The organism is Peribacillus simplex NBRC 15720 = DSM 1321, from assembly GCF_002243645.1.
GTDB classification, from domain to species: domain Bacteria; phylum Bacillota; class Bacilli; order Bacillales; family DSM-1321; genus Peribacillus; species Peribacillus simplex.
In genome coordinates this window covers 1,808,603-1,865,959 of sequence record NZ_CP017704.1, presented here as the reverse complement: position 1 = coordinate 1,865,959, position 57,357 = coordinate 1,808,603, and the positions used below count along the sequence as shown (strand labels likewise).

Here is a 57,357-nt window from a genome sequence, read left to right as displayed (position 1 = left end):
GGAATGAACAGGTGAATAGGTTGGCGGCGGCCCTTCAGGCGGAAGGGGTGCGAAAAGGGGACAGGGTCTCTACGTACCTTTACAATAATGAAGAGCTTGCAACAGCATTCTTTGCCTGTGCAAAAATCGGTGCAATCTTTAATCCAATCAACTTCCGTTTAATGCCGGAAGAGTTGGCCTTCATCTTGAACGAAGCTGCTCCAAAGGTCGTTTTATTCGAACACGAATTGGAAACGAACGTTGCCGCGGTTGAAAAGCGATTTCCGGAAACGGCCTTCTGGTATATTGATGATGATGTGCCTGGGTATGCCAAAGGTTACCGTCAGAAAATGGCCAGTATCTCATCAAAGCCAGATGAAGTGGACGTTCACGAAGATGATATCTATGCAATCATGTATACGAGCGGGACAACCGGACGTCCTAAAGGGGTCATTCACCTTCATAAAGACATGGTCAAACACGCCGAGATTTTAATAGAGGCCATGAAGTACGAACGCTCTGATATCGGCTTGATTACTGCACCGATGTTTCATTGTGCTGAATTGCACTGTTCCTTTTTACCTCGCGTACAGGTCGGTGCCGCAAATGTCATATTACATCAATTTAATCCCAAAAAGGTCATGGAACTGATTGAATCCGAGGGGATCACCAAGTTTTTTGCTGCACCTACGATGTGGAACATGCTCATCCAGGAAAACTTGGAAGAGTATAAATTCCAGAGTTTGAAGCTAGGGCTTTATGGTGCAGCCCCGATGGCTCCATCACTTGTTCGTGCCTGTAAGGAAAAACTCGGCATCCAGTTCATCCAAGCTTATGGAATGACTGAAATGGGTCCCGCCATCACTCTTTTATTGGAGGAAGATCAAATAAGGAAAGCAGGTTCTGCCGGCAAAGCATGTTCCGATCATGAAATCATCATTGCCCGTCCGAATGACGAAGGGCCATCGGATCCCGAGGATATGCTGGAACCTGGAGAAACAGGGGAAATCCTTGTGAAGGGTCCGTGTATCATGCAGGGTTACTTTCAAAAAGATAAAGAGACCGAAAAGGCGCTCTACAAAGGCTGGTACCATTCCGGTGACATCGGTTTCCTAGATGAAGATGGATATCTGTGGGTCAAGGACCGGGTGGACGACATGATTATTTCTGGAGGGGAAAATATTTATCCACGTGAAGTGGAAGATACACTATATGAGCATCAAGGAGTTCTCGACTGTGCAGTTCTTGGTCAGCCAGATGATCAATGGGGGGAAATAGTGACGGCCTTCATCGTAGCCAAAGACCCTTCGCTAGCGGAAACCGATTTAGAAACTTGGTGTAAGAACAGTAATACACTGGCGAACTATAAACGTCCAAGAAGATATATCTTCTGTAATGAGCTGCCTCGCAATGCAAGTGGGAAGATACAAAAATTCTTGCTTCGTAAACAATTGGAAGAAAATGTTGATGGCAAAAGTTTAGGGAACCTTCTTTAATGCCGGGGTCAACTAACAAGTTAGGTTTGGAAAAGTCATTTAGAATTGCTTGGCATGCGATAATCCCTAGAAGGAAGAAAATTAATAAAGAACGTAACAGATATAGATGAATTATTAAATAAATAATAATCCTGTGGAACAAATCAAGGAGAGAGAATAGTTATCCACAGTAAAAATACAGCATGGTTAGTGAAACATACCCTTTATCCACATAATCCACAGGGTTATCCAGAAATAACATTATTTTCATGTTAGTATGGAGAATAATTGCACCTATTTCTTGTCAGTATTTTCTGAATATATCCACAATATACACAGGGCTGTGGATAAGCTATATAAATAAAGAAATTATAAGGGGCTGATTTACAGCCCCTTGCTTTTGTTTCTCCTGCTTATAAGCGGCGATTATGAGCACGGCGGTCAGCCGCATTTGCCCGGGCTTGTGCCTCGATGTCTTTCTGGTCAGCCAGTTCTGAAGAATATTCAACGTCAAGTCCGTCACTTTTCAGGTTTTGAGGAACCTGAGGAAGTTTCTGTTTGTTATTATCTCGATTATGGTGTATGTTATTGCGTCCCATGTTAGCGCCCCCTAGAATAAAAAATAAGCTGGAGATGAATTCATTGTCATCTCCAGCTTATTTTGTGTTGAGTGGCTGTTCAAAATGTACGGGAAAAAACTCCAAACTTAACGACGGGATTTCTTTTCGGTATATCCACCGGCTCGATCTGCTTTTTTAAATTCGCGAGCATAAAGAATCGCTTGTGTACTAGTTAAGTTACTTTTCTCTTTATCGTGTTTTTTGAGCAATTAGATCATCTCCATTTCACTTAATATCCCTATTTTTTCCTAAAATGAACCTTTCATACGTGAGAATCTTCTTTTAAGATATTTTGTAAGGCTTCTTTAAGGGTTGGAAAGGAGAAGGTGTATCCTTCCTCTTTAAGTTTAGTGGGAAGGACATTTTGTCCTTCAAGTACCAGTATGCTCATTTCCCCCAGAAGTTTCTTGAGGAAGAAGGGAGGTACGGGTAACCAATGGGGCCGGTGCAGGACAGCTCCTATCGTTTTCCCGAATGTATCCATTTGAACGGGGTTCGGTGCCGTAAAATTGACTGGACCTTCTATCCGCTGATCGTTCATGCAAAAGATGATTGCACGGACCACGTCATGGATATGAATCCAGGAAAGCCACTGATTCCCTTTGCCCATCTTTCCTCCGCCAAGAAGTTTATAGGGGAGGACCATCATTGGCAGTGCGCCATCTTTTTCTCCGAGAATCACTCCGAATCTTGTTAGGATCAACCTTTTACTGTAAGAACGTGATTTAGCTGCTTCCTTTTCCCATAGTTGAACAGTACGGGCCAAGAAATCATCACCAATGGATTCAGAGGTTTCGGTAAAGGTCTCAACGTCCGAAATACCATAATATCCGATTGCACTTGCATTGATGATGACGGACACTTTATCGGGCAGAATGGAAATGATCCGGTTCATCTCTTTGGAAGCTTCGACCCTGCTTTCGACAATCCGGCGTTTTCGTTCAGGTGTCCAACGCCCGCTGTTCAGAGATTCACCAGCAAGGTTAATGAATACATCGAGCCCCGCCAAGTGCTTTTCTGGCTTTGCCTCCTTGGTTAACCAGCCGATATATGTCAAATTAGTCTGTTTTTCAAATTTTTCGGGATGACGGGTCAAAATATATATATCATGATTTTCTTTTGATAATTCATCAATAAGGGCTGTGCCGACAAAACCGCTTCCACCAGCAATGGCTATTTTCACGAAAACCACTTCCTTTCCCTTTCTTTCCTTCACTTTAACATGCCCATGTTCTTTTTTCATTTTTAGACATGCTATATATAGAAATGGTAAACGTAAAGGGGTAAAGTAGGGGTGGGGGTGGATTTATGCCAAACATAACAAAAGTAACAACCCAAAAGAAACGTAAAGATCGTTATAACATTTTCGTTGACGAAAAATATGCCTTCAGTGTAGACGAAGAAGTGCTATTGAAATTTCATTTGAAAAAGGGTATGGACCTTGATGACCTGCTTTTGGCTGAAATACAATTCCATGATGAAATCCAAAAGGCATTTACCGATGCACTTAATTATTTATCATACCGGATGCGCTCCGAATCGGAAATTCACCTTTATTTAAAAAAGAAGGAAACGGAAGAGCCGATCATTAAGGAAGCGATACATAAACTATACAGCTTTAACTATTTAGACGACCTTGAATTTGCCAAGGCTTACGTAAGGACCCATGTGAATGGAGGCAATAAAGGGCCCACTACCCTTAAGCTCGAGCTTAAGGAAAAAGGGGTGCAAGAAAAGTGGGTTGTCGAGGCATTGAAGGAATACCCCTATGATATTCAAATTGAACATGCAAGGAAACTTGCTGGAAAAGCGGTCAAAAAGGAAAAAAACATTTCCGAACGAGCTTTAAGGCTGAAAGTTGAACAAACCTTGTTACGGAAAGGATTCCCTAGAGATGTCATCCATGAAGCACTTGAAGATGTGACGGTTGAAAAGGATGAAGATGAACAATGGGATTCTCTCTGCCACCATGCAGAAAAAATGCAGCGCCGATATAAAAACCATGAAGGCTTCGAATATGAACAAAAAATGAAGCAGGCATTATACCGAAAAGGTTTTCCAATAGAATTGATTGAGCGTTATCTCTCCAATCCAGATGGAGAATAAGTGCATCAATAGCCAAATCACAAAAATTTGTTTAATATAGAAGTAAATTAATATTTCATTTAAGGAGCATATATATGAGCGACGTAAGATACAGCAAGTTGTCCGCCTATGAACTACAACAGGAAATTGCAGCGTTGACTGAAAAAGCGAGAAAAGCAGAGCAATTGGGAATGGTTAATGAATTTTCAGTATTGGAACGAAAAGTGACGATGGCCAAGGCCTATCTGTTAAATCCGGATGATTTCAAAAAAGGTGAAATATATCAAATTGACGGAGATCCCGGTGTTTATTTCAAAATTGATTATATGAACGGCGTATTCGCCTGGGGTTACCGCTTAGGTGGAAGCGGTAAGGAAGAAGCACTCCCGATTTCAATGTTGAAATAAAAAGGAACCGGGGAAGACCCGATTCCTTCTGATAAACCTTTTAATTCGATCGCTCGTTTGATGCTTTCATTCTTTCTTGAGGGTGTGTATTAATACTGCCATCTGCACGCTTTGAAGCATATCTTGCCTGTGCACGAGGCTCGCCATGGAATTTATTATTGTTTTGGTTTGGGAATCCTTTTTGTTTATTTCGCAAAATTTTTCTCCTCCAAGCATCAGATTAAAGAAAGAAGCGTTTCCGCTTACCATTAGTATGGGTATGGGACAGTATAGTTCATTCTGTAAAAATATTGGCAATGAGGTGGTTCTAATGAATGATTACCATGAAAGATTAACCAAGATACTGCTTGAGAAAAACGAACACATCACGTATGAGCAAGCTTTGACTTGGGTGGAATTATTATGGGGAGATTTCGAAGCGACCTATGCAAAGGCTGGGCATGAGTATGCCGGAGAAGAAATGACATCGCGCGTTGTAAGGACCTGGATTGATAACTACGGTGAGCAATTCCACGAATTCATTGCAAAGAACCCTAAATATCAACAGTTATTAAATCAGCAGAATAGAGTGCATTAAAAAAGCTGATTCCAGAGGGGTTCCCTGGAATCAGCTCTTTTTCAATATGCAGCGACTACAAAATAATATTTAACTTCTTCTGCAGTTTCGCTTCGCTAAAGATCCAGCCGGTATAAGAATTCAAGATATTTAATTCGCTGTCTAAATGGACCACTGCCACAAACGGGTAATATCCATTGCTGCGGTATCTTAAATCGATAAAACGGACTTCATAATATTCTTTTATCTGTTCGATTTCAAAGCGGTAAACCGGAGAAAAGGATAGAAAGGCTGCCAAGTTGATATCCTTCTTGGCGGCTTCGAGAATTTCACTTTCAGGCAATGGCACTCGATCGAACTTATCTAGAATCGTCACATACCCATTATCGGCCCGTGCCACATAATAATTCTTTTCGGTAATCACCGCAATTTTCCAGCGGTGAAAACGCATGGTCGGTGATAAAAGAATTTTCCTTGCTCCAGGAATTTGCTGTTTGACCACTCTTTTTATAAAAGCTTGTTCCCTGAATCTGGAAATATAATAAATGACGAGTATTCCGTAAATGGAAAGAAATAAATAGCCTGGAGGAAATCCAAAGCCCCATAATATCAGGCCGGCAACATGTATTCCAAAAATGAACGGGTCAAATGTATTGATGACCCCTAAAGCTACCCATTTTGACGAAATCGGCCTAAGAGCCTGAGTCCCATAAGCATTGAATATATCCACGAATACATGAAGGAATACGGCTAAAAAGGTCCAAAGCCAAAGATGAAGGTAATTTGCTTCAGGTATGATGGCGAAAAGTGCTCCGCTGATAATCAAGGGCCAAAGTAAAACAGCGGGAATGGAATGCGTGATTCCACGGTGGTTTCGTATATATACAGCGTTATTCCTTAATTTTAAAACGGTGTCAATGTCTGGAGCTTGTGATCCCAATATCGTACCTGCTATGACTGCACTTGCAGTGACTGGGCTCTGCGCAATGACAGGATCTAATGTGGCAAGACCTCCAAGAGCAATTCCCATGACAAAGTGAGTACCTGTATCCAAAAATCTAACCTCCCTGCCACAATTTGAAAAAAATGGTCTTCTCTCATCATACCGTATTTATATATTAACCATCAAATGAATATAATTTTACTTTTTTCCGTGCCCTGTTACAAATAAATGAATATGAACATGATATTAAAAAAAGAATGACCTACTATAGGTATTCCCATTTTTGATAAGAGTGTAACATCTTTGGAGGAACTGATTTGAAAGAAATAATAATACCGACAATTGAAAAAATAAAAATTGATGAATTTCAAAAAGATTTGGTTTCCTGGTTTCTCGAAGAACAAAGAGAATTGCCATGGAGGGAAAATAAGGATCCGTACCGTGTTTGGGTTTCTGAAATAATGCTGCAGCAAACGAGAGTGGACACGGTGATTCCTTATTTTAACCGGTTTGTGGAATGGTTCCCAACACTCGAGGATTTTGCCAATGCCGATGAAGAGAAAATCCTAAAAGCATGGGAAGGGCTGGGATATTACTCACGTGTAAGGAATCTGCATAGTGCCGTTCAGGAAGTGAAGGCATCCTATAATGGGATTGTACCGGATGATCCGGAGGAAATTTCCAAATTGAAAGGTGTCGGCCCTTATACAGCTGGTGCTATTCTTAGTATCGCATATGGCAAGCCGGAACCAGCCGTTGATGGAAACGTCATGCGTGTTTTATCAAGGATATTGATGATATATGAAGACATAGCAAAGCCAAAGACAAGGAAAACATTCGAAGCTGCCGTCAGAAAGCTGATCGATCATGAACATACCTCTGCCTTCAATCAAGCCTTGATGGAACTTGGAGCATTAATCTGCACACCAGGTAAGCCTGCCTGCCTATTATGTCCCGTTCAAAGTCATTGTCTATCATTTGAAGCAGGGGTTCAGTCGGAATTGCCGGTAAAAATCCAAAAGAAAAAAACGCGGGATGTACCAATTGTGGCTGCCGTTTTAACGAATGATAAAGGTGAATTTTTAATTCACAAGCGAGTATCAGAAGGATTGCTAGCTAATCTTTGGGAATATCTGAACTTCGAAAACCATTCATCCCTTTTGCATAAGAGGGAATTCTTCGAGAGTCGGTTTCAGGAAATGTATGGTGTCAAACCAGAAATCACTGAATCACTTGTGAGAATTGAACATGTTTTCTCACATCTCGTTTGGAAAGTGGACACGTATATCGGAGTGGTCAAAGAAGCCATCAGTGAAGAGGTACTAAGAGAACAGCAACTTAAGTGGGTGAGTAAAGCTGAGATGGAGGAATTGGCATTTCCGGTTTCCCACCAAAAAATGATGAAGGCGTATAAAGAAAAAGAACGTATTGAATAAAGTTTTTTTTGCCTCTATGGTAATATAAGGGTAATGGGGGCGTGGGAATGAGGATAGTCATTCAAGCATTCATGGGTTCAATCATCATACATGCTTTATATTTTGGGAGTGCGATAATGGTTGGATCTATAAAAACAAGCCGATATAAACCGGACATTGTAAATGCGTGGGAACAAGCAGGAGCACTTCAGAGTGAAACAGTATTCGGTAAGGTAATTTCACCTTCTTTATATTCGTTAACATTTTTGGGTACAGCCCTAATTTGCGCAATGGCTATAACGTCTTATAATAAAATCGTGATTAAAAAAAGGCGCTAGTGATATTTGGTATATGCATAAAAGAGGATATCCGCTAAGATATCCTCTTCCTTTTGTTGATTTTTAAAGCCATATCCGTATAAAATCAATCGTAAATGGTTTTCGTTCCATGAGTATAATCGGCTTCCTGCCTATTAATTCCGCCTCTATTTTCAATTTCTTTGACGATTTCGCTGTGGATACTCTGTCCTTCTTGGTTTAAATAAGGTACCATTTGTTGAAGGGAGTGATGAAAATAGGCTAGTTCACTATTTTCCCAATCCGATTTTTTCATCATCGACAACTCTGTCATATCACGTCCAACATACATAACAGTAACACTCCTTAGAAAAAATGATTTTTATTACTCGGTGTTTACTCAGAAAGGATGAATAAACGAATGGAACAAAAAGTGGCACTCGTTACAGGTAGCAGTAAAGGTTTAGGCAGAAGCACGGCAATAAGGCTTGCAGAGGAAGGTTACGACCTCGTTATTAATTATGCCCGGAGCAAGTCGAAAGCATTAGAAGTGGCAGCCGAAATTGAAGCGTTGGGGCGAAAAGCCCTTGTAGTTAAGGCAAATGTCGGTGACGTTGCGAAAGTGAAAAGCATGTTCGAGGAAATCGATGCTTATTATGGACGTTTGGATATCTTCATCAATAATGCGGCCTCAGGAGTGCAACGTCCGTTGATGGAGCTGGAGGAATCCCATTGGAACTGGACCATGGACATCAATACAAAAGCCCTCCTTTTCTGCGCACAGGAAGCGGCGAAGTTAATGGAGAGGAACGGCGGAGGGAAAATCGTCAGCATCAGTTCACTAGGATCCATTCGCTATTTGAAAAATTATACAGCTGTTGGAGTTTCCAAAGCTGCGCTTGAAGCCCTGACAAGATATTTAGCGGTCGAATTGGCTGCAAAAAATATTTGTGTCAATGCCGTTTCAGGCGGTGTGATCGATACGGATGCCCTGAAGTCTTTCCCGAATCGGGATGAAATGCTTGCTGAGGCGGCAGAACAGACTCCGGCTGGACGGATGGTCGAGGTGGAAGATATGGTGAATACCATCCTGTTTTTAATTTCCGATGGAGCTAGTATGATTCGTGGACAAACCGTAATAGTTGATGGGGGCATTTCATTGCTTGTTTAATATAACTGGAAAAATTTAAATGTTTTTAGTTGGATAACACTCCTGGATAATGGTTATCTTATTATCGTGGAGGTGATATCAATGGCTAATAACAAAAATAAAACACAAGCAGGTACAAACGCTCAACAAGTGAGACAGCAAAACGCGCAATCTCAGCAAGGACAAGGCCAATTCGGAACAGAGTTTGCTTCTGAAACTAACGTTCAACAAGTGAGACAACAAAACGCGCAATCTCAGCAAAAGAAAGGTCAAGGTCAAGCACAAGGCCAATACGGTACAGAGTTTGCTTCTGAAACTAACGTTCAAGAAGTGAAACAACAAAACCAAAAATCTCAAAGCAATAAAAGCCAAGGCTAATTGGCGATGAAAAGCATCCTTCTTTTGAAGGGTGCTTTTTTTTGCCTTCCATTGGATTCGACAAATGTTTCGTTGTGTTTACATTTTATGTCAAAGGAAAAAACGGATAAAAATAGAATATACATACTATAGAAAAAATACAGATTAGGAAGGTGCATTCATGAAGGAATTTAACCGGCTTATAGACAACCAGTTGAAAACGATGGATAAGCTTTTACTTTTACAATCCGAAATCGAAAGATGCCAAGATATAGAGAAGCAACTCCTTGCCCTGGAAGAGGAGATTGAAGCAGTCACCATTCAGGAAGAGATTCAACTCAAAAAGCAGGAATTGAAAAGTATCCATGATATGTTCGAGAAACAAACGGAAGAAGTCATCCGTTATTTTCAGCAAGGACAGGCTGCTATACGATAAATAACCGGCTAATTTCTAAGTTAAAATGGGTGGATGGTCAGACTTTTTCGACTTATTTACACATTTTCACTGGGAGATTAGCCACTTTTGTTTTAAATTTATGAATAAATCGCTATAATATAGGAATATAGGGTAAATGGAAAAAAGTATATATTTTAAATACACACAATAACTGCAAACGGAATAGGGCACAGTACGCTGTCAGGGTGTCTATAGAAAGTAGGGAGAGATAAATGGGGATTGTTCCTGCCGAAGGAGGAAAAATCCAAATCCATAGCTATAAACATAATGGACATATCCATCGTATCTGGGAAGAGACAACCGTTTTAAAAGGGACCCAAAATCTGGTGATAGCAGCGAATGACCGTACTATGGTAACGGAATCAGATGGAAGGACCTGGATTACGAGAGAGCCGGCGATTTGCTATTTTCATTCAAAGTATTGGTTTAATGTTATTGGTATGTTGAGAGAGGACGGAGTTTATTATTATTGCAATATCAGTTCGCCGTTCACATACGAATCGGGAGCATTGAAATACATTGATTATGACCTGGACATTAAAGTATTCCCAGATATGACGTTTAATTTGCTGGATGAGGATGAATATGAAAGGCATCGGAAAGAAATGAATTACCCGGATGCCATCGATTCAATATTGAAACAGAACGTAGACTATTTGATTTATATGATACGCCAGCGAAAAGGACCATTCTCCGCAGAGTTTATTGATAGTTGGTATGAACGCTTTTTAACCTATCGATGATAGAAAAGGCCTGCTGCTTAATTGGCAGGCTTTTTCATTGTGATTCAATCTTTCAAGAAAGCAGGAACGATTAATAACTTTAAATCCTTGCCTCCTATAAATTGTATGAATGTTAGTGAATGAAATCCTTTTGATAGTTAATCATCGAAAAGGAAAATATAATTGAATGGTGCATATAAGATTCCAAATTGACTGTTATGGACTTTTTTTATCATTTGGATTTAATGATTCAGAAAAGGAGGGATTCCGTGGGGAGCATTAAGAGATATTTGCAATTCGTCAAACCATATAAATGGCAGATAATCGGAACGGTACTGATTGGATTGCTAAAGTTCGCGATTCCGCTTTTGCTTCCATTGCTCAGTAAGTATATAGTGGATGACATCATCGGAAATGGTGACCTGTCCAAAGCCGTGAAATCCGAACGCCTTTTATGGGCAATGGCTATCATGATATTCATTTTCGTTGCAGTTAGACCGCCGATTGAGTATTACCGTCAATATTTTGCTCAATGGACCGGAACGAAAATCTTATATGATATTCGTAATGATTTATTTACTCATATACAGAAACTGAGTTTTAAATATTATTCCAATACAAGGGTGGGCGAGGTCATTTCAAGGATGATCACGGATGTGGAACAAACGAAGAACTTTGTCATCACGGGTCTGATGAACCTTTGGCTCGATATCGCAACGATCATCATAGTGATAGTCATCATGTTTACGATGGACGTGAAGTTAACCATTGTATCCATCATCATGCTTCCATTTTATGCATTTTCGATCAAGCATTTCTTTGGCAAGCTGAGAACCTATACAAGGATTCGGTCCCAAGCGTTAGCGGATGTACAGAGTCACCTTCATGAACGGGTCTCAGGGATGTCAGTCATCAAAAGCTTTGCGATAGAAGACAGGGAACAGGAATTGTTTGCGAAGCAGAACAAGAATTTCCTCGATAAGGCCCTAAAGCATACTAGCTGGAATGCTAAGTCATTTGCTGTCGTGAATACGATCACGGATATTGCCCCCCTGCTCGTGATAGGCTTTGCCGGTTATCAGGTCATTCATGAACAATTGTCATTGGGTACCATGGTTGCTTTCGTCGGTTTCATAGACCGGTTATATAATCCCCTCAGACGTTTAGTTAACTCTTCGACGACAATGACCCAGACATTGGCGTCCATGGACAGGGTTTTTGAGTTTGTGGATGAGAAGTATGATATCGATGACGAACCAGGGGCGAAAGAGCTGAAGCATGTGGATGGCCGAATAACCTTTCAGGATGTATCGTTTGCTTATGACGAGAAAGAGGCACCAGTTTTGAAACATATAAATTTGGATGTTAAACCAGGGGAAACCATTGCACTTGTTGGGATGAGCGGCGGCGGGAAATCCTCGATTGTCAGTTTGATTTCCCGTTTCTATGATGTGACGGAGGGAAGGGTATTATTGGATGGGACGGATATCCGTAAATATCAAGTCCGCAGCCTAAGAGATAAAATAGGAATGGTTCTACAGGATAATATCTTATTTAGTGAATCGGTTAAGGCCAACATCCTTATGGGACGGCCTGATGCAAGTGATGAAGAAGTAGTTGAAGCGGCAAAGGCGGCGAATGCCCATGACTTCATCATGGGTCTAAAAGAAGGGTATGAAACGAAAGTCGGGGAGCGGGGAGTTAAATTATCCGGAGGCCAAAAGCAACGGGTGGCCATTGCGAGGGTATTTTTGAAAAACCCGCCAATCCTTGTTCTCGACGAAGCCACATCCGCATTGGATTTGGAAAGTGAACACTATATCCAGGAGGCGCTGGATATTTTGGCGAAAAATCGGACCACCATCATTGTGGCACATCGGTTATCAACCATCACCCATGCCGATCGGATCGTTCATATCGATAATGGGGAAATCACGGAAATGGGAACACACGAAGAACTTATGAAAAGGCAAGGGCATTACTACAACCTATTTCAAGTACAACAATTGGATTCTTAAGGGAAAAGGAAAATAATATACAAAAGAAAGACCATTCCGCTAACAGGAATGGTCTTTCTTATTCTTATACGTACCGGTGCATACACTTTATGAGATCCTTTTTTCATGAAGCGTTTTTTTCCTGTCAGGAAGGAGTTGAGGAAGATGCTTTATTCCCACAGGCAAGGCGATGCCGACAATGATCAAGCACATCCCGAACCATTGCAGTGACGTAACCTGTTCATTCAAGAAGATGACGGAAACGACCATCGCTGAAGGCAGTTCCGCTGCGCAAAGAATCGTTCCAAGCCCGACACCCACTTTTGGCAAACTGACAGCAAAGAAAAAGAAAGGAACTAGAACACCCAAAGTGCCGAGCAGCAGACCGTAGTACCATAGGTTCGTTTGGACAAGATTCGTCACAAGTGTGACGGGATTAGTCGTGAATACAGCAGTCAGCATGCCACCCGTTGCAATGAAAAACAACCGTTTCATTGAAGATTCCCCAACTGCGAATTGAGAGTTGCAATACATATACAGCGCAAAAAGCAAAGCAGACAATAGTCCGAACAATACGCCTTTTAGGCTTAGGCCAGATAGAGGCTGACCAAAGATCGCCCCTGCCAATAATGTACCGATGAAGAGGACGAAAATGGCAATGAGTTTATTTTTATCCGGGCGTCTTTTATTTAAGAAACTTTCAATAAGGACGCCTATCCAGGTAAATTGAAATAAAAAGACAACGGCAATTGACGCGGGAAGCTCGGATACGGAAACGGCATATGCCTTTCCGACGAAAGTGGACATCATGCCCGTGATTAAAAGTAATCCGGCACTCTTCCATGAAACTTTATATTTAAACGAAAAAAGAAATATTACGGAGACAATCAGCCAACCTACGAGGTATTGACTGCCGACCAGTTCTCCAGAAGAATGGCCATCCATGAATCCAAACTTGATCATGGTGGATAATGTACCATATGAGATCGAACCGATTAAGACCATTATGGAATACTTCAAAAGTTGCATGTTTTTCACCCCTGTAAAAATAAAAATCGCCACCTGCCAAAAAGGCAAGTGACGAACGAAAAAAGGAAATCCTTTTAAAATTCCGTCTCTCAACAAAAGCTGAGTTTAAAAAATTGTTTGTGTTGCATTAACTTAGCTTAAAGTCTTTGTGAATATTTGTCAACCAGAAAAATAAGTTAAGCCTGCAGTCGATCTTTAAGCTGAGGCGGTGGCAGAGGTTGGAGATGTTCCTTTCATGCATAGTAATTGAAAACCCCCCAAAGAGGCGATTATGCCGAATGGGGGGGACGTGTTTAATCGCCATTTTGCTGCAAGTCTTCCAATGTACCACGGTATTCCGTGTCTTTCATTTTGCGAAGATTAGGCTTTTTTTCTGCAGTTGGCTCATCGTTGGGCTTTTGATTGTGAAGCTTGGAAAGTGCCAAACGATAATCCTGATCTTTCATTTTCAATTCATCATTGTCTGTTGGGACGATGATTTCGGTAACGGGATCATCAACAGAAGAGGAAGTGGAATCTTCAAACGAGTTCTCTTCCTCGACAACCGGCGGCTTATCATCAGGTGATAAGGCTTTGATATTGAATGTGATCAAGCCCGTAACCGCTAATATGGCAACGATGATTATTAGAATTATGCCCATTGAATCAAGCCTCCTAGAGCTCGTTTATGAATGAACGGGTGACATGGGCTACCCGTTTTCCTAATGCTTCTCCAAGCTGCAAGTCATTTTTGGTGATGTTGTCATCCACACCAGGCGGACAGCTTATCCCTACTCCATAGTAGGAACCATATAAGGCGTTTTCCGGGACAGTGCCGGGTAAGCCCACAATGATCATGCCTTGATGTAGCATAGGGGTGATTAAGTTCAGCATGGTAGCCTCGAGTCCGCCATGTACAGTGGCCGTCGTACAGAACACAGCACCCACTTTATTGATCAGCGCCCCTTCCGCCCATAGATACCCAAGTTTATCAATCCATGTTTTCAAGCTCGAGCTGATGGTGCCGAAATGACCGGGACAGCCCCAAATGATGGCATCCATTTCCTGAAGTTTATAAACATCCGCCTCGTTTACATGGTCAATGAGAACCTCAGCCCCAGGAACCGCAGCGGCTCCTTGAGCTATTGATTCGGCAAGTGCTTTCGTATGGTTACCTTCACTGTCGTATACAACATAGATCTTCATTTTAATTCCCCCATTTAATTAAACCGATTTTTTTACTGGTGAAGGAAGCAAAGGTACATCCAAATGTTCTTGTTTAGCTTTTTTCATTGCTTTGTCCTTCCGAACGTCACGCAAAAACAGTGAGAGAACGATACCGGCAATTGAGAAGCCTGTTGCCCAAAAGAATGCATCATTGATTCCCATCACATTTGCTTGACCCTGGATTTGTGAAGAAATCAGCGACATGGCAGTTTCCTGTGCCTGTTCACTAGTTTGATTCATCGAACTCATGATGGATTGAACGATTGTTTGGAAATTCTGAACAAAACCCGGATCACTCGTACTCATTTCAGTTCCTAAAGCAGTTCCATGGAAAGAAGCACGGGTAGTATAAATGGTCGTCACAAAACTCGTACCAATGGCTCCGGTTACTTGTTTCAGCGTATTGCTCATTGCCGTACCATGTGTATTTAAATGCTTAGGAAGCTGATTCATCCCAGCTGTCATGATCGGCATCATCAGTAAAGACATTCCAAGTGCGCGGATGGCATAGATGATGACCAAAGTCGAATAGGTTGTTTCCGTAGTCAATTTAGCGAATTCGAAGGTTGTGACGGCAGTAATCGCTAAACCAATTAGTGCTAATGGACGAGGTCCGATTTTGTCAAATAATGCTCCTGAAATGGGTGACATCACCATCATCACAAGGGCCCCGGGTAACATCAATAGACCGGATTGAACTGGTGTAAAGCCTCTTAAAGTCTGCAAATATATAGGCAATAAGAATATCCCGGTAAACATGGCCACTGTGACGATGGCGGAAATGATATTCGATAATACGAACATGTCGTACTTAAATACACGGAAGTCAAGCATAGGTGTATCAGATTTTAGCTGTTGAACCACAAATAGGGTCAAGAGTATCAGCCCAATGATGATCGTTCCCAGAACGATGGAATCCGTCCAGCCTTTGGAACCTGCTTCACTGACACCGTAAAGTAATGAAGCAACACCTAGCAAGGATAGAGAGGCGCCCATCAAATCTAATTTGATTTTCTTTGGTTCTGCCACATTACGCATACTTAAAAAGGCGAGTGTCATGACAATCATGCCTAATGGCACCATGGCGTAGAACATGACCCGCCAGCTATATTCCTGAATCACCCAACCTGATAAAGTCGGGCCGATGGCAGGGGCAAACATAATGGCGAGTCCAAAGATTCCCATTCCTTTCCCGCGCATTTCCGGAGGGAAGATGAAAAGGATGATCGTCATGACCAATGGCTGCAGGATCCCGCCGCCAGCCGCCTGGATCAGCCGGCCTGTAAGTATGACGGGGAAATTTGGTGCGATGCCGCAGATGAATGTCCCGACGGTGAATAGAAACATGGCAGCAAGGAATAAAATCCGTGTGCCAAACCGTTCTATTAAAAAAGCGGACAGTGGAATCAAGGCTCCATTCACGAGCATGAATCCAGTTGATAGCCATTGAATCGTAGTCGCAGCTACATTGAATTCTGCCATCATCCTCGGCATGGCGACACTAAGCAGGGTTTGATTCAAAATGACCATGAACAAACCTAGCATTAAGATAATTAACATGGGGGCAAACTGTTTCATTCCCTTGTTTTCATTTACTGAGATGGTTTGAGAAGCCATTTAAAGAAAAGCCTCCTTTCTGTATAACTGTGTAGCCTGCTTATTTAGTTGAAATTTTCACTTCTGCGTTCATTCCAGGCAGAACTTTATCGGATGGTGCTTTGATGGAAATTTTAACTGGTACTTTTTGAGTGACTTTCGTATAGTTTCCGCTGCTGTTTTGATTGCCCATCACTGAAAAGACAGACGTTGTGGCATAACCGATCTGTTCCAATGTACCTTCGAAGACAGTTTCGGGATCTCCATCGATGATAATATCGACGCTGTCACCTTTTTCGATATCCTTCAATTTATTTTCTTCAATATTAGCCGTTATGGACAGATCATCCATATTGATGGTCTGAGCTAGCGTTTGACCCGCTTGAACAAGCTGCTCATCATGCACTTGTGCTTTAACGATTGTACCTTGTGCTGCGGTTTTTACTGCTTCTTTTCCGTCTAAGGTGGTTACATTGGCAACTTTGTCATCCTTACTTACGCTGTCTCCTTCGTGTAAGTCCCAATCTGCTAGTTTACCGGCAGCAGGGGCAACGATGGTATATAGCTCTCCCGACACTTTCGCTTCATCCGTTTTAATGAAATTCGTGCTTTCATAATAGTAATAAGCCCCACCGGCTAATACCGCTACTATAATAACCAAACCAATGACATTGATTAAAACTAAACGTCCTCTATTCACTTGTTTCGCCTCCAAAAATATTGATAATGTATTCCCTTTTGATTAACGTTCATTAGCTAGAAGATACCGCCTCCTATTCTAAAGTTTATTTATTAATTTTAATAAATATTAATTTTTATAAGTATTAATATTATTAAGTAAAGAGTTTACCAGTTTAATTATTTTTTGTCATGTAATTTATTCGGAAAAATAGTGGGAAATAAATACAGTGATATAGTAAAAATTTGAATTTTTTTTAGTTTTAAGGATATATGGAAAGTAAATTTGACAATGGAATGTCATTTAATTAAATTTAAGAGGTAGGATTGTCCTATATAAGGAGTGAGAAGGCTGGAATTTAAATGGGAAGTAACTAATAGTATAGAAATGCAGATTTTTCGGATTAGGAAGAAGCTTAGGGCCATCGTAGCAAAAAATCTTCAGCCTTATGGATTAACGTCGCCTCAGTTTTTCATATTATTGATATTGAAAAAAGAGGGGTCGATCAAATCGACCAAGCTGGCTGACTTCTTAACCGTAAAGCCAAGTGCGATTACCGTATTTGTAGATAAGCTGGTTGAAATGGATTATGTGAAACGGCAGCCATCTGAAAAGGATCGCAGAGTCATCAATCTTGAATTGAAAGAGGCAGGGGAAGCGATTTTGGGGAGAGTCCTTGCGGATCATAACCAATTGATGGGCAAGAACTTCAACTCATTCTCAGAAGATGAGCTGCAGGATCTTTTGAAGAAATTGGATACGATTGAAAAGGCTGCTGATAAGAACCTTTTGGATGATTGAATGAGGGCCTGCTCTAAATAGAGACGAAAAAAGACGGTTCCCGGGGAACCGTCTTTTTTAATCTTCTTCATACTGGACAGATATTTCGTTATCTTCCTTATGGAAGGACTGGAAGCTGACGATCAGCTTTTCAAGATGTTCCAATTGTTCGTCATATTCTATGACTGCAGAAATCAATGGTACAAGGCGGGCAGAGAGATGGCCCAGATTATCATGCATTTCGTCCACTTGATTCTGCTGTTCGAAAAAGTGGGCGAGCAGCTCTTTACGACTTAAACAATCCTGGTCCCAATCTTCAATCTCCTCGATGGCCTTGATTTTTTCGATATGCAGTAATATCAACTGTTCATGCTTGCGGATCAAGGAATCAAGCTGCTGTAAGATGCTCCGTTGGAAATCTTCAGGCATTTGATATACTTCATTCTCGAATTTATGGACTCTCTTCAAGGTTTCAAACGCTTTTTTTGTCGTTATGATCATCTGCCGATAAACGACAAGCTTTCTTGCTTTAGCTACACTGTTCTTCTTGAAATATTCCCGTTCCTCTTTGTACATGGAATAGATATGTTCCAGGTCGAGTAACTCCGCCTTCAATCGGCTGATGTCTTTTTTCAATAAAGTGTGTTCTGTAGCATGTCTAGTGCTGATTCTGATCCATTTCAAGATGTCTTCAGTTACATCTGTAATGCGTGTATAAAGCTTTGCTTCGTACTTTGGAGGAATGAAGACCAGATTCACGATAAACGAAGAAACGATTCCAAGCAAAACGGATGAGAGACGAATAAAGGCAAAATTCAGGAATTCCCCGTCCTGGCTTTCCATGATGGCAATGACCGTAACGATGGAAAGGACAATCGTTTTATCCATTTTCAGTTTTAAATTGATGGTTATGACAACCATTACGGCAAGGCCGATTATAAAAATATCATTTCCGAACAACAAAACGAAGGAGACAGCAACCAATGCGCCAATGATATTTCCTTGAATTTGCTCCAACACCGTTTGATATGAACGGTAAATGGTCGGCTGTATTGCAAAAATTGCAGCAATCCCAGAAAGGACAGGAGCAGGAAGGTTAAGCAGTTCCGATAGATAAAGCGCTAAAACAATTGCTATTCCTGTTTTGAGAATGCGGGCACCAAACTTCATATATGGGTTAATCCTTTCTTTGTGTTGTAATTGATCTGGTAACAAAAGGCTCTATTTATATATAGGCTTTTGCTTAAAGTTGTATTCTAACTTATTTGTTAGTACTTTACACTAAAATAAGAAGATGTAAACAAAAAGTAATATACAGGATTTTCCTAAGAGTTACAATAGCTAAAATCAAGTTTAATATATAAAGAAATGCTAGGCAATTTCTTGATTGCTTTCAACTGTGTTTTTCCATCGTTTACTGGAAAAGGCTGATGCTCGAATTGAAGAGCATCAGCCTTTTTTAATATATTTTTGGCATCACTCCGTGGAAACAGCAGGATCCGCCTGTTCTTTAACTGGAACGACCTGTATGAAGTGCTCTCCAGGATTTTGAAGCAGTGCCTCTAAGGAGGCCGCTTCTTCGGTTTGGCTATGATCTTTCAAGAGGGAAGTGTATTTGCCAAGAAGTTCGGCCACGTCCTGCAGGCCTTTTGCGGATAGGGGCTCAATGGAAATCTTTGCCCCTTTAGCAACCCGTTTCTTAATGACTTCTTTGGTTAATCCAGATTCAGGCTGTTGCCGTAAATAAACGACACCGCCTGTCATCCCCGCGCAAATCCATGGACCGGGATCACCCAGAACCAAACCTCTTCCATTTGTCATGTATTCAAAAGCGAATCCCTTAATATTGGAAGTAACCGCAATATTACCGTTTTCCTTTTCAGGAAGCGGTTGTTTCAATAAGCCACCAATGATCATATCCGCTCCGGAAAGCCGGATTCCCGCCCTGGCATCGGCATCACCTTGGGCAATGAGAAGACCATGCTGTGCACCGTAACCAAATCCCTTACCGACAGAGCCATTGTAGAACTTCCCATCTTTTCCGGGAGATTTAAAGATGGCAATATTTCCGCCAATCGATGTTTTGCCAATACCATCTTGGGCACCGCCATTCACGCTGATTGAAATTCCCTCCGTATTGTATGCCCCAAGACCATTACCCGGGATGGAACCATCCTGGTAGGATAGGTGAACGGGAGGAAGTTTTTTGTATGATCCATCCAATCTGCCCCTAACGCGGTGACAGGACACCCTGCTGCCGAGTACACGCTGCTCGGAAGTGATCGAGCTATAGCTACGGGATTGCTGCAGATCATCTACATGCGAATCCAGATATTCAGCGCCAACGGCTACCTGCATGGAGCCTTCATTCAAATATGCCGCCGTTTCTTTATGTGAGAACGGTGTTATATCCAGGTTTTTCAATAAATAGGTTAAATCCAATGATTGTTGACCTTTAACTTGCTGTAGCAAATCGGAACGTCCGACGATATCCTGAAGATTCTTCACCCCAAGTGATCCTGTCAAAGATTTGAGTTCTTTTGCAAATGCACTGAACATATTCGTTAATCCCTGAACGGCTAAATCAAACTTTCGTGGAACAAATCGGCGCAGCCCATGTTCTTTCGCCTGCGCTTCCGATTCAATTTGAGTGGCGATGCCCACATGGCAGGTATCAAGGTGACATCCACGGCATGTTGTACAGCCGACGGCTATCATCGAAAGGGTCCCAAAACCTACACGGTTTGCGCCAAGCAGCATGACCTTCAATACATCCATCGAGCTTTTTAACCCACCATCAGCCCAAATTTCAACATTCTGACGAATACCTGACTCAAGCAGAGCATTATGGGCCGCTTTCACACCTATCTCAACTGGTAGACCGACATGTGCGAGTGCATGGATCCTGGCTGCACCCGTTCCGCCATCAAAACCAGAAAGCGTTATGATATCGGCCCCAGCTTTTGCGACGCCCACAGCAATCGTACCAATGTTTGGAACGACCGGTACTTTGACGGCGACTTTTGCTTTGTCATTTGCCGTTTTCAGCTCATGGATCATTTGGGCCAAATCTTCAATTGAGTATATATCATGGTTATTGGAAGGGGAGATCAAATCGGAACCGATTGTTGCATTTCGGGCTTCTGCGATTTTCGCTGTGACCTTGGAACCGGGAAGGTGACCGCCTTCACCAGGTTTTGCCCCTTGCCCAATTTTAATTTCCAATAGATTTGAAGAGTTCAAGAGTTCTGCATTGACACCGAAGCGGCCGGAAGCGATTTGCTGTCCGCGGGATTTCGGGTACTTGCCCAGCATATCCTTGATTTCCCCGCCTTCACCATTCATGCTGATCATGCCTAACCTCTCGGCAGCTTCTGCATAGGCCCGGAAAGCAATCTCATTTTGTGATCCAAAGGACATAGAGGCTATGACGAACGGCATTTCCTGTTCGCCGACCGAAAGACTGACTTCTTCAGAAGGGATGGAAGCATCTGAAGTTTTTAATGATGTCAAGTGACGGATCGCCGTAGGATTGGATTCTTCCTGTTCAGTGATCTTTTCACGATAAGCATCATAGTCCCCGGTTGAAGCAACTTCCCCGATAGACTTCCAAATTCTAGGAAATAAATGAAAGGTCTTTCCCATCCGTTCTTTTTCATTGCCGTAATCTTCTGCACGCTGGATGGCATCTGCCTTGATTTTATCAAAATTATAGTCCAGATCATTGGATCCGAAGAAGTTAGCCACATTTAAATATTTCGCGATTTCCTCATGTAAACCGATGCTTGAGAAAAGTCTTCCATAGCCGCGCAGCTCATGAATGCCAATGGTGGAGATGACTTTCTCAAGGCCTTTCGTCAAGGAGTTATATAGATTGGTAACCCCCTTGAGGTCTTCTGAAGATAAGGAAAGGAACATATAATAGGGGCTGATTAAGTTGGCCCCAAGACCATAAGAAACGATGATATCATGCAATGATCTTAGCGATGCTGAACGTAAAAGGATGGAACAATCACGGCGCTTGCCTGTGCGGACCAACGCTTGATCGACGGCTGAAGTGACGAGGTGTGGATCAAGCCAAAGGTTGCCGTTTTGATGGGCAAGGGCATCATCCAGAACGAGCAGCGTTTTTCCTTCATCCACTGCATTGACACTTTCATCCGTAATCCTGGTCAAGGCATCCGTGATGTTTTCATCCTCTTTGAACGTGCTTGAAATGAAATGCACGAGTTTTTGATCTTGGTTATATTTAATGAACTGATCATAGCTTGGCTGCGATACGATAGATGAACACTCATAACCAGTTGATCCTTCAATCAATAAGGGAGTCAGCAGCTCCGTAACATTTCCTGCCTTATTCGCTTCGAAAAGGGAAGGACGTTTCCCGATGATCGTTCTTGTTGAGAAATGCTCGGTTTCCCGGTCCCGGTCGATCGCTGGGTTGGTTACAACGGCCACACTTTCCTTGATGAAATCAGCAATGTTGGTCCGTTGGGGATTAAGTGCTGCCAGTGGCGCATCGTGACCAAGTGAACGAATGGGCTCAGCGCCTTTTTCGGCCATCTGTTCCACTAATTGGACATGCTCCCTTTCCCACCCAAAGGCTTTATACTGCCCATTATGAATGGCTTGCGTGTTTGTCATGGAAACAACCTTTTCAAAAACTTGGGGCTGTAAGCGGACTCGGTCATTGGAAAGGACGAAACGATCATTGAAGAGTTCAAATACTTTATCCTGGTAATCCTTGTATGTGTACAATTCTATACGGTCGCCGTTCCATTTCAAACCTATTTTTTCCCCTGGACCCATCGGTTTCGGATCTCCGGTATATTCACTGGAAGGGATGATTCCTGGTTCGGAAGTGAACATATAGGATGATTCCGTTTCAATATTCCATAGTGGGCGCAAGCCTAAAGAGTCGACAGAGAACACGGCTTCATCGCCGAAACGGGAGATGATGCCTGCCGGACCTTGTGCAAAATGACCCCATGCTTCCCTTAAATACGTATATAAGTCTTGTAAGTGCTCGGGATATTCCTTGATTTCATTGATGATTGGCGGAAACATAAGATCGACAGCTTCAAATAAAGAGTAGCCATGACGGCAGATGAAAGTTTCGATCGTCTTGTTTAAATCCTGTGAGTCGCTTCCATCTTTAGCGATGGGAACTCCGATCATTTTCGCTTCATCACGCAATTTGGCGATGGTATTGATTTCGCCATTATGACCAAGTACACTGAAAGGCTGGACCCGGAAGAAGCTTGATAGAGTATTAGTTGAAAAACGATTATGTCCCAGTGTCATGGTGGAGGCAGCCAAAGGATCGGCAAGATCAAGATAATAGGCAGGGAGCGTATCCCCAGCGCCCATCACTTTGTATACCGCATGATGCTGGCTTAAAGATGCAACATGGATGAAATCACTTTTTTCGATGTCGGAAGTCAGCTCAAAAAGAACATTTGAAAGCTCCTGGTTGTTATTGATGGTGGAGGAACAGGCAAATTGCCAGAACACTGGGTCTTCTTGAATGGCAATCGGTCCCAATGCCTCGGAACGGTAGGCTTTATCCGTTTCGAATATCAATGAGAGACCATGTTGGAGCAGTTTCTCCTTAACTTCGATTTTTAAGTCGTTAGCTTCTGTTTTTTTGCTTAAAAATAAGTGGCCGACTATAAAGGAATCTTGATCGACGATGCCTGAATCGACATTTACCGCTTCAAGCTTCTTTTTCCAAAGAGCCCGGGGAATATCGATATGGATGCCGGCGCCATCGCCCTCACCATTGATGAAGCCGCAGCGATGGTTCATTTTAACCAGGGCGTCGATACAGGCAAAGATGTTTTCGTTAGTAGGGATCTTCTTTTTTTCGATGCAGGAAACAATTCCGCAGGCATCATGTTCTTCCTTGTGAAATTCTTTGAATGTAGCAGGTGTCCATTGTTGGGTCATATATGTGGCTTGAATAAGGTTACCCTTATTCTCTGCCTTTCACCTCCTGTAGCATGTGTTTAATGGGGGAAATATTAGTAAACCCGAACAATAGTCCAAGTTTTGATAGATTGAAAGATAGTGTATAAATGTATATAAATGTATCCATATCATATCATTTAAATATTCAGAAATCAATTTTTTATACAATGGGATGGATGCTTTGAATGATGGGATTTTTGTGAGAAGTGGCTTTAAATGCTAATATTAAAGATTTATTACAGGTAAATAGGAAACCCTCAGGATTGATGTACATCCTGAGGGTGTATAAAAAATGCATAATTATGCTGATTCGATTTATTATAATAGGTTTTTGAATGCATGTTCAACCGCTTTTAGAGTATAAGCGATATCATCATCCGTGTGAGCAATTGTCAAGAACCAGGCTTCGTATTTGGATGGTGCCAAATTGATTCCCTGATTGAGCATGAGTTTGAAGAACTTAGCGAACATTTCGCCATCCGTATTTTCCGCCTGCTCATAGTTTTCAATTTTTTCTGTCGTGAAATAGATCGTCAATGCCCCTTTAAGACGGTTGATGGTGATCGGGACATTATATTGGTGAGCCGCTTTCAGGATACCTTCTTCAAGGATTTTTCCCAGCCGGTCAAGCTCTTCGTACAGACCCTCTTCTTTAAGTACTTCTAAGCAAGCTATCCCGGAAAGCATGGAAGCAGGATTTCCTGCCATCGTACCTGCTTGATAAGCTGGTCCTAGCGGGGCGACAGTTTCCATGATTTCTTTTTTACCGCCATAGGCACCAATAGGAAGCCCGCCCCCGATGATTTTTCCAAGCGCGGTCAAATCGGGTTGAATTCCCAAGAAGTCCTGTGCCCCTCCATACATGAAGCGGAACGCTGTGATGACCTCGTCGAAAATGACGAGTGATCCGGCTTCGTGAGATAATGAAATGACTTCTTCCAAGAAGCCAGGGCTTGGTTCCACGATTCCAAAGTTGCCGACGATCGGTTCAACAAGCACGCCTGCAATTTCATTGCCCCATTTATCAAGCGCTTCTTTAAATGACTCGATATCATTGAAAGGTACCGTGATGACTTCTTGTGCGATGCTTTTTGGAACACCGGCAGAGTCCGGTGTTCCTAGAGTGGACGGGCCGGAACCTGCAGCGACGAGAACAAGGTCGGAGTGTCCGTGGTAACAGCCTGCAAACTTGATGATCTTATCGCGTCCTGTGTAAGCGCGGGCAACACGGATTGTGGACATGACTGATTCGGTGCCTGAATTGGTGAAGCGGACTTTATCCATGGATGGTATGGCTTCTTTCAACATTTTGGCAAATTTCACTTCATGTTTTGTCGGGGTGCCGTATAAAACGCCCGTTTCTGCTGCTTTAACGATAGCATCCGTGATATGTGGATGCGCATGCCCTGTAATGATCGGGCCATATGCAGCTAAATAATCGATATATTTATTGCCGTCGACATCCCAGAAATAAGCCCCTTTGGCATGATCCATCGCAACTGGTGAACCGCCGCCTACGGCTTTGTAAGAACGGGATGGGCTGTTAACCCCGCCAACGATATGTTCCAATGCCTCTTTATGTAAAAGCTCCGAATTACTAAAATCCAATCTTAAAACCTCCTATAAATATAAACATATATCCCCTTAATCATAGCACTTTTCCGTCCGTAAATCTGGGGTGGAAGGCTGGTAAATGTGATTCGTCCCCTGATGGAACCGCTGCAGCCCTAGAAGCATCCGGATTCCGGGCCATCATTTTGTTTGGGAAATGGGGCCGGATCCCAAAACTTCGGTTATGAAAGTAAGAATGGCCAAGATGGTGGCAGGGTTTTCGATGTCGAAGGATTGGCGGTTCATTTCGCCCTGGGCTTGATAATAGATTAGGTGACCGGTTCCTTTTTCTTCATTAATACGAAGGTGGAAACTTATGGGGGTGCTTTCGATCGATCCGCTGGAATCCCTTTGGATGACTTGGCATAACAATTCCCCGTATTCATCTTCATAAAGGAAGTCATATCGGAGGTCGATAACGACCTTTTCGATTTGGGATAGTAATAATCTTTTGATATTCATAGCATACTCGTCTCCTTTATATATGTATCTGGTACAACGATCATTTCTCCCTGAAAATGGTATATGGCATCCAAGCATTTTTATTGTCTAAAAAGGTTAGGTTGGATAAACTAATTCATTAGGACAAGAGATTACGGAGGATGTAACAGGATGAGTGATGCAATTCAAGTGAAACAGCTTCGGAAGGAATTTAAGTCGGCATCAAGCCGTACAGGGCTAAAGGGTGCCTTCCGGGATTTACTTACCAGAAATTATAAAATCGTCCCTGCCGTCAATGATATCAATTTTACTGTAAAAAAGGGTGAGATGGTAGCTTATATCGGGGAAAATGGTGCAGGGAAATCGACCACGATCAAAATGCTCACTGGTATTTTGGAACCGACAGCAGGTGAAATCACGGTCAATGGCATGAATCCGCATAAAGAAAGGGAAAAGTTCACTCAGACAATCGGAGTCGTATTCGGTCAGCGCTCACAGCTTTGGTGGGATATTGCAGTTCAAGAATCCTTTAGGCTGCTAAAAAAGGTCTATAAGGTAACGGATGAACAATATAACGATCATATGGAACATGTCATCAAGACGCTTGATATCGGACCTTTGCTGGACAAACCAGTGCGTAAACTCTCACTTGGTCAGCGAATGCGCTGCGAGCTTGCGGCAGCCTTGATCCACAATCCGCCTTTGCTGTTCCTGGATGAGCCGACGATTGGACTTGATGTACTCGTGAAAATGAAGATTCGTGAGTTCCTGAAAGAAATCAATGAAAAATATAATACGACAATCCTTTTGACTACCCATGATTTAGGAGACATTGAAGCATTATGTGAGCGCGTAATCATGCTTGATGAAGGACAAATCATTTATGATGGTGAATTGCAGAGTTTAAAAGATAACTGGGCTGAGGAAAAACAGATCCATTTTCAATTCATCGAGCCGATCGCATTGAAGGAATTGCAATCATTAGCGCTCCCATTTACCGCTAACTGGGTTTATGATGAGAAAAATCAAACATACATTGCCTTGTTAAAAGAAGAAAGTGATCATATTTCACAGCTTGTTTCGGCTGTTGTATCTCATTTTAAAATAAAGGACATCAAAATCCATGAAACTTCCATTGAAGAGATTGTTCGAAACATTTACGAAGAAGGCACTGTCTGACTCTCTTATCATTAAGAAACAACGTGTCTATCAAGAAGGGGGAGGGCCATGGGGAAGTATCTTGCAATGATCCGCATGCGTTTTTTGATGATGCTTGCGTATCGAACGGATTATTATACCGGCATTTTAATTTATAGCATTAATATCGGTGCTTATTATTTCTTATGGAATGCGATATATGGAGAAAAAAGCTCCATCGAAGGACTTTCAGGTATGCAGATGACAACCTATGTCGCGGTTGCATGGATGGCGCGCGCTTTTTATTTCAATAATATTGACCGCGAAATCGCCACTGAAATTAAAGACGGCAAGGTCGCCATTGAAATGATCCGGCCTTATAACTATTTAGGCATGAAAACGATGCAAGGACTTGGGGAAGGGATATTCCGTTTCTTTTTCTTCTCGATTCCAGGAATGCTGCTGGTAGCTTTCATTTTTCCTATCGAATTGCCGCACGAGCCGGCTACGTGGGGGATATTCGGCATTTCCTTGCTGTTCAGCTTCATCATCAATACACAAATTAACTTATTGACGGGAATCACTACCTTTTTCTTATATAATAATGCCGGATTGATCCGGGCTAAAAGGGTTATCATTGATTTATTTTCCGGTCTGCTGCTGCCCATCAGTTTCTATCCGATATGGGCGCAGGAAGTGATGAAATATTTGCCCTTTCAAGGGATCAGTTATGTACCAAGCATGATTTTTACGAACGGGTACAGTTCAGGCGAAATTGGCATGGCGCTTTTACAGCAGTTAATTTGGTGCATCATTCTCATAATACCGATTCAGCTTTTATGGATAGTCGCAAAAAAACAGCTGATTATTCAAGGAGGTTGACGGGATGTTTTATGTATCGATGTTTTTTCAATATGTGAGTCAATATATGAAAACAAGATTGCAATATAGAGCCGATTTTTTCATGGAAATCCTATCGGACCTGCTGAATCAGGTCGTGAATCTGGTATTTATCTTAGTCGTTTTTGGACATACCCAGTTTTTAAGCGGCTGGAGCCGTGAAGAAATCATATTCATTTATGGATTCTTCCTTATCCCATTCGCCCTTTTTTCTGCCTTTTTCAACATCTGGGATTTTAATGACCGCTATATCGTCAAAGGTGAAATGGACCGGATATTAACAAGACCGATACATAGCCTGTTTCAAGTCATTTTAGAAAGAATCGAGCTAGAAGCGTTATTTGGTGTTGTGACCGGTTTGATCATTATATTCTATTCGGGGATTTCATTGGATTTGCAGCTTACTTGGTATGACCCGATTCTTTTCATCATTTTTGCAATAGGCGGGGCCCTAGCTTATGCAGCAATTTTCGTTGCGATAGCAAGCATTGGGTTCTGGTCGGATGCGAAAACATCCATCATGCCAATGATGTACAATATCGGGAACTACGGGCGATATCCTGTTGATATTTATAATAAGGTCATCCGTTTTGTCCTTACATGGGTGCTGCCATTCGCGTTTGTTGGTGTCTATCCGGCATCTTATTTCCTTAGAAAAGAAGAGTGGTATGCATATGCATTTGCCACACCTGTAATTGGGGTTGCCTTTTTCGTGATATCCGTTTTCATATGGAATCAGGGAGTGAAGAGGTACCGCGGGGCAGGGAACTAAAAAAAACCCTTCAACAGCATTCATGTTGAAGGGGTTTTTGTTTAGTTCCGTTTTTTCTTTCTTTCAATATATCTTGCTTGTGCTTGAATATATTGCTGCTTTTCCTCTTCCGTTTCCGGTATGACCTGAGGTACGTTTGTCGGCTTACCGTCTTCATCAATGGCCAGCATCGTTAAAAAAGCGCGTGCGGTAAGCTGTTTTTCACCTGTTAATAGGTTCTCACGCTCCACTTTCACGAATACCTCCATTGATGTGCGATGAGCACAGGTGACATAAGCTTCAAGGTTGATCGCATCCCCTGTCTTGATGGGGGCCAAAAAATCAAAAGAGTCGCTTGAAGCAGTCACAAAGGGTTTTCGACAATGACGCATAGCTGAAATGCAGGCTATTTTATCAACATATGCCATTACTTTTCCACCAAAGATGGTATTGTGATGATTTGTATCCGGTGGAAAAACAAGGTCGGTTAAAAAAGACAGTGACTGCTGTGTTGGATGGGCAACGTTCTTTTCAATCATTTGCCTGTTGGTTTAGCTAAAAGATTTTCACGGACGATTTTTGCTGCTTCGACCATGTTTTTCAGGGAAGCGACGGTTTCCGGGATACCCCTTGTTTTCAGGCCGCAGTCGGGATTGATCCAAAACTGGTCTTTATCCAATACCTTGATGCCCCGTTCAATCATATCGACCATTTCTTCCACTGCCGGCACACGCGGGCTGTGAATATCATACACACCCAGGCCAATACCTTTTTCATATGTTTTTTCCTCGAATGCCGAAGCAAGCTCCCCATGACTACGGGATGTTTCGATGGAAATTACATCGGCATCGAGGGAGGAGATGACATCCATGAAACTGTTGAAGTCGCAATAGCACATATGCGTGTGAATTTGGGTTGTATCCTCCACGCTTGATGTGGATATCAAGAATGAATTTACAGCCCAGTTCAAATACTCATCGCGATCGCTTTTTTTCAATGGCAGACCTTCTCTAAGTGCAGGCTCATCAACCTGAATCATTTTAATTCCAGCGGATTCCAATGCAATGACTTCTTTTTCTAAAGCGAGTGCCAGCTGATAGCAAACATTCTCCCTGGAAGTATCATCACGGACAAATGACCAGTTCAAAATCGTAACAGGACCTGTAAGCATTCCCTTTACCGTCTTCTTCGTAAGGGATTGTGCGTATACACTTTCCCTGACTGTCATCGGTTCGATGAAATGGATGTCGCCGTAGATGACTGGTGGTTTCACGCAGCGGGATCCATAGGATTGTACCCAACCCTTTTCTAGAAAGACGAATCCGCCTAACTTATGGCCGAAGTATTCAACCATATCCGTCCGTTCGAATTCCCCGTGAACGAGAACATCCAAACCGATTTCTTCTTGGATTTCGATCCACCTGCCGATTTCTTCGTTAACGAATGTTTCATATTGCGAAGCGGTCCATTCTCCTCTTTTGAATTTCCCGCGTGCTTGTTTAACTTCAAGTGTCTGCGGAAAGCTACCGATCGTAGTCGAAGGAAGAAAAGGCAATTTGAAAAATTCCTGTTGTTTTTGGTAACGTTCTTTAAATGGAAGCTGACGGCCGGAGGTCCTGGTTTTAACCTTTTCGACATTGGATTGTACACTCCCGTGATTCCGTGCATTTGAACTTGCTAACGTTTGAACCGTAAATTTATTTGCATCGACTTTTTCGGCAATTGCTTCAAAGCCTTGATTATTCCCTTTGACCAAGAGTGTGATTTCCTCAAGTTTCTCATCAGCGAATGCAAGGGCCTCTTTCACTTCTTTTGAAAGGGCGGTTTCATTACGAACGGTCACCGGGACATGAAGCAGGGAACAAGAGGGCTGAAGCCAAATTTGGTCTTCGGCTACCTTTTTCTTAAGAGTCTCGATCAATTGGATTTTTTTCGATAAATCAGATAGCCAAATATTTTTTCCGTCAATCACACCTGCAGCAAGCACTTTGTCCTTCGGGAAACCGAATGCTTCAAGATTACTTAGATTCCTCCCCTTATCATGTACAAAATCAAGACCGATTCCTTGGACTTGTAATTCGATGACTTCTTGGTAATGTTCCACGGCATCAAAGTATGTTTGTAGCATGATGTTCAGGTTTGGTGCTGCTTCATTCAGTTTTTCATAGAGGTAAGTAACAGTTTGCATATCATCTTTGGAAATGGATGAAACAAGAGAAGGTTCGTCCATTTGAACCCACTTCACGCCTTCTTGCTCCAACTCCCGCAGGATTTGCGTGTATAGGGGAAGCAGGCTCAGGATGATGCCAGGGATTTCTTGTTTATTGAAGCCTTTGGAAAGGGAGATGAAAGTATAAGGTCCGATCAACACGGGCTTAGTTTCAATCCCTAGCTTTTCCTTGGCTTCCCGATATGCTGCAAGTGGTTTATTTTCTGTTAAAGTCAGCTGTGACAGTTTTAATTCAGGGACAATATAGTGATAGTTCGTATTGAACCATTTCGTCATTTCGGAAGCGACTTCATCATTGTTTCCGCGAGCCATTGAATAATAAACGGAAAGGGGAACGCTCCCGCCTTCATAAGCTGAATAACGCTCAGGAACAAGACCGAACATTACGGACATATCCAGCATTTGATCATAGAAAGTGAAGTCGTTGACAGGAATGATATCAATGCCTCGTTTCTTCTGTTTTTGTAAGTTGCCTAAACGGATGGCTTTTAGTTGTGCCGTAAATTCTGCTTCATCGATTTTTCCGGACCAGTAAGCTTCTAATGTACGTTTCCATTCACGATCTTCCCCGATTCGAGGGTAACCCAAACTACTGCTTTTCAAAATTCCCATCCTCCTACATTCATTTGTTTGATCAATAAAAAAAGCATCCCTAACCGTCAAAAGAGAAAGTTAGAAATGCTTAAAATAAAGAGGCAGAATGCCCCTTACAATTATAAGGTCCCTAACACCTCCCTATCTCCCGTAGGTTAAAACAGTGTTGTCGAAATAGGCAGGTCTCCTGACTTAGGGAATATCATTAGCGGCGGGCCTTCCCGATCCTTTGATCAGTGGCATATTGGATGGCGCTAACATTCCCATTACAGTGGCGGGACCGTGCCGGAATTACACCGGACTTCCCTTTTAATCCTAATGAAAATTAGGAACCTATTTCCACATATGAAATTTTGCAAAACCTGCCTTGATAACTGTTTGCAGGTCAAAGATTTATAAAATAAAAACTATTATAAAAATTTAGACAATCGTAACATATCCGACCAAAAGGGTCAACATGGAAAAAAGATTCGGGAATTGTAACCGTTAATTGGAAGTGTGGGTATAAGGCTGAGGTCTGTTCCTAAAAAAGAATATATTGTTTGGACAGGGAGTATGTATAGAGGGAGTGGCGTTTTGAAATGGGGCGTGGGGGATGACTTTCTACATCTTGATTGCAGGAATCATTTTTTGCATGGTGATGAGCATTCGTACGTTATTTCTTGTTGAGTCGGGAGGAAAGAAATTTTCTCTGGAGGATATGCTGTGGCTTGGCAATTTATATGCGACGATATTAGTTGGGTTTGCACTGATTTATTTATTATACGAGCTTCAGAATCATTCGGTGATTCTTGATATGGGCAATCGATTGGATGGCACTTTCTATGAACAGTTGAAGACTTCTTTTTATTTTAGTGCGATGACGATGTTTTCTGTGGGGTATGGAGATATAGCCCCAATTGGCATGGGCAGGATGATAGCTACCATTCAGGCTTTCATCGGGTATACACTGCCGGCAGCGTTCGTGATTCGGACGGTGATCGATCTGGAGCAGAAAGATAGGAGGGATAAATGAAAGTTGTTTTTCTTTCGATTATTGGGTACTCTTACCATAATGAAAAAAATGGAGGGTTCAATATGACTGTTAAAATTGGTGAAACAGCACCTGATTTCAAACTCCCTGCAAACAATGGCGAAATGGTATCGCTATCGGATTTTAAGGGGAAATACATTGTTTTATATTTCTATCCAAAAGACATGACGCCAGGCTGCACGACGGAGGCCTGTGATTTCCGGGACCATAATGAGCAATTCGAGGAATTGAACGCTGTAATCATTGGTATCAGCCCAGATCCAGCGGCACGTCATGAAAAATTCATCGAGAAACATGGATTGCCTTTTCTGCTGCTGGCTGACGAAAATCATGAAGCGGCTGAATCATTTGATGTTTGGCAATTGAAAAAGAACTTCGGCAAGGAGTATATGGGCATTGAACGTTCAACTTTTCTGATTGATAAGTCTGGTAAGGTAGTCAAAGAATGGCGTAAAGTAAAAGTCAAAGGCCACGTCGAAGAAGCGCTTGAAACTCTTCGCGACCTCGAAAAATAAGGGACAGGCAGATGAAGGATGAGCGAATAACGAAGCTTGCAGCCAGGCTGATTCATCATTCGATACAATTACAGCCAAAAGAGAGAATCCTCATACGGGGGCATATCAACACGAAACCATTATTGAAAGAACTGATTGATGAAATATACAGAGTTGGTGCTTATCCATATGTAGAACTCGAAGACGATGAGATAAGCCGCCACCTGTTACAAGGGAATGTGAAGGAACAACTTGACATATCTTCGCAATGGGCCTTGAAGAAATATAGGGATATCGATGCAGTCATCATCATCACAGGGGAAGAAAACGATGTGGAAATGACTGATGTTCCCATCGAGAGGCACCGTCTTCAAGGGGAGGCAATGAAATCCCCCACTCTTTTCTATGTAAACAACCGACGTTGGGTCTTGCTTAATTATCCCACCAACGCATCCGCGCATAAAGCCGGCATGACCTTCGATAGGTACCAAGACTTCCTTTTGAACGTATGCACCATGGATTACGGGAAAATGGAGGCGTCCTTGAAACCGTTAAAACAATTGATGGAACGAACTGACAAAGTCAGGATCGTTTCACCTGGGACAGATTTGACCTTTTCCATCAAAGATATGCCTGCCATCATATGTGCCGGAAAAAAGAATTTACCGGATGGAGAAGTTTTTACGGCACCCATAAAAGATAGTCTCAATGGAAGGATAGCCTTCAACACACCAACAACCTATGAAGGAATCACCTTTAGTGAAATAGAATTAAACTTTAAAAAGGGAAAAATCATTAAAGCGACATCCAATCGTGACTCTGAAATGAACCAAATTCTTAATATTGATGAGGGGTCCCGGTTTATCGGGGAGTTTGCAATTGGAATCAATCCATACATATTGGAACCTATGGACGATATCTTGTTCGATGAGAAAATAAGCGGGAGTCTGCACTTGGCTCTTGGACTTGCCTATGAAGAAGCTGATAATGGAAACCGTTCATCGATACATTGGGATATGGTCTTGATCCAGCGTCCCGAATATGGTGGTGGTGACATCTATTTTGACGACGTCCTGATCAGAAGGGATGGCGTTTTCATTTTGCCGGAATTACATGCATTAAACCCAAATTCTTTAAAATTAAGCCTTTTTTAATAAGGGTAAGGCTTTTGTCCAACTCAAAAAGGGGACACCTGAATATGCTTTATTAAGGGAATACCTCCTCAGAGAAAGTTGCGCGGGACACATAGAGCCCGTGTTTTTTTATGTTAATTAAAAGGGAGAGATAAACATGTTAATACTTTCAACTGTCATTCCGAATGAAGGCATCCAAACGAAGATGATGGAAGCTTTTCCTGAATTGAACTTCATTTATCAAAAAGGATGGACGGATGGCCCGCTTCGTGAAGCGGAAATCTTAATTACATATGGTGAAGACTTAACTGAAGAAATCATTGGGAAAGCGGCGAACTTGAAATGGATCATGGTCATGAGTGCAGGGATGGAATTAATGCCATTTAAAGCCATTGAGGAACGTGGCATTCTGGTGACCAACGCAAGAGGCATTCATAAAATCCCAATGGCTGAGTATACGATAGGAATGCTTTTGCAATATGAAAAGAAATTGAAATTGCTTATGAAGAATGAAAAGGAAGAACTGTGGGATAGAAAGATTGAAGTAGGGGAATTGAATGGCAAGACTATGATCGTTATTGGTGTCGGTGCAATTGGAGGGGAAGTGGCTCGTCTTGGGAAAGCTTTTGGGATGACGACGATGGGAGTGAACCGGAGCGGGAAACCAGTGGAATCCATCGATTACCTTTATACCATGGATAATTTATTGGAAGCCATACCGGGAGCCGATTATATCGTATCAGTCTTGCCAAGTACGGATGAAACGAAGGGCTTTTTGCAAAAAGAACACTTTAAAGTAATGAAAGAATCTGCAGTATTCGTGAATATTGGCCGCGGTGACCTGATTAACGATGAAGAGTTGATCGAAGCCCTGGATGCTGGGGAATTGTCTCATGCCATCTTGGATGTATTTGATCCGGAACCTTTAGGAAAAGGGCATCCGTTTTGGAAGATGGAGAATGTTACAGTCACACCGCATCTATCAAGTAAAAGCGGAGAATATTTACCAAGAACCTTTGCCATTTTCGAAAAAAACATGCGTGAATACATGAAAGCTGGAAAAGACTTCACCAACGTAATTGACTTATCTAGGGGATACTAAACTCAATGCAAAAATGGGAAAGATTCACTGTGTTCATGAATAAACTAAAAAAGAATGGTTAAGCCATTGAATTATTGACAAATTCAACGCATAAAAGGTACACTATTTATAAATATTATAATTTAAGAATTCATACTTAATGAGAAAAAGAGGTGGATGACGGTGTCTGAAGTTCAGTTAAAAGAAGCGTTGGATTCCTTAAAAGATACCGGTGTAAGAATAACTCCTCAACGCCATGCGATACTTGAGTATTTGATAAGCTCCATGTCCCACCCTAGCGCTGATGATATATATAAAGCGCTGGAAGGCAAGTTTCCGAATATGAGTGTGGCAACGGTTTATAACAACCTGCGTGTTTTCCGTGAGGTAGGTTTGGTAAAAGAACTTACGTATGGTGATTCTTCAGCAAGGTTTGATTTCGTGACGACGAATCATTATCACGTAATTTGCCAAACTTGCGGAAAAATTGTGGATTTCGATTATCCTGCATTGGATGAAGTCGAGCATTTCGCAGCACAAGTCACCGGTTTCAATGTTAGTCACCATCGGATGGAAATCTACGGCGATTGTACGGATTGTGCGAAAAAAGAATCGCATTAAAAAAAGTTCCTCCACTTGGTTGGAACTTTTTTTTATGTTATGAAGAAATGATACAATTGTTAAAGACTTCTTGAAAGGGAATTAAGTTAGGCGACCTAGTCATGCAGGCTTTTTCGGTTATATTTTTCGTTGAATTCTTCGCCTTCCAACTTTCTGTCAAGTGTCAATGGTTCTTCACAATGCATGCAAATATCTACACGCCCTAGTATTTTTGTAGGTTTGCCGCAGTTAGGGCAGACAACCTGGATTGATTTTGTAGAAAGCATTCCAATCCAAAAATAAACGCCGGTGCTTGCGATTATGAATAAAAGGCCCAGACCCATGAAAATCGTCATGACAACAGGGTGCGTTTTGAAGAATAGCCCAAGGTACATTACGATAAAGCCAATGAAAATCAAACTCAAAGCAAAAGTACGTATTTTATTGATTTTGCTAGAATATTTAGCCATGGATTGTCCCTCCTAAAATATAACTTTAACTATAACATAAACAATGGATGGAACAAAAAAGAAATTAAGGATACATATTACTTTTGAATTGAATTGGTTTGGGGTAAGGGAAATAAGCAGGAAATTGAAGAGTTTTGTCGAAAGTCTAAAAAAAAAAGGTTTTGGAGGAATTTATGATGGAAGATATCCTTCGCCCGATTTATCAAGAGCGAGCAAGTTTAAAATCTACACTTGGAATCTTGTTAATAGAAAAAAGAGATGATAATAGCCCGATTACCGATACATTTGACTACATTCTTTTTGTAATAGCAGACGAAGCCGAAGAGGCCGTGTTTTTAAAACATTACACTTACCAGGATAAAAAGGCAGCCTTGCATATCGTAAAGGAAGATCAATTAAAAGAATGGCTCCTATTAGGGACGAACCGCAAAGTGGTTGACTGGATATATAACGGGAAGGTCCTTTTTGATCGGAATGAATATTTGGACCGTTTGAAAACCGAAATTCGGGAGTTCCCCTTCTATGGAAGGAAGTTAAAGATGGGGATGGAATTCGCGAAGTTAATTCGCAGGTACATGGATGGGAAAAGCTTCTTTGAAAAAGGCCATTATCTTGAGGCATACAACCATATCGTTCATTCACTGCATCACTTGGCCCGTTTGGAAATAATTGAACAAGGCTTTTATCCGGAGGTTACGGTCTGGAACCAAGTGAAGCATATGGAACCTGAAATCTACAAGCTGTATAAAGAATTGATCAGCAGTGAGGAAACTCTCGAAAAAAGATTGGAGCTACTATTCCTTGCTAGTGAATTTCTTATTTATTCGAGGACGAATGCAGGTTCACAGCATTTGGTTGAAATAATGGGGACGAAAGAAGATCCGTGGACGATTGCGGAGCTTATGGATCATCCGGAAGTTAAGTTTTATTCAGTCGACCTAGGTGTTTTATTGGAATATTTGATAGAGAAGAAGGTAATTGACGTCATCAAAGCGGAGACAAAAGGGAACGAGGTATATCATCGGTTTTATCGGGTGTCAAAAAACTTTTAAAAAAATTCGATTTTGTTGTTGACCATTAATAATATAGGTGTTATATTAATACATGTCGCTGCGGGACATCAGCTTTCGCAGCTTCATCAAAACAAAAAAACTTAAAAAACATGTTGACAACAGAGTTGAAGACATGATAAGATGTAAAAGTCGCTTACGAAGTAAACGACAACGAAATTGCTCTTTGAAAACTGAACAAAACAAAGCGCCAACGTTAAATTTTAAGTGAGCATACACTATCAAAAAAGCAAATGAGCAAGTCAAACATTTCTTCGGAGAGTTTGATCCTGGCTCAGGACGAACGCTGGCGGCGTGCCTAATACATGCAAGTCGAGCGAATCGACGGGAGCTTGCTCCCTGAGATTAGCGGCGGACGGGTGAGTAACACGTGGGCAACCTGCCTATAAGACTGGGATAACTTCGGGAAACCGGAGCTAATACCGGATACGTTCTTTTCTCGCATGAGAGAAGATGGAAAGACGGTTTACGCTGTCACTTATAGATGGGCCCGCGGCGCATTAGCTAGTTGGTGAGGTAATGGCTCACCAAGGCGACGATGCGTAGCCGACCTGAGAGGGTGATCGGCCACACTGGGACTGAGACACGGCCCAGACTCCTACGGGAGGCAGCAGTAGGGAATCTTCCGCAATGGACGAAAGTCTGACGGAGCAACGCCGCGTGAACGAAGAAGGCCTTCGGGTCGTAAAGTTCTGTTGTTAGGGAAGAACAAGTACCAGAGTAACTGCTGGTACCTTGACGGTACCTAACCAGAAAGCCACGGCTAACTACGTGCCAGCAGCCGCGGTAATACGTAGGTGGCAAGCGTTGTCCGGAATTATTGGGCGTAAAGCGCGCGCAGGTGGTTCCTTAAGTCTGATGTGAAAGCCCACGGCTCAACCGTGGAGGGTCATTGGAAACTGGGGAACTTGAGTGCAGAAGAGGAAAGTGGAATTCCAAGTGTAGCGGTGAAATGCGTAGAGATTTGGAGGAACACCAGTGGCGAAGGCGACTTTCTGGTCTGTAACTGACACTGAGGCGCGAAAGCGTGGGGAGCAAACAGGATTAGATACCCTGGTAGTCCACGCCGTAAACGATGAGTGCTAAGTGTTAGAGGGTTTCCGCCCTTTAGTGCTGCAGCTAACGCATTAAGCACTCCGCCTGGGGAGTACGGCCGCAAGGCTGAAACTCAAAGGAATTGACGGGGGCCCGCACAAGCGGTGGAGCATGTGGTTTAATTCGAAGCAACGCGAAGAACCTTACCAGGTCTTGACATCCTCTGACAACCCTAGAGATAGGGCTTTCCCCTTCGGGGGACAGAGTGACAGGTGGTGCATGGTTGTCGTCAGCTCGTGTCGTGAGATGTTGGGTTAAGTCCCGCAACGAGCGCAACCCTTGATCTTAGTTGCCAGCATTCAGTTGGGCACTCTAAGGTGACTGCCGGTGACAAACCGGAGGAAGGTGGGGATGACGTCAAATCATCATGCCCCTTATGACCTGGGCTACACACGTGCTACAATGGATGGTACAAAGGGCTGCAAACCTGCGAAGGTAAGCGAATCCCATAAAGCCATTCTCAGTTCGGATTGTAGGCTGCAACTCGCCTACATGAAGCCGGAATCGCTAGTAATCGCGGATCAGCATGCCGCGGTGAATACGTTCCCGGGCCTTGTACACACCGCCCGTCACACCACGAGAGTTTGTAACACCCGAAGTCGGTGAGGTAACCTTTATGGAGCCAGCCGCCTAAGGTGGGACAGATGATTGGGGTGAAGTCGTAACAAGGTAGCCGTATCGGAAGGTGCGGCTGGATCACCTCCTTTCTAAGGATAATTACGAGAGCGCTTTTGTTTTGTTCAGTTTTGAATGAGTAATTCATTCAAATAAGAAAGACAAGCATCACGATGTGATGGATTCTTTCTGCTTTGTTCCTTGAAAACTAGATAATAGATAGAAGGCAATTAATTTTTTTCAAAGCATCTGTAAGATCTTTTTTAACGGTTAAGTTAGAAAGGGCGCACGGTGGATGCCTTGGCACTAGGAGCCGATGAAGGACGGGACTAACACCGATATGCTTCGGGGAGCTGTAAGTAAGCTTTGATCCGGAGATTTCCGAATGGGGAAACCCACTGTTCGTAATGGAACAGTATCTTTACCTGAATACATAGGGTACTGAAGGCAGACCCGGGGAACTGAAACATCTAAGTACCCGGAGGAAGAGAAAGCAAATGCGATTTCCTGAGTAGCGGCGAGCGAAACGGAATTAGCCCAAACCAAGAGGCTTGCCTCTTGGGGTTGTAGGACACTCAACATGGAGTTACAAAGGAACGGGGTAAATGAAGCGATCTGGAAAGGTCCGTCAAAGAAGGTAAAAACCCTGTAGTTGAAACTTCGTTCCCTCCTGAGTGGATCCTGAGTACGGCGGGACACGAGAAATCCCGTCGGAAGCAGGGAGGACCATCTCCCAAGGCTAAATACTCCCTAGTGACCGATAGTGAACCAGTACCGTGAGGGAAAGGTGAAAAGCACCCCGGAAGGGGAGTGAAATAGATCCTGAAACCGTGTGCCTACAAGTAGTCAAAGCCCGTTAATGGGTAATGGCGTGCCTTTTGTAGAATGAACCGGCGAGTTACGATTTCATGCGAGGTTAAGTTGATAAGACGGAGCCGCAGCGAAAGCGAGTCTGAATAGGGCGAATGAGTATGAGGTCGTAGACCCGAAACCAGGTGATCTACCCATGTCCAGGGTGAAGTTCAGGTAACACTGAATGGAGGCCCGAACCCACGCACGTTGAAAAGTGCGGGGATGAGGTGTGGGTAGCGGAGAAATTCCAATCGAACCTGGAGATAGCTGGTTCTCTCCGAAATAGCTTTAGGGCTAGCCTCAAGATGAGAGTATTGGAGGTAGAGCACTGATTGGACTAGGGGCCCCCAACGGGTTACCGAATTCAGTCAAACTCCGAATGCCAAATACTTATTCTTGGGAGTCAGACTGCGAGTGATAAGATCCGTAGTCGAAAGGGAAACAGCCCAGACCACCAGCTAAGGTCCCAAAGTATACGTTAAGTGGAAAAGGATGTGGAGTTGCTTAGACAACCAGGATGTTGGCTCAGAAGCAGCCACCATTTAAAGAGTGCGTAATAGCTCACTGGTCGAGTGACTCCGCGCCGAAAATGTACCGGGGCTAAACGTATCACCGAAGCTGTGGATTGACACCGTATGGTGTCGATGGTAGGAGAGCGTTCTAAGGGCGTTGAAGTCAGACCGGAAGGACTGGTGGAGCGCTTAGAAGTGAGAATGCCGGTATGAGTAGCGAAAGAAGGGTGAGAATCCCTTCCACCGAATGCCTAAGGTTTCCTGAGGAAGGCTCGTCCGCTCAGGGTTAGTCGGGACCTAAGCCGAGGCCGAAAGGCGTAGGCGATGGACAACAGGTTGATATTCCTGTACCACCTATACATCGTTTGAACGATGGGGGGACGCAGAAGGATAGGGTAAGCGCGCTGTTGGATATGCGCGTCCAAGCAGTTAGGCCGGAAACGAGGCAAATCCCGTTTCCATTAAGGCGGAGCTGTGATGGCGAGGGAAATATAGTACCGAAGTTCCTGATTCCACGCTGCCAAGAAAAGCCTCTAGTGAGATGTAAGGTGCCCGTACCGCAAACCGACACAGGTAGGCGAGGAGAGAATCCTAAGGTGTGCGAGAGAACTCTCGTTAAGGAACTCGGCAAAATGACCCCGTAACTTCGGGAGAAGGGGTGCTTTTTAGGGTGAATAGCCCAGAAAAGCCGCAGTGAATAGGCCCAGGCGACTGTTTAGCAAAAACACAGGTCTCTGCGAAGCCGCAAGGCGAAGTATAGGGGCTGACACCTGCCCGGTGCTGGAAGGTTAAGGGGAGAGGTTAGCGCAAGCGAAGCTTTGAACCGAAGCCCCAGTAAACGGCGGCCGTAACTATAACGGTCCTAAGGTAGCGAAATTCCTTGTCGGGTAAGTTCCGACCCGCACGAAAGGTGTAACGATCTGGGCACTGTCTCAACGAGAGACTCGGTGAAATTATAGTACCTGTGAAGATGCAGGTTACCCGCGACAGGACGGAAAGACCCCGTGGAGCTTTACTGCAGCCTGATATTGAATTTTGGTACAGCTTGTACAGGATAGGTAGGAGCCTGAGAAGCCGGAGCGCTAGCTTCGGTGGAGGCGTTGGTGGGATACTACCCTGGCTGTATTGAAATTCTAACCCGCGCCCCTTATCGGGGTGGGAGACAGTGTCAGGTGGGCAGTTTGACTGGGGCGGTCGCCTCCTAAAGAGTAACGGAGGCGCCCAAAGGTTCCCTCAGAATGGTTGGAAATCATTCGTAGAGTGTAAAGGCACAAGGGAGCTTGACTGCGAGACCTACAAGTCGAGCAGGGACGAAAGTCGGGCTTAGTGATCCGGTGGTTCCGCATGGAAGGGCCATCGCTCAACGGATAAAAGCTACCCCGGGGATAACAGGCTTATCTCCCCCAAGAGTCCACATCGACGGGGAGGTTTGGCACCTCGATGTCGGCTCATCGCATCCTGGGGCTGTAGTCGGTCCCAAGGGTTGGGCTGTTCGCCCATTAAAGCGGTACGCGAGCTGGGTTCAGAACGTCGTGAGACAGTTCGGTCCCTATCCGTCGCGGGCGCAGGAAATTTGAGAGGAGCTGTCCTTAGTACGAGAGGACCGGGATGGACGCACCGCTGGTGTACCAGTTGTCTTGCCAAAGGCATAGCTGGGTAGCTACGTGCGGACGGGATAAGTGCTGAAAGCATCTAAGCATGAAGCCCCCCTCAAGATGAGATTTCCCATGGCGCAAGCTAGTAAGATCCCTGAAAGATGATCAGGTTGATAGGTCAGAGGTGGAAGCGTGGCGACATGTGGAGCTGACTGATACTAATAGATCGAGGACTTAACCAACGCTTTAAAAAAATGAAATACCTTCTTATTATCTAGTTTTGAAGGAATGAAAATTTCTTCTTGCATTTTCTCAAAAAGACGTTATAATAATATATGTCTTGAAAAAATGTTAACATTGTTTGGTGACGATAGCGAAGAGGTCACACCCGTTCCCATTCCGAACACGGCAGTTAAGCTCTTCAGCGCCGATGGTAGTTGGGGGTTTCCCCCTGTGAGAGTAGGACGTCGCCAAGCTGATATTGTTCCGCAGTAGCTCAGTGGTAGAGCATTCGGCTGTTAACCGAACGGTCGTAGGTTCGAGTCCTACCTGCGGAGCCATTATTGGAGAGCTGTCCGAGTGGCCGAAGGAGCACGATTGGAAATCGTGTAGACGGGTAACCCTGTCTCAAGGGTTCAAATCCCTTGCTCTCCGCCATTTTATACCTGGCCCGTTGGTCAAGCGGTTAAGACACCGCCCTTTCACGGCGGTAACACGGGTTCGAATCCCGTACGGGTCACCATTTAGACAACATATTGGAGGATTAGCTCAGCTGGGAGAGCATCTGCCTTACAAGCAGAGGGTCGGCGGTTCGATCCCGTCATCCTCCACCATTTTTCAATAAGATCAGGTTGTTTCTGCTTAAGGGATTGATTATTCAACTCATTGAAACGCTCAACACGAAAACTTGATGTATAATAGCAACATTATTACCGTCGCGGGGTGGAGCAGTCCGGTAGCTCGTCGGGCTCATAACCCGAAGGTCGCAGGTTCAAATCCTGTCCCCGCAATCTATGGTCCCGTGGTGTAGCGGTTAACATGCCTGCCTGTCACGCAGGAGATCGCGGGTTCGATTCCCGTCGGGACCGCCATTTTTATTGCTTGGCTCAGTAGCTCAGTCGGTAGAGCAAAGGACTGAAAATCCTTGTGTCGGCGGTTCGATTCCGTCCTGAGCCACCATAGTAGTGCCGGTGTAGCTCAACTGGTAGAGCAACTGACTTGTAATCAGTAGGTTGGGGGTTCAAGTCCTCTTGCCGGCACCATGTTTCATCCATATGCGGAGGGGTAGCGAAGTGGCTAAACGCGGCGGACTGTAAATCCGCTCCTTCGGGTTCGGCAGTTCGAATCTGCCCCCCTCCACCATTTTTCTTACAGGGGTATAGTTTAAAGGTAGAACAGAGGTCTCCAAAACCTCCAGTGTGGGTTCGAGTCCTACTACCCCTGCCAATTTTAATCCTATAATGGCGGTTGTGGCGAAGTGGTTAACGCACCTGATTGTGGTTCAGGCATTCGTGGGTTCGATTCCCATCAGTCGCCCCATTTAATAAAACATGATATAATGATTACAACGTTAATGGGCTATAGCCAAGCGGTAAGGCAACGGATTTTGATTCCGTCATGCGAAGGTTCGATCCCTTCTAGCCCAGCCATATGCGAAAGTAGTTCAGTGGTAGAATACAACCTTGCCAAGGTTGGGGTCGCGGGTTCGAATCCCGTCTTTCGCTCCAAAAACGTTGGCGGCATAGCCAAGCGGTAAGGCAGAGGTCTGCAAAACCTTTACCACCGGTTCGATTCCGGTTGCCGCCTCCAACATACATGCCGGTGTGGCGGAATTGGCAGACGCGCACGACTCAAAATCGTGTTCCTCTGGAGTGCCGGTTCGACCCCGGCCACCGGTATCACATACGTTAATATAAACGTCGATTTGACGGCAATCTACCGTAATGGTAGGTCGCCGTTTTTTCGTTGTATGCGCACGATTTCGTAGGTGAAAGTCGTACGCGCTGTATCGGGTAATTATCCGTATTGGAGTGGCGAACATTGGCACGGAAAAGGCGTAATGATGATTTAGCTACGGAAGATTTATCGAAGCTGCGCGGAAGTATGAGGTCGGTCGGATTTTCTCGACTTCGAGGATGCCTTGATGTTGTTTTTAAAGGATGGCGAAATACGAAATATTCGTGAGCGATCCGTGTGTTTAACTACTTATATAAAAAGACTATATTCCGGAGAATCCAGTAAAGGCTCTTAGCTTAGTACGCGATAGGAAAGAGATAATCGCCACTTTCTCGACGAAGCAACTTAACGACATATCAGCAAGCCAGATTTAAAGACGTTTACAGGCGTGCGGGATTAAACGTATATGTTATTACTCCTAAAGACTGGCCTACGGGCTAACGAGCTCGTAGGTGTGCAGGTGAACGATATAAAATGGGAAGAATCGACGATGCTTGTTCGAAATACAAAAGGGTACAAGCAGCGGTATTTTCCGTTATCGCCGACCATGAAAGACGCACTAAGCCGTTATATTTCTATTCGCGGATCCATTGTTGCCTGTAATGCGTTGTTTGTGACCGTGGACGATACGCCATTAACTAAGCGTCAGGTTCAGTCAAGAATACATGATTACGGTGAGCAGCCGGGCATAAAAGACGTACGGTTGAGCCCGCATACTTTTCGACGTACCTTTGCGAAGATGATTGTAAAGAATGGCGCGGGTATATTTGAACTACAACAGATACTCGGACATACTACGTTCGATATGGTCCGGACTTACATTAATTTATTCACTGATGACGTAAAGGAGCAACATCGTAAATTTTCCCCATTAAATACATTAAAGAAACGAAACTAGACGTCGCCTTCGGGTGGCGTTTTTTTTTTTGCTTTATATCAAAGAAATCATCCGGATGGGCCCCTGGATCAACTTGACGGATAGCCTTTATTATCTTCTTTATCATCGGCACAGTAGGTTCCGTTTGTCGGCGCAAAGCTCCGAGATATTGCTCCTACTGACCTTAGATGTCTTTATGGGCCCATACCCTGCGATATTCCCCGATCATCCAGCCAGCGCCCGTAAATAGGCCGAGTGAAGGGGAGTGCGAATCGTTGTTAAATAAAAGGCACTGTTAAAGGATGTTGTTGATTTTTCTTGTTGAACTATCGGGGCAGTAAGTTTAATAAGAATTTCTTCTCTAACACCAAATTAAATAGGTAAGTTCACAGACGTTTAGTGAAGTTGAAAATATACTGAATTAGAAAGGTGTGATTGTAATGACAAACAATCGATTTTTTTCATCAAAATATAAACCAGAAACTACGAAATTACGGAAACATCAATTATTAAACTCTAGTTTAGAAAAACTAAAACCGCCACAAGGTTGTAATTTCTTTCCTCCAAGACCTTGTGGGAATCTTTGTGACTGTTGTGTTTCTCCACTTCAGTCCGTCTTACAACAACTTGTTGGGCAAGAAGTAATCCTTGGCACTATTGCAGACGCACCAAATGTACCTCCTCTCTTTTTTTTATTCACTATTATTGAAGTGAGTGATTCTTTAGTTACTGTTACAAATGGAGCGACAACCTTTGAGGTAAATATTTCTGATGTAACAGGGGTAGGATTTTTAACACCAGGACCTACTATCACTTTGTTGCCACCTGTTGATATTGGGTGCGAATGTGATTGTCGTGAACGACCAATTAGACAATTGCTGAATACACTAATCGGTTCTACAGTGAATCTTTTAGCAAGTAATGGTTCTATTGCAGCAGATTTTAACGTGGAACAAACAGGTCTCGGCATTGTGTTAGGTACTTTACCAATAAGTCCTGGTACAATCGTTAGATTTGCAATTTCAACTTGTAAAATTACTGCTGTAGGGCAGAACTAGTTGAATAAGGAATGATGTTAAAAATAAATATTTAGTGTTTATGCCGGCTACAACTACGGAAATTACAGTCGATACGCTTAACGAAGGCGGCCGATGATACTATTCTCGGAGTAGGCGAAAACGATAGCAACCTTAAGGAAGTCACTAAATACGCGGGTGCTAATTACGGAGATACAGGCAATGGCTTGGCGCAGGTAAAGCCGCCCTTGTAGATAAAGGAACGCTGATTACATTAATAGAGCATGGCGTTTTGAAAGATAAAGTTAAATTTCAGGAAACTGGCGAAATCGGCTGGACTCCTTCCGGCAATATATCGAAAACTAAAGCTGAATAAGATAACCCCTTACCTTCGCGGTTGGGGCTTTTTTAGTATGTGAAAGTAGAAAAAGCGACACACAATTGGTCGCCTTTCTTCAATTAAGAATATAGTTTAAAGAACGTTGTCCTTACGATGAAAATAAAAACGAATGGGTCAAAGAGTATTAACTCTACCATTCGTTCCGTAAACAGATTGGCCAATGATTTTAGATTTCAATATTCATAGCACTTAGCTCTGCTTCCGTATAGCCAGAAGAGGATAGTGCGATTTCAATTTCTTCAGCAGCCTTATAATCAAATAATTTAAATTTAGACATTAAAGCGAAAGCATTTTGACTTTCAATTGCCAAGGCAACAGCTTCCACGTCTTGCAGTAACTTCAGGTCTTCAATGTAGAATTGAGCGGTTCTCATCGCTAAATACTCATTCATTGTAGTCGAACTGTAGAAAAGTCTTGTTAAAGTGGCGATTGCGTTAGGAACGAAAATCTTATTCATAATTACCCCTCCACTATTCTTAATATTCTGTCATTCGAGCTACTACTAGTATGAGTCACTCTAAAAATGTTGTCAATCTTTATCTTTTGAGCATTTTTACTCACCAGTTGAAAGTAAATCTGTACTCAAATTGAGTAAATATAAAACAGGCGACTTTTCCAAAGACAAAAGTGATTGCACCGAAGCGCACGAAGTAAACGAAAGAATGAATGATGCTGAGTTTACGAAACGAACAAATTACATGTGGCATGTTGATTCAAGCTCGATTGCTAGGTCTCAGGCCCGATCATAACAAGTTGGATAGAAGAGTCACATATTATTACTTCATTCAACAAATGGGCCGATTTTTTTAGAAATTCATTCATTAATGAGATCCTTTCTGTGTTCAAAAATTTCAAAGGGCTTATGAAACAACAGATCCTTATTGACTGTGAAGAAGGCGGGCTTCCACATTACGCAGCTCTCCAGATGAAACACTATCAGCCACAATTATTTGCAATGTTCTCGTAGCTGTCATTCGTTTGTCTGGATGCTTCAATTGTAGATGCTGTTATATCGAACGGAAAAGTTCATTATTTTCTGGACGGTTGGCGTTATAGATTTCTTGTAAACTCCTCGATTTTCCCATGGCTTTTCCTACTTTCCATCAAGTGTGAAATACATATGAAAGCTAATGCGATAATATTCGTATGGTCTATATTTTCGTCTGAGCGCTTCTAATTCCTTCTTTTTTCAATTAAATCTTCTTTAAAGAACAGTGAAGTTGCTCCTGATTTTTTTTACAAGGCGTTAGCTTACCTGTCTTACTGCTTGACCGTTGCCGTATATGTTGTTGTTTTTCTTTGTCTTTAACACGACCTAGAATCATGTTCTGCGTAGGAGTGCGTTATTGTGATGTTAGAGACATGATGCACTAGTCCCGTTTCCCGTTATCAACCAGGAAAGTAGTTCCTCTAACCTTGCTTCTATTTATAATCTGCTTCCTGGTTTTGTAAATAATATCGTTGAAATATGGTAATAACTAATAAAATCACTATTTAAGAACACAAGAACACTTCACATGACAAATTTTCTAAGGGGCGGAAAATTGTGAACAATAAGGGATGTCAATGCAGGTCCAATGAAGAATTACAACAACTGGTTGATAAGGCAAAAAAATATGCAAATATGGGAACAGTGGCAGACTATATACCGGCTCTTGAAAAGGCGAATCCTGGGGATTTGTCTGTTGCTATTTACTATCCTGATGGAAAAGGATATTGTGCGGGGGATGTAAGCGGAAAAATGACCCTGCAAAGCATATCAAAAGTTTTGACACTTGCACTGGTATTAATGGAAAAAGGGGAGGAATATGTCTTTTCCTATGTAGGAAAAGAACCGACTGGCGACCCTTTTAATTCGATTGCCAAGTTAGAGACAAACAAGCCATCTAAGCCGTTAAACCCGATGATCAATGCAGGAGCATTGACTGTGACCCACATGATTGCAGGTGACAGTGTAAACGAGCGATTTCAGCGTATTTTACATTTTATCCGGGAGTTGACGCAAAATCCTACTATCGGCTTTAATGAAGATGTTGCCCGGTCAGAATACAATACGGCAGACTTAAATAGGGCGTTAAGCTATTTTTTAAAGCAGCATAATGTAATAAATGAGGATGTGGAGGAATTAATCGAATTGTATTCGAAGCAGTGTGCCATTGAAATGGACAGTCAGGATTTGGCGAGGATAGGCTGTGTGCTGGCCATGAATGGGAAAGATTTGTTGACGGGAAAGCAAATCATCCCCGGGGACATTGCCCGTATTTGCAAGACATTCATGGTTACTTGCGGCATGTATAACGCATCAGGTGAATTTGCCATTAATGTTGGCATACCGGCTAAAAGCGGTGTGTCAGGGGGAATCATGGGGGCCGTCCCCGGAAAATGTGGGATTGGAATTTATGGTGCAGCGCTGGATGAAAGGGGGAACAGCGTTGCCGGGATAAAAATCTTGGAAATGATGGCGAAAAAGTATTCCTTAAGTATGTTTAATTTGTAAACATTGACACCATTAGTGACGAGTCGATGTTATTAATCACGTTATTTTTATTCAAAAAAGGTGTCTGGATTTAAAGAGAGAGAACGAAGCTTGGATAAGAGCTTTTTCGTTATGTTAGGTGTGGTCAACCAGGAAGAGGAGAGGAAATGCGATTGGTACGGTGGCAGTGTTAATGAGTTTCAGTCTAAAGCCTTACAGAAACAAAGCATTTACTTTCACGGCAAAAAAAGACCTCTGCACATTAGGGCAAGGTCTTAAGCTGTTTATAACAAGTTGGAGAAAAGAGATACTTTTTTATATAAAGCATTTACCTCTTTATTTCGATGTTCCCCGATTTCATTTCTTAGCTGGCCTTCCATATCTGTCATTAAATCAGCTAATTTCAATGCCTTTTGTCTGTCGGAAATATTGCTGCGAATGATATATTCATATTTTGCATTGTATTCAGTCAGTGACATTTCTTCTGTCCTCCCATAGTACAAAGTCATTTAAGCTTTCATCTGTTCCTGCATCAGCAACCCCAATGTACTTAAGTGTAATTTCAGGGTGTGAATGGTTAAGGATCATTTGTAACTCAGCAAGGTCCTTACTTCGTTTATAGAACCAGTACCCGAATGTTTTCCGCATGGTATGGGTACCAACGCTCTCGATGTCTACCATGTCTGCTGCTTTATTAAGTTGCCTGTAGGCTTGTATCTTACTTATAGGCTTATCGCCCTTGCGTGAGGGGAATAGCCATTCACCATCAATGGTGGCTATATAGGCGGCCAATTCATTGCATACAGTATTAAGCTGTATGATTCTTGGCTTCTTTGTTTTCCCTTCCTTGATGATGACCTCCATCTTGCCTTTAATGTCCTTTATCTTCAGCGATAATAGATCAGACACACGCAAGCCGGTATTGATGCCTAACAAGAACAATATGTAGTCTCTCTCGCTGCAATGTCTTTTCAATGACCATTTCATATCATCTAATTTTTCCAATGATCTGATTGGTTGAACGTCAATTAAATGTTCTTTTGGCAAATATGATCACCCTTATTTCACGCTAATGGAATCAGTGTTTTGAATGTATACTTTTTTATTAATTTAAGAGTAACACTGAAAAAGGATGGAAGTCAATGTGAGGAGTATATTGATGGCAATGTATTCGGGTTTGTAGGGGGGAGGTTAAGATATCGGGACGAATTGAGATGAAAAAAACACGGTCTCCTCTTAAAGAAAGGGCCGCGTTTTTAGGTAAGTGCAAACTTCACTATTCATAGTACATTTCATAGATTTAATGAAGATGGTATAGAGTTCTCGATATAGTCATGAACGGCCTTGCCTATCGTTTTAAGATTGAATTTTAAGTGTGGATAGTTATAAAAACTACTGAAACTTGATATAATGAATAAATAGTAATATTTTTCTAAACTAGTGTTATTGATGGATATTTTAATAGGGTTCATTCAGAAGGAATAGATCTTTTATAATTATTATGCTTTATCAGGATTGGGGAAACCACCATGAAGAGAGTTTTAGTTATATCGAAAAAGTCACTGCCTTTAATATCAAGGTTTTTTACGATGGCAATTATGATTGCGTTTTTTTACTGTATGTTCATGTTCGCAGACCTAGAGAATGAAAAGGCAGACAACGAGCGTCATAACGAGCGATCAGTGAATTTTGAAGAGATGAGCGATCAAGAATTGGAAGAGAAGCCAGCAGGTACTATGGTGAACTATTGTAAAGATAGCGCTAATGAGAGTCGCTCCTCCAGTTGGTTTGGTATTGAAGAAAACGAAATGGAACCTAGCGAATACACGGTTGAATGCATTGAACACTTGGAATAGCAGCAGAGTTCAATGGATTACCCGGAAATTTGAGATTCAGGATTCACAACACGGACATCCTGGAGGATCGGAACAAAACGTGATCTGGGAAATCGTAAGAGGGAGGTCACATCCAAAGATTTGGTTGTGAACGGAGCGGAATGCACGGAGGATTTTAAGTGTTTTGGGAAATAAGGGCTTCGCTGAAATGATTGGTGACGAACCGGGTACACAGCGGGGGAGTCAGGGGAAAGTCTCTTTTTGCATACAGAATATTGACATTAGCCTGTTTGGATCTTAACCAAACAGGTTTTTAGTATGAAAGGAAATCCAATGGAAAAAATGGAATAGAATATAATGAAGAATGAAGGAAAATTTTTCACCCCCATATCTTTTTCTCTTTCTGAAACGTTTATAGGATAGAGGGTGTTGAAGGAGTGAGAAAAATGATAAATAAGTTAAGGGAAGATATTTCTGAAGAAAAGGATAACGGTGCGATTTTGCGTGAGGTCTATCCTGAATTGCTTCGGTTTTGCCGATTCCTGACCCAAAATAATTGGGATGGGGATGATTTGGCACAGGAAACGATATTGAAGGCAATGCAGGGCTATGGGAAGAAAACGGAGTTAACAACCGCTTTATTGAAGACGATAGCCCGCCATTCCTGGATTGATACGATTAGAAAAAGAAAAAAAGAATCTTTAGAGGATCTTTTGGATACCGAACAGCAAGGGGCAGTTGGGGAAAATGTCTTTGAAACGGTTGAATATATAATTAAATCCCTTACCCCGAAACAAGCTGTAGTGTTCATATTAAAGGAAGGATTCCTCTATCGGTCCAAAGAAATATCGGATTATTTGAACACTACGGAAACGGCTGTAAAGGCCATCTTGAACCGTGTGAAAAAGCGTTTTGACAATGACATTGATGAGCGTAAGCTGTCTTTCGTGGAAGATTGGCAAGATGAGGAGGAGCAGCGGCTCATGTCCCTGATGACACAGGCTTTAAAAGCCCAAAATCCTGATATCCTCATTAGAAGCATCCCATCTTTCAAATCCCTGAACAGTGAATCGGTGGTTCCTAAACTGATGAATCGTTCGATTCTTTCCAAAGCAAGCTTCACTCCTTCAAACACACTCTCAATGGCTGCATAGCCAATATTATTGTTAGGAGGAAGAAGAGATATGACCACCATACCATATGTAATTGAGCAATCAGGCAAGGGTGAGCGCTCGTACGATATTTATTCCAGACTTCTAAAAGACCGTATCATCATGATTGGGGAAGAAATCACCGATCATTTAGCCAATAGTGTCGTTGCCCAATTGTTATTCTTGGCAGCAGATGCACCTGATAAAGAAATTACCATCTTCATAAACAGTCCGGGGGGATCGACTAGTGCCGGTTTCGCCATTTATGATACGATGCAATATATTAAGCCTGATATCCGGACTGTATGTACGGGGATGGCTGCTTCATTCGGTGCCATGCTTTTATTGGCGGGTACGAAAGGGAAACGGTGCGCTTTGCCAAATAGTGAAATCATGCTTCATCAACCGCTTGGTGGGGCAAGGGGGCAAGCCACGGAAATTGAAATTTCTGCCCGAAGGATTTTGAAATTGAAGGATCATATTAATCAGATCATTTCGGAAAGGACTGGGCAGCCTATCGAAAAGGTGGCGAAGGACACAGATCGTGATTACTTCTTAAGTGCAAATGAGGCGAAGGATTACGGTTTAATCGATGAAATTATCATTAAAGGGAATTAATAAAAAGACCTGGATAAAAATAAGCTGGATGAAAACGAAAAGAAACGGTCGATATGTAAATCGGCCGTTTCTTTTTTTACCCTCATACATTACTCCATATATTTATCCACAAAACCCCATACCTTGTTCCAATACTTTTCCGGATCCACTAATTCAGCTTCACCATGCCCTGCACCCGATATTATCAATTTTTCTTTGTCTACGTTCGCTGCATTGTATACGTCATCCAGCATGGAATAAGGGACGAATGAATCATCCTCCCCATGGATGAATAACATGGGTTTTTTACTTTTGAGCACTTGTTTGACAGCTGATGCTTCAGTTAAATCGTAGCCTGCACGCAGCTTTGTTACCGTGTTGGCTGCATTCATTACTGGGAATTTTGGCAATCCGAACAAATCATCAAGTTGATAGGTGAATACGTCCATTACGGAGGAGTAACCGCAATCCTCTATAATCACTTTAACATTAGAAGGCAGCTTTTCCCCAGAGGTCATCATGACGGTTGCCCCTCCCATGGATATCCCGAATAATGCAATGTCTGCCTGGGGATCTTTATCGGTAATTTGCTTGATCCATAAAAGCATATCTTTCCGGTCATCCCAGCCCATTCCAATGTAATCTCCTTCGCTTCTTCCATGTCCGCGAAGATCAGGTGCCAGCACATTGTATCCATTTCCATGAAAATTGCGTACCCACCGAATCATTTGTGTGTTATTGCCGGTATAACCATGAACGATAATAGCCCATTTATGGTCATTGTTATTATTTTCATAAAGTTTAGCACTAAGTTTTAGTTGATCTGCAGAAACAATGCTCATCTCATCCGGTTGATGCTCTTTGGCAAATTTCGCATCCGCCAATTTACTGGATTCAGCCACTTCACCTGAAACGGCTTCAGACTGGGCAAGATGGGGGTTATCGCTTAAAAAGTCTTTTTCTTTATTCGGATTTAAGGCGATATTGTAAAAATAGTTCCCGGTAAAGCCATACATAACGACTAAAATTACAATAATGCATATTGCAGCAATACTGAATTTCTTCATTCAAGACTCCCTCCAAAAAACTTAACCATCATTTTTTAATAGTACTATATTTAGTTGTGCCTGTGAAAAAACAGAATGATGCCTAGGGTGATTTTTAATATTTAAAACTACTGAAATTATCTTTGAATAGGGCAGAGACAAGGATTTTGGATGTCTGCTTTTCTGGATAGTCTATCCAGTTAATATGTTAAAATAAATAGTATCTAACATTATCAATACTTTGGAGGAAGTTTTTATGAAGAAAACGCAAAAGGTTTTACTTATTAGTGGAATCTCATTTGTTGCATTATCCGGGTTGGGGATTGCTTCCTTTAAAATCATGGAAAACTCCAATGAGTACGAAAAAGCCCAACTGGAAATCGAAGCCAGGGAAACCAAGGAACAAATTGAAAGAGAAAGAGAGGATGTAAAAATCAAAGCCCAAAGGGAAGCGAAAGCTAAAGCGGCGGAACTTGAAGCGAAAACGGCGATATATGATGGGATTGAATTTGAAACAGGACTTGATGAAGACTCAACCGAAACGGAAGTCATGGATGTCATGCATAAAATGACTCATCAAAAGGTTCGATCGCAAGATAAATGGGGAGCTATACCGATGTCCCCTAAGATTATAGAAGAAGTTTATAAAATAGTGGATTCAAGTGATTTTCAGCATAGAGATAGATTGCTCAGCATTGCTGCCCGGTGGCGAGACTTAGATTTTAGCACGATCGTTCAGGACCATAACTTCTTTTGGGAAGACAAAGAAGGCACAGTTGGAAAAGCCCATGGCACATTAAGTGCGGCAGAAGAGATTGAATACATTGAAGTGAATTTTAAATAAGGCCATTTGAATGGAAGTACTTAAATTGCCAAAGAGCGAGTTGGAAGACCTGCTCAATAAAGAAAACTCAAACCTCCTGTAATAAGGCCAGTTCCTCAGAAGGTTTGAGTGTTTTCGAACCTTACACTCGATACAGGAGTTTTATTTTTTAATAATTAGTCTGCTTGACTCGTTCTCCTTGTTTACGGGAACGTCTTTTCCTACTGTGACCCGGCGAACGACGCGGTGCTGGTCACCGTAATCGGCAATAGCGTAATGCTGCGTGGCTAGATTATCCCAAATGACCACGTCCCCTTCACTCCATTGCCAACGCACGGTATTCTCTAAGCGCGTGACGTATGAATCGAAGATACTTAATAATCTTTCAGATTCACTTGTTGTATATCCTTCCACTCTTCCCGCAAAGCCACCTAATAACAAATGCCTTTTTCCGGTTTCTGCATGCACGTGAACGACTGGGTGCCTTGTTTTATAAATGGTCGATTCGAATATATCACGATATTTCTTTTTAACCTCATCATCGATGTTTTCAGCTGGTTTGAATTGAGCATAATCATATTCATTTGTATGGATCGCCCATAGTCCGTCCGCTAATTCCTTCAATCCATCCGGCAGGTCCTCATATGCTTTATTCGTATTTGCCCAAACTGTATCTCCGCCGACATTAGGGATGGTTACCCCTCTTAAAACAGAGTATTTTGGAACTTCTGGAACGAAAGTGACATCAGTATGCCAATGGTTTGCTTTAGCACCCCTTTCGGAATCAAGTTCGAAAATATAGTTGGTATTGTCTTTGACCGGTACTGTAGGATGTGCATAAGGCTCACCCAATAGCTTGGCAAATGCTTCTTGGCTGGCATCGTCCAAATGATTTTGACCTTTGAAGAATACGACTTTATGATCGTTTAACGCTTGTTTGATTTCACTGAAAATAGCTAAATCCAAGTCTCCGCTTAATTGGACTCCTTGAATTTCCGCTCCAATCCTTCCTGCTACGGTTACCACTTTTAATTGTTGTGTTTTAGTTTCCGTCATAATCAATCTCCTCCTGTAAGGTATGTTTTTTTATTTTTTAAAGGCTTCATCAATGTATTTATTGTGGATCTGGTTTTTTAAAATTAAATGATTTCTTGATATAACCCACACCAGCTAAAGTATCGATAGATTCTTGTTGTGCTTTGATGGCATCTTCGGTAAAGAAGATATTCGGTTCTTCAGTCGTTATTATTTTCTTGACCGTACCCACAGGCAATTTTGTTTCTTTGGAATAAATTTCAGATGCTTCTTCTGGATTTTCAATTTGCCAGTCGGCAGCTTTTTTATAAACCTTTAAATAAGCCTCGACAATTTCAGGATGTTCTTTTGCAAAGCCCTTACGCGCAATGATTGCACCAGGAGCTAATATTTTTCCTTTTACTTTAAGTGCGACAGCATTCCCTTTTTCAATATTATTAAGGTAATAAGGGTTCCATATTGCCCAGGCGTCCAATTGTTTGGTTTCAAAAGCGGCTTGAGCATCATCAGGTTGTAAATTGATGAGTTTAATATCATCAGTCGTTAAACCATGGGCTTTCAACGCATTGATTAAATACACATAACCCGTTGTCCCCGAAGCAACACCGACCGTTTTTCCCTTTAAGTCTTCAATTTGCTTTATGTTATCTTCTGCTTGAGCCAGGATCCGGACAGATGACTCACCTCGACCTGTTTGTGCAATCACTTCGAATGGCAGATTCTTATCAATGCCGGCAATCAGTGCACCATCCCCTAAAAAAGACAGGTCAACCCGATTGGAAGCAAGGGATTCCAAAAGCGGGGGACCACTCGGGAATTCACTCCACTCGATTTGGGCACCCAGTTTAGAAAACTCTTCGTTGAACAATCCCTTTTCCTTTGCAATGACCAATGGCCCCATCTTGCCATTTAAGGCAATATGAACTTTCAGTGGATCGCTTTTCCCTGAAGCTTTGCCGGCATCGGAATTACAGCCTGCCAATACAGCGATGCTAATGATGGCAAGTAGTACTGTGGTTAACTTGTTCCGATATTCCTTCATGAATTCCCTGCTTTTTTAATACACTTACCACATCTGGATAGTCAGATTAATGACAAAAAAGAGATTCAACGAAGAGTATGCCGGGTTACTCTTCATTGAATCTCTGGTAGTCCAGTTGATTCACATGACTTATTTAATTGGCTCCTGTGTGAAGCGGATTTGTGTATGAATGCATCTTAACAGCTGTTAGAATTATTTGTCAATTATTTTTTTACTATTAATCCGATAAAATAAATTGGTATTAGATGTTGATTATAAATAATCGATAAGTTAATATAAAATGAGATATTGAATCGACTAGTTAAATAGAGATTCAGCAAAGGGACAATATGTGCCTTATTGCTGGATCTCTATTTTTTTTAATTGAGAAAGGGTGGTGGTTGCGACATTAGAGATTAATCATGTAAGCAAAACATTTAAGAATGAGAATGAAAGTGTCCATGTTTTGGATAATTTAAATCTGACCGTCACCATCATTGGTCCGAGCGGCTGCGGGAAAAGCACATTATTAAAGTTGATCGCAGGACTTGATTCAGACTTTGACGGCGCGATCATAGCAGGGGAACATCCGGTTAGCGCACCTTCTAAAGACCGTGGGTTTATTTTTCAGGAGCACCGCTTATTTCCATGGCTAAACGTGGAGAAGAATATTGCAGGTAACCTTCCATTAAAGAAACCGGACATTCGAAAAGGCGTATCCACGTCAATTATCCGGTGGAATGTCGCAGCGTGTTGCCATTGCCAGGGCATTATTGCGTAATCCTGAAGTTTTATTGCTGGATGAGCCATTCGGTGCATTGGATGCATTCACGCGAACCCATCTTCAAGAGGCTTTACTAGAAATATGGGAGAGGAATAAGACAACGATGGTGCTTGTCACCCATGATATTGATGAATCTATCTTTTTATCGAGGAAAGTGGTCGTCATGGATGCAAAGCCTGGGCGGATTAAAGCTATCGTTCCAATTGATTTACCATATCCAAGAACTCGAACAAGCAAAGCGTTTCAGGAATTCAGGTCCGTCATATTAACCCAACTTGATCATAATCCAGTAGAATTACCCCATTATTCATTATGTGGTTCCGATTTGGTGAACTATCTAAAGTGCTGCTTATTGCTTTAGGTGCTTTTTTTCCTTTATATTTACAAACTTTTTTGGGCCTTCGGAA

Annotated in this window: 51 protein-coding genes, 15 tRNA genes, 3 rRNA genes, 3 pseudogenes and 1 riboswitch (2 of these 73 only partly in view); of the genes and pseudogenes, 48 read left to right on the top strand and 24 right to left on the bottom strand. The window is 42.5% G+C overall.

All coding sequences use genetic code 11. The features are described from left to right. Nucleotides 1–1,475 carry the 3' portion of a fatty acid--CoA ligase gene (locus BS1321_RS08870; protein ID WP_063234812.1) on the top strand. It extends 106 nt beyond the left edge of the window, so only the last 1,475 of its 1,581 coding nucleotides appear in the window; its start codon lies off the left edge, out of view; its stop codon occupies nucleotides 1,473–1,475. A gap of 392 nt (nucleotides 1,476–1,867) precedes the next feature. Here the strand turns inward: BS1321_RS08870 and BS1321_RS08865 are convergent, their stop codons facing one another. The 3 genes from BS1321_RS08865 to BS1321_RS08855 form a co-directional block, all read right to left on the bottom strand. Then, nucleotides 1,868–2,053 (bottom strand): YfhD family protein, encoded by a 186-nt coding sequence (locus BS1321_RS08865; protein WP_063234813.1) that lies wholly within the window; start codon nucleotides 2,051–2,053, stop codon nucleotides 1,868–1,870. A gap of 107 nt (nucleotides 2,054–2,160) precedes the next feature. After that, nucleotides 2,161–2,283 carry a YfhE family protein gene (locus tag BS1321_RS08860; RefSeq protein WP_081088510.1) on the bottom strand — a complete coding sequence of 41 codons (123 nt, stop codon included), beginning with the start codon at nucleotides 2,281–2,283 and terminating at the stop codon, nucleotides 2,161–2,163. A 53-nt stretch (nucleotides 2,284–2,336) separates the two neighbouring features. After that, a complete protein-coding gene (locus BS1321_RS08855; protein WP_063234850.1) occupies nucleotides 2,337–3,257 on the bottom strand; it encodes a TIGR01777 family oxidoreductase in 921 nt (306 codons plus the stop codon). A 125-nt stretch (nucleotides 3,258–3,382) separates the two neighbouring features. Between BS1321_RS08855 and recX the strand changes: the two genes are divergently transcribed. Continuing rightward, entirely contained in the window at nucleotides 3,383–4,180 is a 798-nt protein-coding gene (gene recX, locus BS1321_RS08850) for a recombination regulator RecX (RefSeq protein WP_063234814.1), read from the top strand. 74 nt (nucleotides 4,181–4,254) lie between these two features. Further along, a complete protein-coding gene (locus tag BS1321_RS08845) occupies nucleotides 4,255–4,566 on the top strand; it encodes a YfhH family protein (RefSeq protein WP_063234815.1) in 312 nt (103 codons plus the stop codon). Nucleotides 4,567–4,606: 40 nt separating this feature from the next. On the opposite strand, the gene BS1321_RS08840 is transcribed toward BS1321_RS08845, so the two are convergent. Then, nucleotides 4,607–4,762, bottom strand: coding sequence for a small, acid-soluble spore protein K (locus tag BS1321_RS08840; RefSeq protein ID WP_081113014.1), 156 nt, complete (start codon nucleotides 4,760–4,762; stop codon nucleotides 4,607–4,609). 114 nt (nucleotides 4,763–4,876) lie between these two features. Here BS1321_RS08840 and BS1321_RS08835 point away from each other — a divergent pair, with 114 nt between their 5' ends. Then, nucleotides 4,877–5,143 (top strand): YfhJ family protein, encoded by a 267-nt coding sequence (locus BS1321_RS08835; RefSeq protein WP_063234851.1) that lies wholly within the window; start codon nucleotides 4,877–4,879, stop codon nucleotides 5,141–5,143. Nucleotides 5,144–5,198: 55 nt separating this feature from the next. On the opposite strand, the gene BS1321_RS08830 is transcribed toward BS1321_RS08835, so the two are convergent. After that, nucleotides 5,199–6,176 (bottom strand): metal-dependent hydrolase, encoded by a 978-nt coding sequence (locus BS1321_RS08830; protein ID WP_063234816.1) that lies wholly within the window; start codon nucleotides 6,174–6,176, stop codon nucleotides 5,199–5,201. Between the two features lie 206 nt (nucleotides 6,177–6,382). Here BS1321_RS08830 and mutY point away from each other — a divergent pair, with 206 nt between their 5' ends. Together mutY and BS1321_RS08820 are read left to right on the top strand one after the other, a co-directional pair. After that, entirely contained in the window at nucleotides 6,383–7,501 is a 1,119-nt protein-coding gene (gene mutY, locus BS1321_RS08825) for an A/G-specific adenine glycosylase (protein WP_063234817.1), read from the top strand. 47 nt (nucleotides 7,502–7,548) lie between these two features. Beyond that, entirely contained in the window at nucleotides 7,549–7,818 is a 270-nt protein-coding gene (locus BS1321_RS08820; RefSeq protein ID WP_063234818.1) for a hypothetical protein, read from the top strand. Nucleotides 7,819–7,903: 85 nt separating this feature from the next. On the opposite strand, the gene BS1321_RS08815 is transcribed toward BS1321_RS08820, so the two are convergent. Next, nucleotides 7,904–8,128 (bottom strand): hypothetical protein, encoded by a 225-nt coding sequence (locus tag BS1321_RS08815; protein ID WP_063234819.1) that lies wholly within the window; start codon nucleotides 8,126–8,128, stop codon nucleotides 7,904–7,906. A gap of 69 nt (nucleotides 8,129–8,197) precedes the next feature. Between BS1321_RS08815 and fabL the strand changes: the two genes are divergently transcribed. The 5 genes from fabL (at nucleotide 8,198) to BS1321_RS08790 (ending at nucleotide 12,480) form a co-directional block, all read left to right on the top strand. Continuing rightward, the gene (gene fabL, locus BS1321_RS08810) at nucleotides 8,198–8,947 is read left to right on the top strand and encodes an enoyl-[acyl-carrier-protein] reductase FabL (RefSeq protein ID WP_063234820.1); all 750 of its coding nucleotides are present in this window, start codon (nucleotides 8,198–8,200) and stop codon (nucleotides 8,945–8,947) included. An 81-nt stretch (nucleotides 8,948–9,028) separates the two neighbouring features. After that, on the top strand, nucleotides 9,029–9,304 hold the full coding sequence (locus tag BS1321_RS08805) for a gamma-type small acid-soluble spore protein (protein WP_063234821.1): 276 nt from the start codon (nucleotides 9,029–9,031) through the stop codon (nucleotides 9,302–9,304). A gap of 160 nt (nucleotides 9,305–9,464) precedes the next feature. Then, the gene (locus tag BS1321_RS08800) at nucleotides 9,465–9,719 is read left to right on the top strand and encodes a YgaB family protein (RefSeq protein WP_063234822.1); all 255 of its coding nucleotides are present in this window, start codon (nucleotides 9,465–9,467) and stop codon (nucleotides 9,717–9,719) included. A gap of 233 nt (nucleotides 9,720–9,952) precedes the next feature. Next, entirely contained in the window at nucleotides 9,953–10,483 is a 531-nt protein-coding gene (gene ntdP / locus BS1321_RS08795; protein WP_063234823.1) for a nucleoside tri-diphosphate phosphatase, read from the top strand. 248 nt (nucleotides 10,484–10,731) lie between these two features. After that, nucleotides 10,732–12,480: an ABC transporter ATP-binding protein gene (locus BS1321_RS08790; RefSeq protein WP_063234824.1), complete on the top strand. Its 1,749-nt coding sequence runs from the start codon at nucleotides 10,732–10,734 to the stop codon at nucleotides 12,478–12,480. 87 nt (nucleotides 12,481–12,567) lie between these two features. On the opposite strand, the gene BS1321_RS08785 is transcribed toward BS1321_RS08790, so the two are convergent. The 5 genes from BS1321_RS08785 to BS1321_RS08765 all read right to left on the bottom strand — a co-directional run bounded on the left by BS1321_RS08785 (nucleotide 12,568) and on the right by BS1321_RS08765 (nucleotide 16,990). Continuing rightward, nucleotides 12,568–13,488, bottom strand: coding sequence for an EamA family transporter (locus tag BS1321_RS08785; RefSeq protein WP_063234825.1), 921 nt, complete (start codon nucleotides 13,486–13,488; stop codon nucleotides 12,568–12,570). Between the two features lie 293 nt (nucleotides 13,489–13,781). Then, the gene (locus BS1321_RS08780; protein ID WP_063234826.1) at nucleotides 13,782–14,129 is read right to left on the bottom strand and encodes a hypothetical protein; all 348 of its coding nucleotides are present in this window, start codon (nucleotides 14,127–14,129) and stop codon (nucleotides 13,782–13,784) included. A gap of 13 nt (nucleotides 14,130–14,142) precedes the next feature. Continuing rightward, nucleotides 14,143–14,673, bottom strand: coding sequence for an NAD(P)H-dependent oxidoreductase (locus BS1321_RS08775; RefSeq protein ID WP_063234827.1), 531 nt, complete (start codon nucleotides 14,671–14,673; stop codon nucleotides 14,143–14,145). 18 nt (nucleotides 14,674–14,691) lie between these two features. Further along, on the bottom strand, nucleotides 14,692–16,311 hold the full coding sequence (locus tag BS1321_RS08770) for a DHA2 family efflux MFS transporter permease subunit (RefSeq protein ID WP_063234828.1): 1,620 nt from the start codon (nucleotides 16,309–16,311) through the stop codon (nucleotides 14,692–14,694). 40 nt (nucleotides 16,312–16,351) lie between these two features. Further along, a complete protein-coding gene (locus tag BS1321_RS08765) occupies nucleotides 16,352–16,990 on the bottom strand; it encodes a biotin/lipoyl-containing protein (RefSeq protein ID WP_063234829.1) in 639 nt (212 codons plus the stop codon). 321 nt (nucleotides 16,991–17,311) lie between these two features. Here BS1321_RS08765 and BS1321_RS08760 point away from each other — a divergent pair, with 321 nt between their 5' ends. Beyond that, on the top strand, nucleotides 17,312–17,770 hold the full coding sequence (locus BS1321_RS08760) for a MarR family winged helix-turn-helix transcriptional regulator (RefSeq protein ID WP_063234830.1): 459 nt from the start codon (nucleotides 17,312–17,314) through the stop codon (nucleotides 17,768–17,770). 57 nt (nucleotides 17,771–17,827) lie between these two features. On the opposite strand, the gene BS1321_RS08755 is transcribed toward BS1321_RS08760, so the two are convergent. The 4 genes from BS1321_RS08755 to BS1321_RS08740 form a co-directional block, all read right to left on the bottom strand. After that, nucleotides 17,828–18,919: an FUSC family protein gene (locus BS1321_RS08755; RefSeq protein ID WP_063234831.1), complete on the bottom strand. Its 1,092-nt coding sequence runs from the start codon at nucleotides 18,917–18,919 to the stop codon at nucleotides 17,828–17,830. Between the two features lie 306 nt (nucleotides 18,920–19,225). After that, entirely contained in the window at nucleotides 19,226–23,698 is a 4,473-nt protein-coding gene (locus BS1321_RS08750; protein ID WP_063234832.1) for a glutamate synthase-related protein, read from the bottom strand. A 339-nt stretch (nucleotides 23,699–24,037) separates the two neighbouring features. Further along, nucleotides 24,038–25,327 carry a glutamate-1-semialdehyde 2,1-aminomutase gene (locus BS1321_RS08745; RefSeq protein WP_063234833.1) on the bottom strand — a complete coding sequence of 430 codons (1,290 nt, stop codon included), beginning with the start codon at nucleotides 25,325–25,327 and terminating at the stop codon, nucleotides 24,038–24,040. 144 nt (nucleotides 25,328–25,471) lie between these two features. Further along, the gene (locus BS1321_RS08740) at nucleotides 25,472–25,792 is read right to left on the bottom strand and encodes a hypothetical protein (RefSeq protein ID WP_063234834.1); all 321 of its coding nucleotides are present in this window, start codon (nucleotides 25,790–25,792) and stop codon (nucleotides 25,472–25,474) included. Between the two features lie 150 nt (nucleotides 25,793–25,942). On the opposite strand from BS1321_RS08740, the gene BS1321_RS08735 reads away from it, so the two are divergent. From BS1321_RS08735 to BS1321_RS08725, 3 genes are read left to right on the top strand one after another with little or no spacing between them, the layout of a single operon-like run. Beyond that, nucleotides 25,943–26,950, top strand: coding sequence for an ABC transporter ATP-binding protein (locus BS1321_RS08735; RefSeq protein WP_063234835.1), 1,008 nt, complete (start codon nucleotides 25,943–25,945; stop codon nucleotides 26,948–26,950). A 48-nt stretch (nucleotides 26,951–26,998) separates the two neighbouring features. Next, a complete protein-coding gene (locus BS1321_RS08730; RefSeq protein WP_063234836.1) occupies nucleotides 26,999–27,790 on the top strand; it encodes an ABC transporter permease in 792 nt (263 codons plus the stop codon). A 4-nt stretch (nucleotides 27,791–27,794) separates the two neighbouring features. Then, nucleotides 27,795–28,580 carry an ABC transporter permease gene (locus BS1321_RS08725; protein WP_063234837.1) on the top strand — a complete coding sequence of 262 codons (786 nt, stop codon included), beginning with the start codon at nucleotides 27,795–27,797 and terminating at the stop codon, nucleotides 28,578–28,580. Nucleotides 28,581–28,621: 41 nt separating this feature from the next. Here BS1321_RS08725 and BS1321_RS08720 read toward each other — a convergent pair whose 3' ends face one another. Both BS1321_RS08720 and metE read right to left on the bottom strand, forming a co-directional pair. Next, nucleotides 28,622–29,098: an acyl-CoA thioesterase gene (locus BS1321_RS08720; RefSeq protein ID WP_063234838.1), complete on the bottom strand. Its 477-nt coding sequence runs from the start codon at nucleotides 29,096–29,098 to the stop codon at nucleotides 28,622–28,624. Next, nucleotides 29,095–31,401: a 5-methyltetrahydropteroyltriglutamate--homocysteine S-methyltransferase gene (metE, locus tag BS1321_RS08715; protein WP_174524189.1), complete on the bottom strand. Its 2,307-nt coding sequence runs from the start codon at nucleotides 31,399–31,401 to the stop codon at nucleotides 29,095–29,097. The genes BS1321_RS08720 and metE overlap by 4 nt, the downstream gene beginning before the upstream one ends. 142 nt (nucleotides 31,402–31,543) lie before the next feature. Continuing rightward, nucleotides 31,544–31,735, bottom strand: a riboswitch (cobalamin riboswitch). Between the two features lie 243 nt (nucleotides 31,736–31,978). Between metE and BS1321_RS08710 the strand changes: the two genes are divergently transcribed. From BS1321_RS08710 to perR, 5 genes are all read left to right on the top strand, one after another. Then, nucleotides 31,979–32,398, top strand: coding sequence for a potassium channel family protein (locus BS1321_RS08710; protein WP_063234840.1), 420 nt, complete (start codon nucleotides 31,979–31,981; stop codon nucleotides 32,396–32,398). A gap of 62 nt (nucleotides 32,399–32,460) precedes the next feature. Continuing rightward, a complete protein-coding gene (gene bcp, locus BS1321_RS08705; protein WP_063234852.1) occupies nucleotides 32,461–32,931 on the top strand; it encodes a thioredoxin-dependent thiol peroxidase in 471 nt (156 codons plus the stop codon). Nucleotides 32,932–32,942: 11 nt separating this feature from the next. Then, nucleotides 32,943–34,064: an aminopeptidase gene (locus BS1321_RS08700; protein WP_063234841.1), complete on the top strand. Its 1,122-nt coding sequence runs from the start codon at nucleotides 32,943–32,945 to the stop codon at nucleotides 34,062–34,064. Nucleotides 34,065–34,200: 136 nt separating this feature from the next. After that, on the top strand, nucleotides 34,201–35,145 hold the full coding sequence (locus tag BS1321_RS08695) for a D-2-hydroxyacid dehydrogenase (protein WP_063234842.1): 945 nt from the start codon (nucleotides 34,201–34,203) through the stop codon (nucleotides 35,143–35,145). A gap of 156 nt (nucleotides 35,146–35,301) precedes the next feature. Further along, nucleotides 35,302–35,745, top strand: coding sequence for a peroxide-responsive transcriptional repressor PerR (gene perR / locus BS1321_RS08690; RefSeq protein WP_063234843.1), 444 nt, complete (start codon nucleotides 35,302–35,304; stop codon nucleotides 35,743–35,745). A 95-nt stretch (nucleotides 35,746–35,840) separates the two neighbouring features. Here perR and BS1321_RS08685 read toward each other — a convergent pair whose 3' ends face one another. Continuing rightward, entirely contained in the window at nucleotides 35,841–36,194 is a 354-nt protein-coding gene (locus tag BS1321_RS08685; RefSeq protein ID WP_063234844.1) for a YgzB family protein, read from the bottom strand. Nucleotides 36,195–36,370: 176 nt separating this feature from the next. Here BS1321_RS08685 and BS1321_RS08680 point away from each other — a divergent pair, with 176 nt between their 5' ends. The 21 genes and pseudogenes from BS1321_RS08680 to BS1321_RS08580 all read left to right on the top strand — a co-directional run. Then, nucleotides 36,371–37,246: a nucleotidyltransferase-like protein gene (locus BS1321_RS08680; RefSeq protein ID WP_063234845.1), complete on the top strand. Its 876-nt coding sequence runs from the start codon at nucleotides 36,371–36,373 to the stop codon at nucleotides 37,244–37,246. A gap of 269 nt (nucleotides 37,247–37,515) precedes the next feature. Next, a 16S ribosomal RNA gene (locus BS1321_RS08675) occupies nucleotides 37,516–39,066 on the top strand. A gap of 176 nt (nucleotides 39,067–39,242) precedes the next feature. Beyond that, nucleotides 39,243–42,175 (top strand): 23S ribosomal RNA (locus tag BS1321_RS08670). Nucleotides 42,176–42,293: 118 nt separating this feature from the next. Further along, nucleotides 42,294–42,409 (top strand): 5S ribosomal RNA (gene rrf, locus BS1321_RS08665). The 16S, 23S and 5S rRNA genes sit together here with 15 tRNA genes alongside, the layout of an rRNA operon. 9 nt (nucleotides 42,410–42,418) lie before the next feature. Next, a tRNA-Asn gene (locus tag BS1321_RS08660) sits at nucleotides 42,419–42,493 on the top strand. 5 nt (nucleotides 42,494–42,498) lie between these two features. After that, a tRNA-Ser gene (locus BS1321_RS08655) sits at nucleotides 42,499–42,590 on the top strand. 10 nt (nucleotides 42,591–42,600) lie between these two features. After that, nucleotides 42,601–42,675, top strand: a tRNA-Glu gene (locus BS1321_RS08650). A gap of 15 nt (nucleotides 42,676–42,690) precedes the next feature. Next, nucleotides 42,691–42,766: transfer RNA gene (locus BS1321_RS08645), tRNA-Val, on the top strand. A gap of 103 nt (nucleotides 42,767–42,869) precedes the next feature. Beyond that, nucleotides 42,870–42,943: transfer RNA gene (locus BS1321_RS08640), tRNA-Met, on the top strand. Nucleotides 42,944–42,948: 5 nt separating this feature from the next. Beyond that, nucleotides 42,949–43,024: transfer RNA gene (locus BS1321_RS08635), tRNA-Asp, on the top strand. 12 nt (nucleotides 43,025–43,036) lie between these two features. Next, nucleotides 43,037–43,112, top strand: a tRNA-Phe gene (locus BS1321_RS08630). A 7-nt stretch (nucleotides 43,113–43,119) separates the two neighbouring features. Continuing rightward, nucleotides 43,120–43,195, top strand: a tRNA-Thr gene (locus tag BS1321_RS08625). Between the two features lie 16 nt (nucleotides 43,196–43,211). Next, a tRNA-Tyr gene (locus BS1321_RS08620) sits at nucleotides 43,212–43,295 on the top strand. 10 nt (nucleotides 43,296–43,305) lie between these two features. After that, nucleotides 43,306–43,379: transfer RNA gene (locus tag BS1321_RS08615), tRNA-Trp, on the top strand. A gap of 17 nt (nucleotides 43,380–43,396) precedes the next feature. Continuing rightward, a tRNA-His gene (locus BS1321_RS08610) sits at nucleotides 43,397–43,472 on the top strand. Between the two features lie 35 nt (nucleotides 43,473–43,507). Continuing rightward, nucleotides 43,508–43,582 (top strand) — tRNA-Gln (locus tag BS1321_RS08605). Nucleotides 43,583–43,585: 3 nt separating this feature from the next. Beyond that, nucleotides 43,586–43,660 (top strand) — tRNA-Gly (locus BS1321_RS08600). 8 nt (nucleotides 43,661–43,668) lie between these two features. Then, nucleotides 43,669–43,742: transfer RNA gene (locus tag BS1321_RS08595), tRNA-Cys, on the top strand. An 8-nt stretch (nucleotides 43,743–43,750) separates the two neighbouring features. Then, nucleotides 43,751–43,831 (top strand) — tRNA-Leu (locus BS1321_RS08590). A 464-nt stretch (nucleotides 43,832–44,295) separates the two neighbouring features. Further along, nucleotides 44,296–44,787, top strand: a complete 492-nt coding sequence (locus BS1321_RS08585; protein WP_063235351.1) for a tyrosine-type recombinase/integrase — start codon at nucleotides 44,296–44,298, stop codon at nucleotides 44,785–44,787. 554 nt (nucleotides 44,788–45,341) lie between these two features. Continuing rightward, nucleotides 45,342–45,824: pseudogene (locus BS1321_RS08580) on the top strand (bclA protein); the annotation flags it as partial. Nucleotides 45,825–46,348: 524 nt separating this feature from the next. Here the strand turns inward: BS1321_RS08580 and BS1321_RS08575 are convergent. Next, nucleotides 46,349–46,639 (bottom strand): hypothetical protein, encoded by a 291-nt coding sequence (locus BS1321_RS08575; RefSeq protein ID WP_063235352.1) that lies wholly within the window; start codon nucleotides 46,637–46,639, stop codon nucleotides 46,349–46,351. A gap of 1,167 nt (nucleotides 46,640–47,806) precedes the next feature. Between BS1321_RS08575 and glsA the strand changes: the two genes are divergently transcribed. Then, nucleotides 47,807–48,679, top strand: a complete 873-nt coding sequence (gene glsA, locus BS1321_RS08570; protein ID WP_063235428.1) for a glutaminase A — start codon at nucleotides 47,807–47,809, stop codon at nucleotides 48,677–48,679. 263 nt (nucleotides 48,680–48,942) lie between these two features. Here the strand turns inward: glsA and BS1321_RS08565 are convergent, their stop codons facing one another. Then, nucleotides 48,943–49,137: a hypothetical protein gene (locus BS1321_RS08565; RefSeq protein ID WP_063235353.1), complete on the bottom strand. Its 195-nt coding sequence runs from the start codon at nucleotides 49,135–49,137 to the stop codon at nucleotides 48,943–48,945. Next, nucleotides 49,124–49,645 carry a tyrosine-type recombinase/integrase gene (locus tag BS1321_RS08560; RefSeq protein WP_063235429.1) on the bottom strand — a complete coding sequence of 174 codons (522 nt, stop codon included), beginning with the start codon at nucleotides 49,643–49,645 and terminating at the stop codon, nucleotides 49,124–49,126. The genes BS1321_RS08565 and BS1321_RS08560 overlap by 14 nt, the downstream gene beginning before the upstream one ends. Nucleotides 49,646–50,187: 542 nt before the next feature. On the opposite strand from BS1321_RS08560, the gene BS1321_RS08555 reads away from it, so the two are divergent. The 3 genes from BS1321_RS08555 to clpP all read left to right on the top strand — a co-directional run bounded on the left by BS1321_RS08555 (nucleotide 50,188) and on the right by clpP (nucleotide 52,262). Beyond that, nucleotides 50,188–50,514 (top strand): hypothetical protein, encoded by a 327-nt coding sequence (locus BS1321_RS08555; protein WP_063235354.1) that lies wholly within the window; start codon nucleotides 50,188–50,190, stop codon nucleotides 50,512–50,514. A gap of 425 nt (nucleotides 50,515–50,939) precedes the next feature. Further along, nucleotides 50,940–51,647, top strand: a complete 708-nt coding sequence (locus BS1321_RS08550; protein WP_063235355.1) for a sigma-70 family RNA polymerase sigma factor — start codon at nucleotides 50,940–50,942, stop codon at nucleotides 51,645–51,647. Between the two features lie 30 nt (nucleotides 51,648–51,677). Beyond that, a complete protein-coding gene (gene clpP / locus BS1321_RS08545; protein ID WP_063235356.1) occupies nucleotides 51,678–52,262 on the top strand; it encodes an ATP-dependent Clp endopeptidase proteolytic subunit ClpP in 585 nt (194 codons plus the stop codon). Between the two features lie 89 nt (nucleotides 52,263–52,351). On the opposite strand, the gene BS1321_RS08540 is transcribed toward clpP, so the two are convergent. Next, a complete protein-coding gene (locus tag BS1321_RS08540) occupies nucleotides 52,352–53,308 on the bottom strand; it encodes an alpha/beta hydrolase (protein ID WP_063235357.1) in 957 nt (318 codons plus the stop codon). A 235-nt stretch (nucleotides 53,309–53,543) separates the two neighbouring features. On the opposite strand from BS1321_RS08540, the gene BS1321_RS08535 reads away from it, so the two are divergent. Next, the gene (locus tag BS1321_RS08535) at nucleotides 53,544–54,131 is read left to right on the top strand and encodes a DUF6241 domain-containing protein (protein WP_063235358.1); all 588 of its coding nucleotides are present in this window, start codon (nucleotides 53,544–53,546) and stop codon (nucleotides 54,129–54,131) included. Nucleotides 54,132–54,272: 141 nt separating this feature from the next. On the opposite strand, the gene BS1321_RS08530 is transcribed toward BS1321_RS08535, so the two are convergent. After that, nucleotides 54,273–55,166, bottom strand: a complete 894-nt coding sequence (locus BS1321_RS08530; RefSeq protein ID WP_063235359.1) for a TauD/TfdA dioxygenase family protein — start codon at nucleotides 55,164–55,166, stop codon at nucleotides 54,273–54,275. A gap of 58 nt (nucleotides 55,167–55,224) precedes the next feature. Then, complete coding sequence (locus tag BS1321_RS08525) at nucleotides 55,225–56,187, bottom strand: ABC transporter substrate-binding protein (RefSeq protein ID WP_063235360.1); 963 nt, start codon at nucleotides 56,185–56,187, stop codon at nucleotides 55,225–55,227. A 373-nt stretch (nucleotides 56,188–56,560) separates the two neighbouring features. On the opposite strand from BS1321_RS08525, the pseudogene BS1321_RS28740 reads away from it, so the two are divergent. Beyond that, nucleotides 56,561–57,311 (top strand): annotated as a pseudogene (locus BS1321_RS28740) (ABC transporter ATP-binding protein). Beyond that, nucleotides 57,245–57,357: pseudogene (locus BS1321_RS08515) on the top strand (ABC transporter permease); its annotated part runs 331 nt beyond the window's last position; the annotation flags it as partial. The pseudogenes BS1321_RS28740 and BS1321_RS08515, both read left to right, overlap by 67 nt.

Bases quoted from the DNA above. Each gene is read 5' to 3' on its own strand.
- BS1321_RS08865 (WP_063234813.1), bottom strand. From the start codon at position 2,053: ATGGGACGCAATAACATACACCATAATCGAGATAATAACAAACAGAAA.
- recX (WP_063234814.1), top strand. From the start codon at position 3,383: ATGCCAAACATAACAAAAGTAACAACCCAAAAGAAACGTAAAGATCGT.
- BS1321_RS08845 (WP_063234815.1), top strand. From the start codon at position 4,255: ATGAGCGACGTAAGATACAGCAAGTTGTCCGCCTATGAACTACAACAG.
- BS1321_RS08835 (WP_063234851.1), top strand. From the start codon at position 4,877: ATGAATGATTACCATGAAAGATTAACCAAGATACTGCTTGAGAAAAAC.
- BS1321_RS08820 (WP_063234818.1), top strand. From the start codon at position 7,549: ATGAGGATAGTCATTCAAGCATTCATGGGTTCAATCATCATACATGCT.
- BS1321_RS08815 (WP_063234819.1), bottom strand. From the start codon at position 8,128: ATGTATGTTGGACGTGATATGACAGAGTTGTCGATGATGAAAAAATCG.
- fabL (WP_063234820.1), top strand. From the start codon at position 8,198: ATGGAACAAAAAGTGGCACTCGTTACAGGTAGCAGTAAAGGTTTAGGC.
- BS1321_RS08805 (WP_063234821.1), top strand. From the start codon at position 9,029: ATGGCTAATAACAAAAATAAAACACAAGCAGGTACAAACGCTCAACAA.
- BS1321_RS08800 (WP_063234822.1), top strand. From the start codon at position 9,465: ATGAAGGAATTTAACCGGCTTATAGACAACCAGTTGAAAACGATGGAT.
- ntdP (WP_063234823.1), top strand. From the start codon at position 9,953: ATGGGGATTGTTCCTGCCGAAGGAGGAAAAATCCAAATCCATAGCTAT.
- BS1321_RS08785 (WP_063234825.1), bottom strand. From the start codon at position 13,488: ATGCAACTTTTGAAGTATTCCATAATGGTCTTAATCGGTTCGATCTCA.
- BS1321_RS08780 (WP_063234826.1), bottom strand. From the start codon at position 14,129: ATGGGCATAATTCTAATAATCATCGTTGCCATATTAGCGGTTACGGGC.
- BS1321_RS08775 (WP_063234827.1), bottom strand. From the start codon at position 14,673: ATGAAGATCTATGTTGTATACGACAGTGAAGGTAACCATACGAAAGCA.
- BS1321_RS08770 (WP_063234828.1), bottom strand. From the start codon at position 16,311: ATGGCTTCTCAAACCATCTCAGTAAATGAAAACAAGGGAATGAAACAG.
- BS1321_RS08755 (WP_063234831.1), bottom strand. From the start codon at position 18,919: ATGAAGTTTGGTGCCCGCATTCTCAAAACAGGAATAGCAATTGTTTTA.
- BS1321_RS08750 (WP_063234832.1), bottom strand. From the start codon at position 23,698: ATGACCCAACAATGGACACCTGCTACATTCAAAGAATTTCACAAGGAA.
- BS1321_RS08740 (WP_063234834.1), bottom strand. From the start codon at position 25,792: ATGAATATCAAAAGATTATTACTATCCCAAATCGAAAAGGTCGTTATC.
- BS1321_RS08735 (WP_063234835.1), top strand. From the start codon at position 25,943: ATGAGTGATGCAATTCAAGTGAAACAGCTTCGGAAGGAATTTAAGTCG.
- BS1321_RS08730 (WP_063234836.1), top strand. From the start codon at position 26,999: ATGGGGAAGTATCTTGCAATGATCCGCATGCGTTTTTTGATGATGCTT.
- BS1321_RS08725 (WP_063234837.1), top strand. From the start codon at position 27,795: ATGTTTTATGTATCGATGTTTTTTCAATATGTGAGTCAATATATGAAA.
- BS1321_RS08720 (WP_063234838.1), bottom strand. From the start codon at position 29,098: ATGATTGAAAAGAACGTTGCCCATCCAACACAGCAGTCACTGTCTTTT.
- metE (WP_174524189.1), bottom strand. From the start codon at position 31,401: ATGGGAATTTTGAAAAGCAGTAGTTTGGGTTACCCTCGAATCGGGGAA.
- BS1321_RS08710 (WP_063234840.1), top strand. From the start codon at position 31,979: ATGACTTTCTACATCTTGATTGCAGGAATCATTTTTTGCATGGTGATG.
- bcp (WP_063234852.1), top strand. From the start codon at position 32,461: ATGACTGTTAAAATTGGTGAAACAGCACCTGATTTCAAACTCCCTGCA.
- BS1321_RS08700 (WP_063234841.1), top strand. From the start codon at position 32,943: ATGAAGGATGAGCGAATAACGAAGCTTGCAGCCAGGCTGATTCATCAT.
- BS1321_RS08695 (WP_063234842.1), top strand. From the start codon at position 34,201: ATGTTAATACTTTCAACTGTCATTCCGAATGAAGGCATCCAAACGAAG.
- perR (WP_063234843.1), top strand. From the start codon at position 35,302: ATGACGGTGTCTGAAGTTCAGTTAAAAGAAGCGTTGGATTCCTTAAAA.
- BS1321_RS08685 (WP_063234844.1), bottom strand. From the start codon at position 36,194: ATGGCTAAATATTCTAGCAAAATCAATAAAATACGTACTTTTGCTTTG.
- BS1321_RS08680 (WP_063234845.1), top strand. From the start codon at position 36,371: ATGGAAGATATCCTTCGCCCGATTTATCAAGAGCGAGCAAGTTTAAAA.
- BS1321_RS08585 (WP_063235351.1), top strand. From the start codon at position 44,296: ATGTTATTACTCCTAAAGACTGGCCTACGGGCTAACGAGCTCGTAGGT.
- BS1321_RS08575 (WP_063235352.1), bottom strand. From the start codon at position 46,639: ATGAATAAGATTTTCGTTCCTAACGCAATCGCCACTTTAACAAGACTT.
- glsA (WP_063235428.1), top strand. From the start codon at position 47,807: ATGGGAACAGTGGCAGACTATATACCGGCTCTTGAAAAGGCGAATCCT.
- BS1321_RS08565 (WP_063235353.1), bottom strand. From the start codon at position 49,137: ATGTCACTGACTGAATACAATGCAAAATATGAATATATCATTCGCAGC.
- BS1321_RS08560 (WP_063235429.1), bottom strand. From the start codon at position 49,645: ATGAAATGGTCATTGAAAAGACATTGCAGCGAGAGAGACTACATATTG.
- BS1321_RS08555 (WP_063235354.1), top strand. From the start codon at position 50,188: ATGAAGAGAGTTTTAGTTATATCGAAAAAGTCACTGCCTTTAATATCA.
- BS1321_RS08550 (WP_063235355.1), top strand. From the start codon at position 50,940: ATGATAAATAAGTTAAGGGAAGATATTTCTGAAGAAAAGGATAACGGT.
- clpP (WP_063235356.1), top strand. From the start codon at position 51,678: ATGACCACCATACCATATGTAATTGAGCAATCAGGCAAGGGTGAGCGC.
- BS1321_RS08540 (WP_063235357.1), bottom strand. From the start codon at position 53,308: ATGAAGAAATTCAGTATTGCTGCAATATGCATTATTGTAATTTTAGTC.
- BS1321_RS08535 (WP_063235358.1), top strand. From the start codon at position 53,544: ATGAAGAAAACGCAAAAGGTTTTACTTATTAGTGGAATCTCATTTGTT.
- BS1321_RS08530 (WP_063235359.1), bottom strand. From the start codon at position 55,166: ATGACGGAAACTAAAACACAACAATTAAAAGTGGTAACCGTAGCAGGA.
- BS1321_RS08525 (WP_063235360.1), bottom strand. From the start codon at position 56,187: ATGAAGGAATATCGGAACAAGTTAACCACAGTACTACTTGCCATCATT.